This is a genomic window from Roseinatronobacter thiooxidans (genome assembly GCF_001870675.1).
Classification (GTDB): Bacteria; Pseudomonadota; Alphaproteobacteria; order Rhodobacterales; family Rhodobacteraceae; genus Roseinatronobacter; species Roseinatronobacter thiooxidans.
Map to the genome: position 1 here is coordinate 169,476 of NZ_MEHT01000009.1, position 57,311 is coordinate 226,786.

Here is a 57,311-nt window from a genome sequence, read left to right on the forward strand (position 1 = left end):
CTCGCGCGGCTCTGCATCGATGGTGATCGCCTGCGCGGGGCACACGGCTTCGCACAGCTTGCACGCGATGCAGCGCTCCTCGCCATTGGGGTAGCGGCGCAGCGCATGTTCGCCACGAAACCGCGGGCTGAGTGGCCCTTTTTCATGCGGGTAGTTCAACGTGGGTTTAGGGGCGACAAAATATTTCATGCCCAATCCAAACCCGCGGATGAAATCCGTCATCAAGGCGTATTTTATCGCGCGGTTCCAGTCAAAACCCATAGCTTACCCTCCCACAGCCCAGCGGGCCCAGAAGCCGCCAAGCACTTCAAATTTTGCAAGGAATGAGATCAGCACGACCCAAGCCAGCGAGAATGGCAGAAACACTTTCCAGCCGATCCGCATCAATTGGTCATAGCGGTAGCGCGGCACGATCGCTTTAACCATGGCGAACATGAAAAAGAAGAACGCCATTTTCAGGAACATCCAGTGGAACCCGTCGGGCAGGCCCGGAATGGGCGACAACCAGCCCCCGAAGAACAACAGCGACATCAGTGCGCACATCAGGAAGATGGCGATATATTCACCCGCCATGAACAGCAGATAGGGGGTTGAACCGTATTCGACCATAAACCCTGCCACCAGTTCCGATTCCGCTTCGGGCAGATCGAAAGGCGGGCGGTTGGTTTCGGCCAGCGCGCTGACAAAGAACAGCACCACCATTGGCAGATGCGGCAGCCAGTACCAGCCCAGCATGCCATAGCCTGTATCCTGCGCGCCGACGATTGCCCCGAAATTCATGCTGCCGGTCGAGATGATCACCCCGATGATGATCAGACCCAGCGACACTTCGTAAGAAATCATCTGTGCGGCCGATCGCAGCGAGCCAAGAAACGCGTATTTCGAGTTCGAGGCCCACCCCCCCATGATCACGCCGTACACTTCAAGGCTGGCAATCGCAAAAACGAACAGGATCGCCACATTGATATCAGCCAGAACCCAGCCGTCATTGAACGGGATCACGGCCCAGGCCAGCATGGCCAGAACGAAGCTCAGCAAAGGGGCTAGGAAATACACGGGCCGGTCGACGCCGGCAGGAATAACCACTTCCTTGACCACGAATTTCAGCGCATCCGCGAATGTTTGCAACAGCCCCCAAGGGCCGACGACATTCGGCCCGCGCCGCATCTGCACGGCCGCCCAGACCTTGCGGTCGGCATAGACCAGAAAGATCAGACTGATCATCACGAAGCCCACCACCAGCAATGATTGCGCCGCAATCAGCACGGTGATTCCCAGTCCGGTTTGCAGAAACTCTGTCATTCGTCCCTCAATTCCTCACACCGTGGGGATGCCTTGTTCCCGGCAATCATCCACAATCACTTCGGCATCCAGATTGCGCATGCCCGCTGGCAGATCGGGCGAGATGACAAAGCCGCCATCCCCTTCCCAGATATCCCCCGAACGGCCAACATTTGTGCGCACATGCTGTGCAAAACCGTATCCGCGAATTAACGTATATTGCGCCGCAGCACAACGCGCATAGGCGACAACATCTGCCCTGTCGCGCGCACCGCGCATCCGCACGATGAAACTGACTGTATTCGCGTCCAGCAGTTGTGTTTGCACGCCAAGATACTCTGCCCCCTCAGGCGCAGAGAGTGCAGCACGCGCGCCTGTCGCCTCGGAAGAACAGCCCGTCAGCCCGCCAAAGGCGAGCAGGGCCAGACCGTAGGGGAAAAGGGCGCGCGCCATCACGACTACTCTGCCGCCAAAGGCGCGTGCTGGCGCTGCTTGGCCAAGGCCGACAATTCCGCCATCAGGCTAGAGGCGCGGGCAATCGGGTTGGTCAGGTAGAAATCGGTGATCGCGTTGCGGAAATCCGCCTTGCCCAAGCTTCCGGTTTCCAGCGCCTGCCATTCATTTTCCGCAACCACATCAATATCTGCCAGATGCGGATGCGCCGCTGTCAGGTGTTTGCGCAATTCGCCAATGCTGTCGAAGGGCAGTTTCGCCCCCATCTCGCCCGAGAGTGCGCGCAGGATGGCCCAGTTTTCTTTCGCCTCGCCCGGTGCGAACCCAGCACGCAGGGCCAGTTGCGGGCGGCCTTCGGTGTTGACGAACAGGCCCGGTTCTTCGGTATAGGCAGACCCCGGCAGGATAATATCGGCCCTATGCGCGCCGCGGTCGCCATGGCTGCCCTGATAGATCACGAACGCGCCCGGCGCGATGTCGATCTCATCCGCGCCAAGGTTATAGATGACCTCAGCGCCCTCGGTTGCAGCCGTGATACCGCCCTCGGTGGTGCAGCCGATATCCATCGCCCCAACCCGAGATGCCGCAACATGCAACACCAACAGGGCCGCACCCGTCGCCTTGCACAGGGCCATTGCCTGCGCCAGAACGGCTGCGCCATCTGCCTCTCGCAAGGCACCCTGACCAATGATCACAACGCTCTCGTCCTCGCGCGCCTCGGCGTTGGAGACCAGCTTTTCCAGCGCTGCGCGATCGGTGCCCAAATGGGCATACTCATAAGTCAGGTCCGCCGCCGCGCCCACCAGCGCAACATCGGCCCCCGCCAGCCATGCCTTGCGGATGCGCGCGTTCAGAACCGGCGCTTCGTGGCGCGGGTTTGTGCCGATCAGCCAGATCCGGCTTGCGGTGTCGATATCCTCGATTGTTGCAGTTCCGACATAGGCCGAACGATTGCCAGCGGGCAGTTTCGCGCCATCAGTGCGGCACTCGACCACGCCGCCCTGCCCCTCGACCAGCAGTTTCAGCGCATAGGCCGCCTCGGTCGAGACAAGATCGCCCACAAGCCCTGCGATTTTCTTGCCCTTCATCGCGGCCGCGACCGCCGACAGCGCATCTGGCCAAGATGCGGGGCGCAACTTGCCATTCTCGCGGATATAGGGCCGGTCCAGACGCTGGCGCCGCAGCCCGTCCCAGACATAGCGCGACTTGTCCGACAGCCATTCTTCATTCACCCCGTCATGGTTACGCGGCAAAATGCGCATGACTTCGCGCCCTTTGGTATCGACACGGATGTTCGAGCCGAGCGCATCCATCACATCGATGGTTTCATGCTTGGTCAATTCCCAAGGCCGCGCGGTAAAGCTGTAGGGTTTTGAGACCAGCGCGCCTACGGGGCAAAGATCGACAATATTGCCCACCATCTCGGATTCGATCAATGCGCCCAGATAGGTGGTGATCTCGGCATCCTCGCCGCGTCCGGTCTGGCCCATGACGGTCTGGCCTGCAACTTCGGTTGTGAAGCGCACGCAGCGGGTGCAGGAAATACAGCGCGTCATATGGGTTTCAACCAGCGGGCCAAGCTGCAAATCCTCGGTCGCGCGTTTGGGTTCGCGGTAGCGCGAGAAATCGACGCCATAGGCCATGGCCTGATCTTGCAGATCGCATTCGCCGCCCTGATCGCAGATCGGGCAATCCAGCGGGTGGTTGATCAACAAGAACTCCATCACGCCTTCGCGGGCCTTTTTGACCATGGGCGAGTTGGTCTTGATGACAGGCGGCTGCCCCTCCGGGCCGGGGCGCAGATCCTTGACCTGCATGGCGCAACTGGCGGCGGGCTTGGGCGGGCCGCCCACAACCTCGACCAGACACATGCGGCAATTGCCTGCAATCGACAGGCGTTCATGGTAGCAAAAGCGCGGAATCTCGACCCCTGCTTCTTCGCAAGCCTGAATCAATGTCATCTCTGGCGGGACTTCTATATCCTTGCCGTCGATGATGATTTTACGCAAATTGGACATTCTTACCTCTCCCGCAACTGGCGGCCTAGCGCAGAGCGTTCGGCGATCTGGGCGCGCGCAAAGGCGCAAACGGATGATTCGTCATCAGGGGTGACACCTTCGCGCTGCAAATGCGCTTTGACGATACCTTCCAGACGCGCTTGTTCCTGCTTGTCTTCGACAAAAGCTTCGATCTGTTCGCGGCTGAACCCAAGGTTTCGCGCGCGGTTATAAAGTGACAGAAAATATGTGACCCGGGACAGCCTGCCCGGCGGGCTGACAGCGGGGCAGGTATCGACCACATGTTTGATAAGCGCGGCAGTGAACAGGCCATTATAGATTTCCGGCGTGTTGCGCAGCGTGTCATTGACCTGCGCCTGTGTCGTGGCCACCCCCGCCATTGCAGAGCCGGTAAGCAGAATTGCTGTCGTCAAGCCAAGCATATGCAGTTTCATTGTGCTAACTCCGTCGCGGCAGTGCAAGACCGCCGCTTCCATAACGCCGCCTCGGCCAGCCAGTCCCAACCAAACGCATGCGCGCTGGCCCCATGGGCGCGCAGATGCTCCAGCCGGTCCAACCCCTCGGCGAGTGTCGGGCGGTGCCCTTGTGGCACCCACCACATGACAAAATGCAGCGCATCCAGCGCCTCGAACCAAGACGCGCGCCGCGCGTAGAACTGGCGGTGCACTGTGTTCCAGACGAACTGTTCCAAGGATGCGACATCTGTCCACACCGTCAGGTTGGCCACGAATTGCGGATCACCTGCAATGCAATTTTCGGTGTTGCCACTGCCCGGCGCACCCGACCCTTCCATCATCCAGACAAAGCCCGGCATACGCTTGCCCAGCCCGTTGACCTGATCCAGCGCGCCCATGAATTCGGCCACGCGCGGGTCGTCTGTCGGGGCAAGCAAGCGCCCGACATTCAACTGTGCAAGATGGTGGCCTGTCTGTGTCATGGGTTACTCTGCCGCTACCTTGGCCGCGCGACCGGCTTTCTGGGCGTGAATCCGGTCCTCGATCACGTCGCGGAAATTGCGGATCAGGCCCTGAATGGGCCATGCGGCAGCATCGCCCAAGGCGCAGATCGTGTGCCCCTCTACCTGCTTGGTCACATCCCACAACATGTCGATTTCCTCGACCTCTGCTTCGCCGCGCAACAGACGGTCCATCACACGCATCATCCAGCCCGTGCCTTCGCGGCAGGGCGTGCATTGGCCGCAGCTTTCGTGCTTGTAGAATTTCGACAAGCGCCAGATCGCCTTGATGATGTCGGTCTGCTTGTCCATGACAATCACCGCCGCCGTGCCAAGGCCAGAGCCAAGATCGTTGCGCAGATAGTCGAAATCCATGATCGCATCGCGCATCTTCTCGCCGCGCACACAAGGCACCGAACTGCCGCCGGGGATGACCGCAAGCAGATTGTCCCAGCCGCCGCGAATGCCGCCGCAATGCTTCTCTATCAGCTCCTCGAAACTGATCGACATCGCCTCTTCCACCACGCAGGGGCGGTTGACATGGCCAGAAATGGCAAACAGCTTGGTGCCCGCGTTATTGGGCCGCCCGAAGCCTGCGAACCACGCGCCGCCACGGCGCAGGATCGTGGGCACAACGGCAATCGATTCCACATTGTTTACAGTGGTCGGGCACCCGTAAAGGCCCGCGCCCGCCGGAAACGGCGGCTTCATGCGCGGCATGCCTTTCTTGCCCTCAAGGCTTTCCAGAAGTGCGGTTTCCTCGCCGCAAATATAGGCGCCCGCGCCGTGATGCAGATACAGGTCGAAATCCCAGCCAGAGCCGCAGGCATTGGGGCCTAGCAGACCCGCCTCATAGGCTTCGTCAATGGCGTTTTGCAGGGCTTCTTTCTCGCGGATATATTCGCCGCGAATATAGATGTAGCAGGCATGCGCCTGCATGGCGAAACTGGCAATCAGGCAGCCTTCGATCAGCGTATGCGGGTCGTGGCGCATGATCTCGCGGTCTTTGCAGGTGCCCGGTTCCGATTCGTCGGCATTGACCACCAGATAGGAGGGGCGACCATCGCTTTCCTTGGGCATGAACGACCATTTCAGCCCTGTTGGAAAGCCAGCGCCCCCGCGCCCGCGCAGGCCCGATTGTTTCATCTCGTCGATGATCCAGTCGCGGCCCTTGTCCAGCAAGGCCTTGGTTCCGTCCCAATGCCCACGTGCCTGCGCCCCCTTGAGAGAGCGGTCATGCATTCCGTAGATATTGGTAAAGATACGATCTTTATCATCAAGCATGTGCTAACCCTTGTCTGCCAGCTATTTGCCGGCCTTTCCTTGTCGCCAGATGCGAAATGTTACAATCAGCGCCCAGCCAAATGCGGCCAGCGCCGAAAAATCTATCAAGAACGCATAGCGCGGGTCCCAGCCGAATTCGCGCCCAAGCCACACAAGCGTGACCCAAGCGACAATCGTCACCGCCATGACCACGCCAACAAGACGTGCCTGCCGTGCAAGTGCCATGTCGCGGGACGAAGGTTTCGCCATGCGTTGCCATCCTTATGCGCCGCTAGCTGCGCTTTGAAAATTCGGTCTCGCCACCATCGGCAAGAATTTTGGCCTGTTCGATCCAGCCATCGCGCGCGATCCGGCCCTTGAATTTCAAGCGCGTATCGACCCACGCAATCTCGGCCTCGCTCCAGCCCGCGATCTGCCAGTAATGCCATACCCCCAGTTCATTCAGCACGCCTTCCAGCTTGGGGCCGACGCCTTTGATCTTTTTCAGATCATCAGGCGCACCGCGCGCGGTTTTCAGCATTTCCGGCTCTGCTTCGGCCAGATCGGCGCCTTTGGCCACGGAGTCCGGCTTGGCGGTTGGTGTGGCTGTGGCTTCTTGTTTGCTGACGCCTGTTTCATCAACAGGTTTTCCGGCAGAGGGTTTCGGCTCATGCGCTTTGGCGGTTGCCTTGTCGACGCCTTGTGGCGCGGATTTTCCCTGCCAGGGTCTGATCAGCGGCACTTCGGTGCCGTCAATGCGCTTGAGCGTGTCGCCAATCCGCGTTGCCAGTGCGACAGAACCGTTCTGCGCCTCACCCGTGTAATCCTTCAGCGATGTCAGCCCGCCCAGCGGTTCTGACGCAAACCGTCCGTTTTGTGGCCCCGGTGTCGGCACCTTGCCTGCGGCCATGTCATCGAGCATTTGCGCGAAACCCTCGGCAGTCAGATCCTCGAAGTAATCCTTGCCGATCTGGGCCATGGGCGCATTGGCGCAAGCGCCCAGACATTCCACCTCTTCCCAGCTGAACTTGCCATCTGCCGACAGCATATGCGCGCGGGGTGCTATCTTTTGCTTGCACACCTCGATCAGGTTTTCGGCCCCGCAGATCATGCAGCTTGTGGTGCCGCAAATCTGGATATGCGCAACAGAGCCAACAGGTTGCAACTGGAACATAAAGTAAAATGTCGCCACTTCCAGCGCGCGGATATAGGCCATTCCCAGCATACCGGCTATATGTTCAATCGCGGGGCGGGTCAGCCAGCCTTCCTGTTCCTGTGCGCGCCAGAGCAGCGGAATGATCGCCGATGCCTGACGGCCCTCGGGGTATTTGGTAATTTGCGCCTCGGCCCAAGCCTGATTGGCAGGGGTAAAGGCGAAAGAGGCGGGTTGATCTGGGTGCAGGCGGCGCAGCATTAGCGGTCAATCTCTCCGAACACGACATCCATTGTGCCGATAATGGCGGCCACATCGGCCAGTTGGTGCCCTTTGGCGATGTAATCCATGCTTTGCAGGTGCAGATAGCCGGGCGCGCGGATTTTGGCGCGGTAGGGCCGGTTGGTGCCATCGGCCACAAGATAGACGCCGAATTCGCCCTTGGGGGCTTCGACAGCGGCATAAACTTCGCCCGCGGGCACATGGAACCCTTCGGTATAAAGTTTGAAATGGTGGATCAGCGCTTCCATCGAGGTTTTCATCTCGGCGCGGTTGGGCGGCGTGATCTTGCCGCGCGCCAGCACATCGCCCTGCCCTTCGGGTTCGCGCAGCTTGGCAATGGCCTGCAACATGATCTTGGTCGATTCGCGCATCTCGGCCATGCGGCACAAATAGCGGTCATAACAATCGCCATTCTTGCCAACGGGTATCTTGAACTCGAATTCATCATAGCATTCATAGGGCTGCGCGCGGCGCAAATCCCATGCAAAGCCCGACCCGCGCACCATGACACCGGAATAGCCCCAATCAAGAATATCCTGCTCGCTCACCACACCGATATCGGCATTGCGCTGCTTGAAGATACGGTTTTCGGTCAGCAGACCGTCAATATCATCCAGCAATTTGGGGAATTCATGCGCCCATGCCTCGATATCGTCGAGCAGCGCGGGCGGCAGATCCTGATGCACGCCGCCGGGGCGGAAATAGGCGGCATGCAGCCGCGCGCCGCAGGCACGTTCATAGAAGATCATCAGCTTCTCACGCTCTTCAAACCCCCAGAGCGGCGGCGTCAGCGCGCCCACATCCATGGCCTGTGTCGTGACATTCAGCAGATGGCTGAGGATGCGCCCAATCTCGGAATACAGCACACGAATGAGCGAGGCACGGCGCGGCACTTCCACGCCGGTCAGGCGCTCAATCGCCAGACACCATGCGTGTTCCTGATTCATCGGGGCCACATAGTCCAGCCGGTCGAAATAGGGCAGGTTTTGCAGATAGGTGCGGCTTTCCATCAGTTTTTCGGTGCCGCGATGCAGCAGCCCGATATGCGGGTCGCAGCGATCCACAATCTCGCCGTCCAGTTCCAGCACCAGCCGCAAAACACCATGCGCCGCAGGGTGTTGCGGGCCGAAGTTGATGTTGAAGTTGCGGATCTTCTGCTCGCCCGTCTGCGCGTCATTGAACCCTTTGGAGCCGTCCATCATTTCGCAGCCTCCTTCTTCTCGTCACCGGGCAGGATATATTCCGCCCCTTCCCAAGGTGACATGAAATCAAACTGCCGGTATTCCTGAACCAGTTGCACAGGCTCGTATACCACGCGCTTGAGGGCCTCATCATAGCGCACTTCGGTATAGCCGGTCGTGGGGAAATCCTTACGAAGCGGATGGCCGCGAAAGCCATAATCCGTCAGGATGCGGCGCAGATCGGGATGGCCGGAAAACAGAATGCCGAACATGTCAAACACTTCGCGCTCGAACCAGTTGGCGGAAGGGTGGATTGCTGTCAGCGATGGCGCAATCTCATCCTCGGCCACAGGCACTTTCACGCGGATGCGGTGGTTCAGATACATGGACAGGAAATGATACACCAATTCGAACCGCTTGCGCCGCCCCGGCCAGTCAATCGCGGTAATGTCTACCAGCGTCGAAAACTTCAGGCTTTCATCCTGTTGCAGATGGCGCACCATCTTGACCAGGTGAGAGGCCGTGGTGGTGATTGTCAGCTCGCCATGCGCAATCTCATGGCTGACCAGCGCATCACCCATGCGCAACTCCAGCATGGTGGCCAGTTCGTTCAATGCATCTGACATATCTGCGCCCCTTTACCTGACCAATGTGCCGGTGCGGCGAATTTTGCGCTGCAACTGCAAAATACCGTATAACAGTGCCTCTGCCGTTGGCGGGCAGCCGGGAACATAAATATCGACCGGCACGATCCGGTCACAGCCGCGCACCACCGAATAGCTGTAATGGTAGTACCCGCCGCCATTCGCACAAGACCCCATCGAAATGACGTAGCGCGGTTCCGGCATCTGGTCATAGACCTTGCGCAGCGCAGGCGCCATTTTGTTGGTCAGAGTGCCTGCCACGATCATCAGGTCCGACTGGCGCGGGCTGGCGCGGGGGGCAGTGCCGAAGCGTTCCAGATCGTAGCGCGGCATAGAGGTGTGCATCATCTCGACCGCGCAGCACGCCAGACCAAAGGTCATCCAGTGCAGCGAGCCGTTGCGCGCCCAGTTGATGATATCCTCGGTCGAGGTCAGCAAGAACCCTTTATCCTGCAATTCGCGGCTCAACCCTTGGGTTGCAACCTCGCGGTCTGCGCCAGCGGTGTTTGGCCCTGTCATCACTCCCATTCCAGCGCCCCTTTCTTCCATTCATAGGCAAAGCCCACAGTCAGAACCCCCAGAAACACCATCATCGACCAGAAACCCGTCATCGACATTTCCGAGAAGGCCACCCCCCACGGGAACAGAAACGCGATTTCCAGATCGAAAATGATGAACAAAATCGCCACAAGGTAGAAGCGGACATCAAATTTCATGCGCGCGTCATCGAAGGCGTTAAAGCCGCATTCATAGGCCGACACTTTTTCCGGGTCAGGGTTGCGCACAGCAATCACAATGGCGGACAGCAGCAAAACCAGACCAAGGGCAACAGCGATGGCAAGGAAAATCAGGATAGGCAGGTAGGATGCGAGTAGGTCTTCCACCTTTAGCTCCTTATTTCGCGCGGCATGGGAAAGCCGGTGCCGCATAATGACTGCCCCTCATCTACTCTTGAAGGTGGGTGGGGTCAACTGAACTAGAGACGAAGTTATGTGAAAATCGCGCTTGGGAATACATGTGTATACTGGCAAAAACATTTCAAATCATGAATGGACCGGCCGTTTTTGTCGTCCTAGATGAACACATCCCCAAAGCGGGGCATCAGGGCGGTTGGTGCAGGTCATATTGACCAGTCAGGTTTGCGCCGCTCGAAAAACGCAGAAATCCCTTCGCGCGCTTCGTCCCCTTCCCAGCAGGCCACCAGCTCTGCGATGGAATGATCTACCGCATCTGCCTGTATCCCTGCCCCCAGCCTTTGGGCCAGATGCTTGGCGCGGGCAACAGCATCGGGGGCACAGGCCAGATAGGGCGCTATTTCAGCGTCAATCGCACCTTCCAGCGCAGCCAAAGGCACAGCGCGCGCCAACAGGCCCAAAGTCACGGCCTCTTGCGCCTCGAAAATCCGCGCGGACATGAACACACGGCGCGCCATCGCCTCTCCCATCCGTGCCAGCACATAGGGGCCGATGGTGGCCGGAATCAGGCCCAGCCGCGTTTCTGTCAGCCCGAAAATCGCGCTCTCTACCCCGATGGCCACATCACACACCGCCATCATGCCCACACCGCCGCCAAAAGCCTGCCCCTGCACACGCCCGATCAGGGGTTTGGGCAGGCGGTTCAGCGCGCCCAGCATTGCCGCCAGCTTGCCTGCCTCCACGGCGCGCGTGGCGTTGTCGGCGCGCATCTGTTCCTGCATCCAGCCCAGATCGCCGCCTGCGCAAAAACTTTTGCCGCGCGCCCCCAAGACCACCACCCGCACCTGCGCATCTTGCGCAAGGCGTTCGGCCGCCGCTGTCAGCTCTGCAATCATCGTGGCGTTCAGCGCGTTGTGTTTCTCGGGGCGCTCCAGCGTCAGCTGCGCCACGCCGCGCGCATCTGTGGTGACCGAAATTGTCTGATACATCAGCCCTCTCCTTCGCATAACCCGCGCGCCAACTGGGCGGCTTGGGCCAATACATCCCGGTCAAGCCCTGTCTGCCAGCCCATGCCGGCCAGCCATTCATGCACGGCCTCTGTCGCCACATTCCCCGAGGCACCGGGCGCATAGGGGCACCCGCCAAGCCCCCCCACAGCCGCATCAAACACCCGCACCCCATATTCAAGCGAGGCTTCGATATTCGCCAGCGCCATGCCGCCTGTGTCGTGGTAATGCCCTGCAAGCTGGTCTGCGGGCACCTCTTCCAGCACAGCGCGCAGCATGGCGGAAATGCTATCGGGGCTGGCACGGCCGATTGTGTCGCCAAGGCTGATCTCATAGCAGCCCATCGCGCGCAGTTGTGCCGCAAGCCGCGCAACAGCGGGGGGCGGTGTCGCACCGTCAAACGGGCAATCCGTCACGCAGGAAATATAGCCGCGCACCGGAATTCCGGCCTGTGCGGCGGCCTGCATGACAGGGGCGAAGCGCTGCAAACTCTCCTCAATCGCGCAATTCAGATTGGCCCTGCTGAACCCTTCCGAGGCAGAGGCGAAGACCGCCACCTCATCGGCGCGCGCCGCCCTTGCCGCCTCCAGCCCGATCAGATTGGGGGTCAGGGCAGCATAGCGCACGCCTGCCGCGCGCGTGATCTGGCGCAAGACATCCCCCGAATCCGCCATTTGCGGCACCCATTTCGGGCTGACGAAACTTGCCACCTCGATCCGGCGAAAGCCCGCGCGGCTCAGGCAATCGACCAGCGCCACTTTGTCTTGGGTTGCAATGAAACGCTTTTCATTCTGCAACCCGTCGCGCGGTCCAACCTCGAATATCTCGACCTTGCTCATGTGCTGGCCCCTTCAGGTGGGGGGTAGAACGCGCGCGTATAAATTTCCGCCGCACCATCCTGTGCCACAGCGCGCTGAAACCCCGGCCTTGCCTGACAGGCTTCCAGATAGGCCGCAGCCTTTGGGGGGATTGCAACAAAGCGCTGCGCCAGCAAAACCGCATAACCCGTGGCGATATCGGCCACGGTGAACGCGCCAGCGGCCCAGTCCGGCCCCACCGCGCGCAGCGCCGCTGCAAGCCGCATTGCTTCCAGCCGCATCACTGTGTCGGACCGCATCGCGGCATCGCGCAACACAATGTGATGCTGCGTCAAATTTGCCAGATGCGCGCCCAGAGTTTCGGCATAATGCAAGGCTTGCAGGAATTGCGCCCGCCCCACCGCGCCTTCCGCCACCCGCAAATGCGGCGCGCGCGTCTCGGCCAGATAGTGCAGGATCGCGCCACTCTCACAGATCTCGACCCCGTCAATCGCCAGCGCGGGCACACGACCGGCAGGCGCGCGGGCAAGATGCTCTGGCGCGCGCAAGGATTTGTCAAAGAACGAACACCGGACCAGATCGTATTCAAGGCCCATCTCTTCCAGCGCCCAAAGCACTCGGAACGACCGCGACTGCGCGACATGCCAAAGCCGGATCATGCCCCGCCCCCATTTTCTTGCCAGAAATACTCACTGCAACGCAGGCCACCCCGTGCCACGCCAAGGGGCGCGCGCCCACTCATGCCTCATCCTCCAGCCGGACAAGGGCGGCACCCGCCTCGACCTGCGCGCCCGCATGGGTCAACACCTCTGCAACAGTTCCCGCACGCGCCGCCGTCAGGGTGTGTTCCATCTTCATCGCCTCCAGAATGGCCAGCCTTGCGCCATGCTCTACCCTGTCACCGGCTGCGACAAACACCGCTTTCACCAGCCCCGGCATCGGGGCCAGCACCACGTCCGCACCCGCATCAATCCCGCGGTCACGCACCAGCGGATCGCGCAGCGTGAACAGCTGCGGCGCGGCCCCGAACAGCGTGATCCGTCCGCCCGTACATATACCGCGCACCAGTTCCGGCGCCCCTTCGACCCGCAGCCCCCCATCGGCTGCGTGGACTGATACCTCTTGCCCGTTCACCTGCACCCGCGCGCGCATGGGGCAGGTCACTGCAATGCGCAGATTATCCACCCCTTCCAGCGCAACATCCTGCCAGATCGGCCCGCCCAAGGTGAAGCCCGCCAAAGGGTCGGTCAGCTGTGGCAGATCAATCGCCAGCGCTGCGGCGGCGGCAATCTGCCATACCTCAGCTTCTGCAACATGGCTTAACACGTCAATGTCGCGCGCAATCAGGCCAGTATCCACGCAGCCCGCGCGAAACCCCTGATGGCGCGTCAACGCGCCCAGAAAGGCCAGATTGGTCACGGTGCCTGCGACTTCTGTCGCAGCCAATGCCGCCTCCAGCCGTTTTAACGCCACTGCGCGGGTCGGGCCATGGGTGACAATCTTGGCGATCATGGGATCATACCATGGGCTGATCTGGTCTCCTGTCTGTACGCCTGTGTCACTGCGCGCAGAAGCGCTGAAGCGCAGATGATCCAGCCGTCCTGTTGCGGGCAAAAACCCTGCTGGCACATCCTCGGCATATAGGCGCGCCTCGAATGCATGGCCTGTGATTGATAGCGCCTGCTGGGACAAGGGCAATCCCTCACCGGCTGCGACGCGCAACTGCCACTCCACCAGATCAACCCCGGTGATGGCTTCGGTCACGGGGTGTTCCACCTGCAAGCGCGTGTTCATTTCCATGAACCAGAACCCGTCGGGGCGCAGGCCGCGCGCGCCATCGACAATGAATTCCACTGTGCCTGCCCCCTTGTAGCCGATGGCCTGTGCCGCAAGCACTGCCGCCTGCCCCATGGCCGCGCGCATCTCGGCGGTCATGCCCGGCGCGGGCGCTTCCTCGATGACTTTCTGATGGCGGCGCTGAAGCGAGCAGTCGCGCTCGAACAGATGGACGGCGTCGACCCCGTCGCCAAACACCTGTATCTCGATATGGCGGGGTTTGAGGATGAATTTCTCGACCAGAACCGCGTCATTGCCAAAGGCGGTTGCGGCCTCGCCCTTGGCGCTGTCCAGTGCCTGCATGAAATCCGCAGGTGTCTCGACCAGCCGCATCCCCTTGCCGCCCCCCCCCGCGACTGCCTTGATCAGGACTGGGTAGCCAATGGCATCGGCCGCACCCGCCAGATGCTCGGGGTCCTGATTGGCCCCATGATAGCCCGGCACCACTGGCACGCCCGCATCCTGCATCAGCGCTTTGGCGGCATCTTTCAAACCCATCGCGCGGATCGCGCTGACGGAGGGGCCAATGAACACCAGCCCCGCCCCTTCGACCGCTGCGACGAAATCGGGGTTTTCCGACAAGAAGCCATAGCCCGGATGGATTGCCTGCGCGCCGCTGTCCAATGCCGCCTGAATAATGGTATCGGCGCGCAGATAACTGTCGCGCGGCGCAGGCCCGCCGATGGCCACGGCCTGATCGGCAAGGGCCACATGCAACGCACCTGCATCGGCCTGCGAGTAGACAGCCACGCTTTTCACGCCAAGCTTGCGTGCAGAGCGGATGATGCGGCAGGCAATCTCGCCGCGATTGGCAATCAGGATCTTGTCGAACATGGTCGCATTTCCCTTGGTCAGCGCCGGGGGGCCAGCCCCCCGGACCCCCCGGAGTATTTTAGGCAAGAAAATGCAGGCGGGGTCATTTTCTTGCTACAAATACTCCCGCCGGAGGCGTGAAATCGTGCTACATTCGGAACAATCCGAAGCGGGTTTCTTCAATCGGGGCGTTCAACGCAGCCGAGAGCGACAGGGCCAGCGTTTCGCGGGTGCGGCGCGGGTCGATAATGCCATCATCCCATAGCCGGGCCGAGGCATAGAGCGGGTGGGACTGGCGCTCGAACATCTCGATTGTGGGGCGTTTGAAGTCGTCTTCGGCTTGCGCGCTCCAACTGTCGCCCGCCCGCTCGATCGCGTCGCGTTTGACGGTGGCCAGCACCCCTGCCGCCTGCGCGCCCCCCATGACCGAGATGCGACTATTGGGCCATGTCCAGAGAAACCGGGGCGAATAGGCGCGCCCTGCCATGCCGTAATTGCCTGCGCCAAAGCTGCCGCCCACAAGCAGCGTGATTTTGGGCACGGATGAAGTGGCCACTGCCGTGACCATCTTGGCCCCGTGGCGCGCGATGCCTTCATTCTCGTATTTGCGGCCCACCATGAAGCCGGTGATATTTTGCAAAAATACCAGCGGGATGCGGCGCTGGCTGCACAACTGGATGAAATGCGCGCCTTTGGTGGCGCTTTCGGAAAACAGCACGCCATTATTGGCCACGATCCCGACAGGGCAGCCCATGACATGGGCAAAGCCTGTGACCAGCGTTTCGCCAAAGCGCGGTTTGAATTCGTCAAAGCGCGAGCCATCCACCACGCGGGCGATCACTTCGCGGATGTCATAGGGGGTGCGCAGATCGGCAGGGACCACGCCGAATATCTCGTTTGGGTCGTAGGCAGGGTCTTCGGGGGTTTGCCATTGCACAGGGCTTGGTTTGGCGCGGTTGAGGTGGCTGACCGCGCGGCGCGCCAGCGCCAGTGCATGGGCGTCATCCTCGGCCAGATAATCTGCCACGCCCGACAGGCGCGTATGCACGTCCCCCCCGCCCAGATCTTCGGCGCTGACCACCTCGCCTGTGGCGGCCTTGACCAGCGGCGGGCCGGCCAGAAAGATCGTACCTTGGTCGCGCACGATGATGGTCACGTCTGACATGGCAGGCACATAGGCCCCGCCTGCGGTGCAAGACCCCATGACAACCGCGATCTGCGCGATCCCTTTGGCCGACATTTGCGCCTGATTGTAGAATATACGGCCGAAATGGTCGCGGTCGGGGAACACCTCGTCCTGATTGGGCAGGTTCGCGCCGCCGCTATCGACCAGATAGATGCAGGGCAGATGGTTTGCTTCGGCAATTTCCTGCGCGCGCAGGTGTTTCTTGACGGTCATCGGGTAATAGGTGCCGCCCTTCACAGTGGCGTCGTTGCAGATGATCATGCAATCCTGCCCCGAGACGCGCCCGATGCCCGCGATCACCCCTGCGCAGGGGGCAGCGCCCTCATACAGGCCGTGGGCGGCGAATGTGCCGATTTCCAGAAAGGGCGATCCCGCATCGAGCAGGTTTGCCACGCGGTCGCGGGGCAGCATCTTGCCGCGGGACATGTGGCGTGCGCGGGCTTTCTCGCCGCCGCCTGCATGGGCGATGGCCTGCGCGGCCTCGATCTCGGCCAAGGCGGATTGATGGGCCAGTGTATTGGCGCGGAACTGCTCTGACCCGGTCAGAATGGAAGATGTAAGTTTCATGCGCCCCCCTGCTTTCGATGGCCGCGCCTTAGCGCGCCCCCTCATGGACCGACCAAAGATAGACTGTCTGCTCGCCCGTCATCTGCATCGCACAGCCCAGATAGGCCGGGCTGGCCCCTGTGCCGCCATGCCACTGTGCGGCCTCGAAGCTGCATCTGGCATCGCGAAAGCCGATCCAGCCGCGCTGCATGTCGCGCAACCCTTCGGCCAGCGGCAGTGCTGCATGCGGGCGCGACTGGTCCTGCGTGGCAAGTTCCGTGCGCAGTGTCTGATATGCCGCGTTCAGTTTGCTGTCCCAAAATGTCAGCTCTGCATCCAGACAAAAGCCCATGCCCAGCGTGGTTTCCCCCATGGGCTGCGCCATGCAGGCATAGGCCGCCCTGCCGATGCAGTCATACGCCTGCGCGCCATCGGTAATTCCGGCCAGACAGGTTTCGGTTGGCGCAGGATCAAACGCCATCTCCTGTGCAGCCACAGGCAGGGCTAGGCAGGCGGCAAGGGGAACAGCAAAACGCATCGGACACTCCGGTGAGAGGGACTTGGGAAAGCCTAGCGCATCGCGCCCATCAATTCACGCCCCACCAGCATACGCCGGATTTCCGAGGTGCCCGCGCCGATTTCCATCAGCTTCGCATCGCGGAACAGGCGGCTGACAGCGGAATCGTTCATGAAGCCTGCGCCCCCCATGGCCTGCACCGCCTGATGGGCCTGTTTCATCGCCTCTTCCGAGGCATAGAGCACACAGGCCGCCGCATCGGCGCGGGTTACCGCGCCACGGTCGCAGGCTTTCGCCACCTCATAGACATAGGCGCGGGCGGAATTCATGGCCGTGTACATATCGGCAATCTTGCCCTGCATCAGCTGGAAACTGCCAATGGGCTGGCCAAACTGGTGGCGGTCGCGCAGATAGGGCATGATTTCATCCAAGCAAGCCGCCATAATGCCCGTGCCGATGCCAGAGAGCACCACGCGTTCATAATCCAGCCCCGACATAAGCACGCGCACGCCCTGCCCTTCGGCACCCAGAACATTCTCGAACGGGACTTCGACATCTTCAAACACCAGCTCTGCCGTGTTGGACCCACGCATGCCCAGCTTGTCGAAATGCGGCGAGGTGGAGAAGCCATGCATCGACTTTTCAATCAGAAAGGCCGTGATCCCTTTCGAGCCTGCCGCCGCATCGGTCTTGGCATAGACGACCAGCACATCGGCATCGGGGCCGTTGGTGATCCAGTATTTGGTGCCGTTCAGGATGTAGCGGTCGTTTTTCTTGTCTGCACGCAGCTTCATGCCCACGACATCCGACCCCGCGCCCGCCTCTGACATGGCCAGAGCGCCGACATGTTCGCCCGAGATCAGCCCCGGCAAATAGCGCGCGCGCTGGTCATCCGTGCCATTCAGCTTGATCTGGTTCACACACAGATTGCTATGCGCCCCGTATGACAGCGAGACAGAGGCAGAGGCGCGCGCAATTTCTTCAACCGCGATGACATGGGCCAGATAGCCCATTCCAGCGCCGCCCATTTCCTCTGGCACAGTGATGCCCAGCAGGCCCAAGTCGCCCATTTCGCGCCACAGCTCGTTTGGAAAGGTGTTGCTGCGGTCAATCTCGGCGGCCATCGGCTTGACACGCTCTTGCGCCCAGCGATGTACCATCTCGCGTAGGGCATTCACATCCTCGCCCAGATCGAATGTCATAGATGCGGTGAACATTGCGTCACTCCTCCCAAACTGAACGCTTGTTCATTTAATAGGCGCAAGCGGTCCCTTGCGTCAAATGAAATCTGGCGCTGCGGTTGCGCTTGGGCCAAGTTGCGCGCATTCTGCTGCAAACACACACAAGAGGACCGCATGAGCGCGCGCAAGATCATTATCGATACCGACCCCGGCCAGGACGATGCCGTAGCCATATTGCTGGCGCTTGCCTCGCCCGAGGTGGAACTTCTGGGGATCAGTTGCGTGGCGGGCAATGTTCCGCTGGCGCTGACCGCGAAGAATGCGCGGATTGTGTGCGAATTGGCAGGCAGGCCAGAGATGCGCGTCTTTGCAGGATGTGACCGGCCCATTGCCCGCCCGCTGGTGACGGCGGAACATGTGCATGGCAAGACGGGCTTGGACGGGATCGACCTACCAGACCCGACAATGCCGCTGCAAGACCAGCATTCGGTTGATTTCATTATCGAAACATTGCGCACAGAAGATGCAGGCACGGTCACCCTCTGCCCCATCGGGCCACTGACCAATATTGCCACCGCGATGGAACGCGCGCCCGACATTATTCCGCGCATTCAGGAAATCGTGCTGATGGGCGGCGCGTATTTCGAGGTGGGCAATATTACCCCCACTGCCGAATTCAACATCTATGTGGACCCAGAGGCCGCGAAGATCGTCTTTGGCGCGGGCGTGCCGCTGACAGTGATGCCGCTGGATGTGACGCATAAAGCCCTGACCACCCGCGCACGGGTCGAGGCGTTTCGCGCATTGCCCGGACGCGTGGGGCCAGCCGTGGCCAGCTGGACCGATTTCTTTGAACGCTATGACAAGGAAAAATACGGATCAGAAGGCGCGCCGCTGCATGACCCCTGCACCATCGCCTATCTGATCCAGCCCGACTTGTTCTCGGGGCGCCATATCAATGTCGAGATCGAGACGGGATCAGAGCTGACACTTGGCATGACAGTTGCCGACTGGTGGCGCGTGACCAAACGGCCCGCCAATGCGCAATTCATCGGCGATCTGGATGCAGACGGGTTCTTTGCCTTGCTGACAGAGCGGCTGGGCCGGTTGTGAGGGCACCGATTCAGGCCACAGCAAGGGACGCCGCTTGAAAATCACCCTGAAACAACTGCTGTATTTCCGCGCGCTGGCAGAGGCGCGCAATTTCGGGCGCGCGGCGGAACTGGCAAATGTGACCCAGCCTGCCCTGTCCATGCAGATCAAGGAATTGGAGGGTATTCTTGGCGTCAGGCTGGTGGAACGCTTGCCGCGTGATGTGCGCCTGACCCGAGAGGGGCGCGCTGTGCTGGAGCGCGCAGAGCGCGTTCTGGCCGAAGCGATGGAACTGGAAGCGACCGCGCATCATGAAAATCTGGGGGCCGCGCTGAATGTCGGGATGATCCCGACCGTGGCCCCCTATCTGCTGGCGGGCACATTGGCGCGGCTGCGCGCCGCAGATATTACCCGCGAATTGCGCCTGCGCGAGGCGCAGACAACCGATCTGCTGCTGGCGCTGCGCGATGGCCGGCTGGATGCGGTTGTGCTGGCAGACCCGCCGCGCGCGCCCGACCTGTTTGCGGCCCCCTTGTTCGAGGATCGCTTTGTGCTTGCAGGATCGAAAGCGCGGCTTGCGGCCTTGGGGGCCACATCGGAAGTGTTGCGCCCGATGGCGTTGCGGCCTGAACACCTGTTGTTGCTGGACGAAGGGCATTGCCTTGCAGATCAGGCGCTGGATGTGTGCAGGCTGGACCGCCGCCAGACGCGGCTGGATTTGGGCGCATCCTCCATGGCCACGCTGTGCGGACTGGTGGCGCAGGGTTTCGGGCTGACATTCCTGCCTGAAATCGCGCTGCCAGCCGAAGCGGCGGCGGCCCCTGACATGCGCCTGCGACGATTCGAAGCGCCAGAGCCTGCGCGCCAGCTTGCGCTTGTGCGCAGACAGGCCAGCGAGGGGGGCGCGTGGTTCGATGACCTGCACAGCCATCTATGCGCTGCCGGTCAGGAGTTGCTGAACCGCGCCCGCGCTGTCGCGCCCACATCATAGCCCCCGCCCCGCCCGCTTGGCAGCTGTCATGCCTGGAGTGCATGGCGGCCTTTCATCCAGGGCGTTGTTTTTCACACGGACTGGGGCTATGTCACCAATAGCCAAAGTCCTATGGAGGGGAAGCCTTGCGCGACTTGAAACTGCCCGAACAGCGCCATCCCGAAAAAGCCCGTCGCCCTGTGCAGGCCCAGCCCAAGAAACCCGACTGGATTCGCGTCAAGGCCCCCGGTGGCGCAGGCTATGCCGAAACGCACCGCATCATGCGCGAACACAAGCTGACAACCGTTTGCGAAGAAGCGGGTTGCCCCAATGTGGGCGAATGCTGGTCGCAAGGCCATGCCACCATGATGATCATGGGCGAGATCTGCACCCGTGGCTGCACCTTTTGCAATGTCGCCACCGGCAAGCCGCAGGATCTGGACACGTTCGAGCCGGGACGCGTGGCCCATGCGGTCGAGAAACTGGGGCTGAAACATGTGGTCATCACATCAGTGGACCGCGATGATCTGGACGATGGCGGGGCCGAGCATTTCGCCCAGACCATCCGCGCTGTGCGCCACCGCAGCCCCGAGACCACTATTGAGATTCTGACCCCCGATTTCCTGAAATGCGCCCCCTCGGTGCTGGAAGCGGTGGTTGCGGCGAAACCGGATGTGTTCAACCACAATCTGGAAACCGTACCGGGCCTGTACCCCGAAGTGCGCCCCGGCGCGCGCTATTTCCACAGCCTGCGCCTGTTGCAGCGGGTGAAGGAGCTGGACCCCACGATGTTTACCAAATCCGGCATCATGGTGGGTTTGGGCGAAGACCGGCAAGGCGTGCAGCAGGTTATGGACGATATGCGCGCGGCGGATGTGGATTTCATTACCATCGGCCAATACCTGCAACCCACCCCGCGCCACCACCGCGTGGACCGCTTTGTGACGCCGGACGAGTTTAAAGCCTATGAAAAAGCGGCATGGGGCAAAGGGTTTTTGATGGTATCCGCCACGCCCCTGACACGGTCCAGCTATCACGCGGGCGATGATTTCGCGCGGCTGCGCGCGGCGCGGCTGGCACAGGTGGCGGGCGCGTAACTGTACCTGTCGTGCGGGCAGTCCCTCTGCGGGAGCCTCCGGCGGGAGTATTTCCAGCAAGAAAATGATGGCGGGGATTGGCATTCTGAAAGGGGTGCATTTCCCGCCACGCGCCGCTAAGACAAGGCCAGAGCCGATTCAGGAGTGTGCTTCATGAGCTTTTCACGCGCGATCAAGATTGCCCCGTCCATCCTTGCTGCGGATTTCGCCAATTTCGGCGCGGAATGCCGCGCGGTTGAGGATCAGGGCGCGGATTGGGTGCATGTCGATGTGATGGACGGGCATTTTGTGCCCAATATTACCTTTGGCCCTGCAACCTGTGCCGCCATCCGCCCGCATATTCGCGGTGTGATGGATGTGCATCTGATGATCGCGCCGGTGGATATGTATATCGAGGGGTTTGCGAAAGCAGGCGCCGATATCATCACGGCGCATATCGAGGCCGGACCGCATATTCACCGTACCTTGCAGGCCATTCGTGCCAGCGGCGCGAAAGCGGGTCTGGCGATCAATCCGGGCACAGGGCTGGACGGGGTGGAAAACCTGCTGGATATGATTGATCTGGTCTGTGTCATGACGGTGAACCCCGGCTTTGGCGGGCAGAATTTCATTGATATGACCGACAAGGTGCAGCGCCTGCGCGCATTGATCGGGGCGCGGCCCATCCATATCGAGATTGATGGCGGCATGACGCCGCAGACAGCGCCCCTGATGGCGCGCGCCGGGGCGGATGTGCTGGTCGCAGGATCGGCGGTGTTCAAGGGCGGCTCGGTTGCGAACCCTGCGCCCTATGGCGAAAACATCCGTGCGATCCGCGCCGCCGCCGAAGCTGCCACTGGCGTGGCCGTCTGATGCGCGCGGTTGTGTTCGATCTCGATGGCACGCTGATCGATTCTGCGCCCGATATCTGGCACGCGGCCAATGCTGTGCTGCAAGGCGAAGGGCTGCCGCTGGTCACGTTCGAGCAATCGCGCGGATTTATCGGGCGCGGCGCGCGGGTATTTGTCGAGCGGATGGAGCTTGCGGTTACGGGCAGCAACGAGGCGGCGCGCACAGATCATCTGCATGCGCGGTTTTTGCATTTCTATGAACGCGCACATGAGAATACGCGCATCTACCCCTATGCCGCCGAGGCGCTGGAGGGTCTGCGCGGGCGCGGGCTGCGGCTGGGCTTGTGCACCAACAAGCCTTTTGGCCCGACACGGGCCGTGTTGGAGCATCTGGGCTGGTCAGGGTTTTTTGATGTGGTGATCGGCGGCGACACATTGCCGGTTGCGAAACCCGACCCAGCACCCTTGCTGGAAGTTCTGGCGCGCATGGAGATGGGTGTGTCCGACATCGCCTATATTGGCGACAGCGAAACCGATGCCGAAACCGCAGAGCGCGCGGGCGCGCGCTTTGGCCTATATACCGAAGGCTACCGCAAGGGCGCGCCAGAGAGTTTGTTCCACCATTTCCTGTTCAATGATTACCGCCATCTGCCCGATCGTCTGGCAGAGTTAAGCTGAGACAGCCATGACCCAGACCCGCCGCCCCATGCCGCCGCCTTTGAAAATGCCCGCGCCCGGCCTGTGGCGGCGCACCCCGCCTGCGATCTTTCCGCCCATATTCGGGCTGTTCGGGCTGGGGCTTGGCTGGCGGGCTGCGGGGTCTGTGATAGGGGATATCTTGCTGGGCGGGGTCACGCTGTTGTTCCTGTTCGCGCTGGTGGCCTATCTGGCCAAGCCCCTGCGCAGGCCCGGCGTATTGATCGAGGAGATGCGCGTTCTGCCCGGGCGCGCGGGGCTGGCGGCGGCCAGCCTGTCGCTGATGCTGATGGCGGCAAGCCTTGCGCCCATCGCACCCCGACTGGCGATGGTGACGGGCATTGTGGCCTTTGGCCTGCATCTGGGGCTGGTGGCGCTGCTGGTTTTCGTCTTGCGCCGCGCACCGCCAGAGGGGCGCGTGGTGACCCCTGTCTTTCACCTGAGTTTTGTAGGCTTCATCGTCGGCGGCATTGTGGCGAATGCGCTGGGATACCCGCAAGTGGCAACATGGCTGCTTTGGTCGATGCTGTTGCCTGCGGGGCTAATCTGGGGGATTTCCGCGCGCCAGTTGGTGCAGCGTACCCCGCCTGCGCCCTTGCGCCCGCTTCTGGCGATCCATCTGGCCCCTGCCTGCCTGTTTGCCATTGTCGCGCATGACGCCGGGCTGGAAGCTGCGGCAATGGGGTTCAGCGCTGTGGCCGCAGTAATTTTCGCAGCATTAATCCTGTCGCTGCGCTGGCTGACGCAAAGCGGTTTCTCCGCACTCTGGGGCGCGTTTACCTTTCCGCTGGCGGCCTTTGCCTCGGCCTTGATGCTGGTGTCGCAGCCCCAGTCCATACCCGGCCTGATCGGTCTGGGCATTTTGTTTTGTGCCACGCCGATCGTCGTGATTATCGCGTTTCGCATCTTCAAGATGTGGGCAAGCGGCACCCTTGCCGCAAAGACCAATGCCGCAGAGGCTTAGGGGTTTTCATTTCCTTCAAGACATGAAAAAGGAACCTGCCAAGCGATCCACCCATAAGGAGACCCGTCATGGAGATTCGTGAGGCCCTTACCTTTGATGATGTGCTGCTGGTGCCTGCCGCCTCGCGCGTGCTGCCCACACAGGCGGACACGTCAACATTTGTCACGAAATCCATCCGGTTGAACATTCCGCTGCTGTCTTCGGCGATGGACACTGTGACCGAGGCGCGCATGGCCATTGCCATGGCGCAATCGGGCGGCATGGGCGTGATCCACCGCAATCTGGATATAGAGGCGCAGGCGCAGGACGTGCGGCGCGTGAAACGGTTTGAATCGGGCATTGTCTATAACCCGATCACACTGACCCCCAACCAGACGTTGCGCGACGCAAAGGAATTGCAGGCGCGCTATAATGTTACCGGCTTTCCTGTGGTCGATGAGCAGGGGCGTGTTCTGGGCATTGTCACCAACCGTGACATGCGCTTTGCCAGCGATGACAGCACACCTGTCAAGGCGATGATGAGCGCGGATAATCTGGCCATTCTGCGCGAACCCGCCGACCGGGCCGAGGCACGCAGCCTGATGCAGGCGCGCCGGATCGAGAAGCTGCTGGTCACCGATGCGGAAGGGCGTTTGACGGGCCTTCTGACGCTGCGCGACAGTGATCGCGCGGTGCTGAACCCGACAGCCTGCAAGGACGATCTGGGCCGCCTGCGGGTTGCCGCCGCAACCACAGTGGGCGATGCGGGATTCGAACGCTCGATGGCGCTGATCGAGGCAGGTGTTGATCTGGTGGTCATCGACACGGCACATGGTCATTCCGAAGGGGTTGCCAAAGCGGTCGAGCGGATCAAGGCGGAATCCAGCACAGTGCAAGTCGTTGCAGGCAATGTCGCCACGGCTGCGGCCACCCGCGCGCTGATCGATGCGGGTGCGGATGCCGTGAAGGTGGGGATCGGGCCGGGGTCTATCTGCACCACGCGGGTTGTGGCCGGTGTGGGTGTGCCGCAACTGACCGCAATTATGGATTGCGCAAGGGCTGCGGGCGACATTCCCGTTATTGCCGATGGCGGGATCAAGATGTCGGGCGATTTCGCCAAGGCGATTGCGGCGGGCGCGTCATGTGCGATGGTCGGCTCTGCGATTGCGGGCACGGATGAGGCACCGGGCGAAGTGATCCTGTATCAGGGGCGCAGCTTTAAAAGCTACCGTGGGATGGGCAGTCTGGGGGCAATGGCGCGCGGGTCTGCGGACAGGTATTTCCAGAAAGATGCCGCCAGCGACAAACTGGTGCCCGAAGGGATTGAAGGGCAAGTCCCCTATAAAGGGGCCGCCGGGGCAGTTCTGCACCAGCTTGTGGGCGGTTTGCGCGCTGCAATGGGCTATACCGGCAACGCAACAGTGGCCGAGATGCGCAGCAATTGCGAATTCGTGCGCATTACCAATGCGGGGCTGAAAGAAAGCCATGTGCATGATGTGCAGATCACGCGCGAAAGCCCGAATTACCGGATCGGGTAAGGAACGCCCATATAACGAAAAAGGCTGCACCGGCATGCTGGTGCAGCCTTTTTGTTGCGCCCATAGCACCGCGCAAGCAGGTATAAAGCCAAGGCGCAGCGCAGGCAAACTCTGCACTTAACACATTCAATACTTGCAATATATATTCAGTCCCATATATAGCGGGCAACCCTGTGCTGGTCTGCACCGCAAAATGCCAGCGCCCCCACTTTTTTCGTCAGGTTGCCATCAATGCTCACCCGTTTTTTGCCATTCCTGTCATGGGCACGCAGCTATTCGCGTGCGGACATGACCAATGACCTGATTGCAGCTGCGGTTGTGACCATCATGCTGGTGCCCCAGGGCATGGCCTATGCCATGTTGGCGGGCCTGCCGCCGCAAGCGGGTCTTTATGGGGCGATGCTGCCCTTGCTGCTTTATGCGGCCTTCGGCACCTCGAATGCGCTGGCGGTGGGGCCTGTGGCGGTTGTGGCGCTGATGACAGCGGCGGCGGCGGGATCGGTTGCTGAAATTGGCGGGCCGGACTATCACCTTGCCGCCCTGTGGATTGCGCTGTTGTCGGGCGTCATGATGCTGACGCTGGGCCTGTTCAAACTTGGGTTTCTGGCGAATTTCCTCAGCCATCCGGTAATCTCCGGCTTCATCACAGCGGCGGGCATCCTGATTGCCTCCAGCCAGTTGCGGCATTTGCTGGGGGCCGATATCAGCGGCAAGACCCTGCCAGAGGTGATCCCCTCGCTGATCCGCAATATCGGGGATCTGTCGCTTATCACACTGGCGCTGTCTGTGGTGATGCTGGGCTTTCTGTTCTGGTCGCGCGCGGGTCTGGCGCGGCTGCTTGTCCGGCTGGGCCTGTCTGCGCCAGTGGCAAAATTGCTGGGAAAAACAGCGCTGCTGATTGCGGTTGTGGGGTCCACGCTGGCGGTATGGGGTTTCGGGCTGGACCAGATGGGCGTTGCCTCTGTCGGGGACATCCCGCGCGGCTTGCCGCAAATCGGCCTGCCCGCCTTCGAGATTGACCTGATCCAACTGCTGCTGGCCCCTGCGGCGATGATCGCCATTGTTGGCTATGTCGAATCCATCTCGATCGCGCAAACGCTGGCAGCCAAGAAGCGCCAGTTCATCGACCCTGACCGCGAATTGGTCGCACTTGGGCTGGCCAATCTGGGCGCAGGCGTCACCAATGCCATGCCGGTGACAGGGGGCTTGTCACGCTCTATCGTGAATTACGATGCGGGCGCATCCACCCCCGCAGCCGGTGCGATTACGGCGCTGATGATCGGGGTTGCAGTGCTGGTGCTGACGCCGCTGATGTTCTATCTGCCGCGCGCCACATTGGCGGCGATCATTATCGTGGCCGTGTTCTCGCTGCTGGATTTCCGCGCCCTGCCCCGCACCTGGGCCTATTCGCGCGCCGATGGGGCCGCGATGGCGGCAACCATGGCAGTGACCCTGCTGATCGGGGTGGAACAAGGGCTGCTCGCCGGTGTCGGGCTGTCGCTGCTGCTGTATCTCTACCGCACTTCGCGCCCGCATATGGCCGTGGTGGGTCAGGTGCCGGGAACCGAGCATTTCCGCAATGTCACGCGGCACGCCGTGGTGACAGACCCCGCGATCTTCTCTATCCGGGTAGATGAATCGCTATATTTCCCCAATGCCCGCGCACTGGAAGACCGGATTGTGCAGGCGCTGGCCGACACCCCTGCCCTGCGCCATGTGGTGCTGCAATGCACAGCGGTGAATTACATCGACGCCTCTGCACTGGAGAGCCTTGACGCGATCAACGAGCGGCTGAAAGATGCCGCTGTTTCCTTCCATCTGTCCGAGGTGAAAGGGCCGGTGATGGACCAGTTGGAGAAAAGCCACCTGCTGCATGATCTGACCGGGCAGGTGTTTTTGACGCAGTATGAGGCGATGCTCGCCCTCTCGCCCGAGGTGACCCGCGACTGCCTTGCCTCAAAGCGTTGCGAGACGCTGTTGTCCAAGGCTTGACAAAGGCAACCAAAGCCTAACGCAAATGCAGTTTAAGGCTGTAGGAGACATTCGCTTGATGTGCCGTTCATTCTGTTAAACTTCTGGCATAGCAACATGCGCCATCTCCTTCCAACTGGCAGAAGCGGCCAGCACCGACCCGATAATGCGCAAGATTTTCGCTGCCATCCGACGCCTCCAAGCGCATGACCACGCCAAACGCCACGAAATTAGCGCACATGGTCTGCCTGCGGCGCAAAAAACATCCTAATCTTGCTTGGAAAATGCGGTTTTGCGGCCTGATCGCCGCAGATCGCGGCTCTTTGTGGCGCGCAACCACCACTTGGGACGGAAAATACTTGTAGATTCGCCCGATGCAAATCATTCTGATGTCAATCGACAGGCCACGAAGGGAATGTTGGCTAAGCGGATTATCATGAACGAACTTCACAGCCAAAATCGCATATCATATCAGCCATCAAAAGATGATGATTCCAATTTCACGCTTGACATAGGCATGAAGCATGATTTTTCTTGCTTTGCGCTGTGGAACGGAGCGCTTGAACGTGCCGATGACATAGTTGCAGACTTGCATCGCGAATTTCAAATAATCGCAGACTTCGAAGTTCACTGGACGAAAGAGTTCTACAGACAAAATATTGCGCGTTTTTACGAGCGCCCTGTTCCAGAGGGTCCGTTCATTGACTGGGACAGCAAGATCGGCCCAACCCCTTTCCGCTTTCTTATTATCCGAGACCCCCAACCGCGATACACTTGGAAAAAAAGTGTTTCAGGCCGTATTGAGCCTTCGAATGAAAATGTGGTTAAGGCGAAATATCGATACAGAGACTTTTTCACAAAAAAGTATCAGGTACATTCAAGCAATAATATTGACGAATTCCTGTTTCAAGCAGTTATGCTTCTTGGTGTGAACCGGTTGCTTCACGCTCTCGATAATCCATCAACAGAACTACAGATTTTAGAAAAAGATCTTGAGGGCCATGACGGTTGGTCGAGTTGGCAGCATCTGTTTGATGTGTTGAATATCGGGGCGCGCTACTTGGTCTTGCGCAACTTCGAGGGGCTTCCCAAGCAGCTTTTGGATCAGGATGTTGATTTTCTCTGTGACAATTATCAAAGGCTTGCTTCGCTTTGCGCGGTAATACAAAAATCTTCACAGCCATACAAGGGGAAGGTCAAAGTTGAAGGCGAAGGCATTGATGTGAACATAAGGTATGTTGGGGACAAGTATTATCCCGCAGCATGGCAGATAGATATGCTTAGGCGGCGCCACCTTGATGACGGATTTTTTATGCCTGCGCCAGACGACCGTTTTTTCTCTGTTCTGTATCACTGCAAGGTACAGAAGCTTCAGGTCAAGAGCAAACATGTCCCCGAACTTTCCGCACTCGCGACGGAGTTGAGATTTGATTGGTTTGATTGTGCGGTCCTGAGCGATGATAAGGAGTGCGGCAAGATTTTGGCGGGATACATGGGTGCGAGAGGATTATATTATGAAGATCCCGTAGATAAGGCGGTTCAAAAGAATTGGCCTGTCATTGAGCATCTTCCCAAATGTGAGCCAAAGGACCAAAAGCGAAATCTTGTGCAGAACTTCGGCCTCGCAATCCTCCACCCCAATAAGGCAAAAGATTTTGCAGTGCGGAAGTTAAAGGTACAGGTGGAGCGGCTTTTCATGCGTTCAGGGGGCTAGTGTTCGGCACCTCATACAAAATACCCAACGGCGGCTTCGTCCCGCATCGCTTACGCTGCAGACACCCCAAGGCTTAATCGGCCCAAACCATGACAGCGCCAAAAGCGCATAAAAAACGGCGCCCGGATCGGGCGCCGTTTTTTCAAACAAAGGCGAAAGCCTTAGCTGTTCATCTTCGCCACTTCTTCAGCGAAGTTTTCTTCTTTCTTCTCGATCCCTTCGCCAACACCCATGCGGATATAGCCCAGAATTTCGACGCCCGCATCTTTGGCAGCCTGTGCAACCGTGATGTCGGGGTTCATGACGAATTTCTGGTTTACCAGCGTGTTTTCTTCCAGATACTTCTTCATCCGGCCGGGGATGATGTTGTTCTGGATCACAGCTTCGGGCTTGGGCTTGTCGGCGGTGGCGTTTTCTTCCAGCGCTTTTTGCGTCTGGACAGACCGCTCACGCTCGACCACGGCGGGGTCAAGTGCGTCTTCGTTCAGCGCCAAAGGGCTGGTTGCCGCGATATGCATGGCAATCTGCTTGCCAATGCCGTTATCGGCACCTTTCAGCGCGACCAGAACACCAATTCTGCCCATGCCATCGGCAGCGGCATTGTGGACATAGGCCGCAACCGCATCGCCCTCGATCGCTTCCATCCGGCGCAGCGTCATGTTTTCGCCGATTTTGGCGATGGCATCGGTCAGAACAGTCTCGACCGGCTTGCCAGCAACATGGGCGGCTTTCAGGTCTTCAACAGACGCCACACCAAGTGCGGCTGTCGTGATCTGTGCGACCATACCTTGGAATTCGGCATTTTTTGCAACGAAATCGGTTTCCGAGTTGATCTCGACTGCGACACCCTTGCCGCCCTCGACAGCGACGCCAACCAGACCTTCGGCGGCCACGCGGTCTGCTTTCTTCGCAGCCTTGGCCAGACCTTTGGTGCGCAGCCAGTCGGTTGCCGCGTCCATGTCGCCATTATTTTCAGTCAGCGCCTTTTTGGCGTCCATCATACCTGCGCCAGTTGATTCGCGCAGTTCCTTCACCATTGCAGCGGTGATTGTCATGGGGTTTTCTCCTGCATAAATGCGGTGTGACAGGGCGTTTGAGCACGCGCCTGTCACAACTTCATGTCACTTGGTCAAAGATTACGCGTCAGTGGCTTCTACGCCAGCTTCGGCCAATACTTCCTCAACCGGAGTTTCTTCCAATGCGCCAAGGTCAATGCCTGCCGCGCCCATTTGCGCGCTCATCCCGTCAAGGGCTGCGCGTGCTGCAAGGTCGCAATACAGCGCAATCGCGCGCGCCGCGTCGTCATTGCCGGGGATGATGTAGTCAACGCCTTCGGGTGGGCAGTTGGTGTCAACCACGGCCACAACCGGAATGCCCAGTTTCTTGGCTTCCAGAATGGCCAGATCTTCTTTGTTCACGTCAATGACGAAGATCAGGCTGGGAAGGCCGCCCATGTCGCGGATACCGCCAAGCGAGGCTTGCAATTTGGCCTGCTCGCGCTCCATGCCCAGACGCTCTTTCTTGGTCAGGCCTTCGGCGCCGCTTTCCAGCTGCTCGTCAATGGCTTTCAGGCGCTGGATCGACTGGGACACGGTTTTCCAGTTGGTCAGCGTGCCACCCAGCCAGCGGTGGTTCATGTAGAACTGCGCCGAACGCTCGGCCGCGTCTGCGATCGACTTGGCCGCCTGACGCTTGGTGCCGACGAACAGGATGCTGCCGCCTTTGGCGACTGTCTCGCGGATGACATTAAGCGCGGCATCCAGCAGGGGCAGCGTCTGTGTCAGGTCGAGAATGTGAATGCCATTCCGCTCGCCGTAGATATACGGGGCCATGCGGGGGTTCCAGCGCTGGGTCTGGTGGCCGAAGTGAACGCCAGCTTCCAAAAGCTGACGCAACGTGAAATCAGGAAGCGCCATATCGTTTTCCTTTCCGGTTTGCGCCTGAGCAGAGGATTTCAAGGCGTATCGCCTCAACCGGTGGACTGTCGGGGTCTGTCTGTCCCGCAAGCCCGCCTCTGCCTGTGAAGTGACGTTGCCTTAGCGCCTTGGGTGCAGGGATGCAAGGCGGTTTTATCCGCGCGCTTCTGTTGCCGGGAACGCCGCCTGAAGCGCCAGTTCGATCATATCGCCGAAGCTTTGTTCGCGGTCTTGCGCGGGCAAGGCGTCATGCGTCAGCAAATGGTCGGAGATGGTCAGCATAGCCAGCGCGCGCACACCATGCCGCGCGGCAACGGCATAAAGTTCTGCCGCTTCCATTTCCACACAGAGCACGCCGTGGCGCTGCATGATCTCGTTCAGGTCGGGGCGCTCGTCATAGAACACGTCCGAAGAATAGATATTGCCCACATGCGTGCGCACGCCCCGTGCCTGTGCCGCAGTATAGGCCGCATGCAACAGCCCGAAATCGGCACAGGGGGCGAAGTTGATCTCTCGGAATATTCCACGCGACGGCATGGTCAGGGTTGTGCAGGCCTGCCCCAGAACAATATCCCTAATTCCGACATCCTGCTGCATCGCGCCCGCCGATCCAACGCGGATAAGCGTTTTGGCACCAAAATCGCGGATCAATTCATTGGCATAGATCGAGAGCGACGCCATGCCCATGCCAGAGCCGTGAATTGTGACACGGTTGCCGCGCCATGTGCCTGTATATCCCAGCATGCCGCGCACCTGATTGACGCAAACAGCATCTGTCAGGAAGGTCTGCGCTGCCCATTTGGCGCGCAACGGGTCGCCCGGCATCAGCACGGTTTCGGCAATCTGGCCCTGCTCGGCCCCAATGTGAATGGTCATCTGTATCCCCGATCTTGTCTTTGGGCGCAGATTGCCCCCTTCCCCCGCGCGGCGCAAGCGCCTATACCTCGGCGCGGAAAACCGCCAAGGAAAACCCGATGCGCACAGCCACCATAACCCGCAAGACCCATGAAACCGATATTACGGTCACGATCAATCTGGATGGCACGGGCCGCTATGACTGCCAGACAGGTGTCGGGTTTTTCGACCATATGCTGGACCAGTTGGCGCGGCATTCGCTGATCGATATCGACCTGCGCGCAAAGGGCGATCTGCATATCGACGATCACCACACGGTCGAGGATTGCGGCATAGCCCTTGGGCAGGCATTGGCGCAGGCGCTTGGCGACAAGCGCGGCATCCGCCGCTACGGCGCGTGCAACCTGCCGATGGATGACGCGCAAGTGGCCTGCGCGCTGGACCTGTCCGGCCGCCCCTATCTGGTCTGGTCACTTGAATTCCCAACTGCCAAGATCGGGACATTTGACACCGAATTGGTGCGCGAGTTCTTTCAGGCGCTGGCCACCCATGGCGGCATCACGCTGCATATAGACAAGTTGCACGGGTTCAATTCGCATCACATCGCCGAGGCTGCGTTCAAAGCCGTGGCGCAAGCCCTGCGCGCGGCGGTCGAGACGGACCCGCGCAAATCCGATGCAATCCCGTCCACCAAAGGGGCGCTTTAATCCGATGCTGACAGTTCTGGTCGATTATGACAGCGGCAATCTGCATTCCGCCAGCAAAGCCTTTCAGCGCATGGCGCAGGATGTGGGCGGTGGTGATGTGCTGGTCAGTGCGCGCGCCGAAGATGTTGCGCGCGCAGACCGGATCGTGCTGCCCGGTGACGGGGCGTATCCGGCCTGCCGCCGCGCGCTGGGGGCCGTGGATGGCATGGTCGAGGCGCTGGAAGACGCCGTGCAGCGCCGCGCCGTGCCCTTTATGGGCATTTGTGTGGGCATGCAGATGCTGGCCACCATGGGCCGCGAATATGAGGATGTGGCCGGTCTGGATTGGATCGGCGGCGAGGTGGTGCGCATTGCCCCGCAGGATAAAAGCCTGAAAGTGCCGCATATGGGCTGGAATGATCTGGTGATCGACCGCGCCCATCCGGTGCTGGAGGGGTTGGACAGCGGCGATCACGCCTATTTCGTGCATTCCTATCACTTTCTTGTGGCCGATCCGGCGCATCTGGTCGCGCATGTGGACTATGCCGGGCCAGTGACAGCTATTGTGGCCCGCGACACGATCATCGGGATGCAGTTTCACCCCGAAAAATCGCAATCTGCCGGCTTGCGGATGATTGCGAATTTTCTGACCTGGGCCCCTTGAGCAGACACCCCGGGGGCTTTGCCCCCGGACCCCCAGGATATTTGGACAAGGATGAAAGATCATATGATCACACCTGACAAGACTGACACACCGCAGCCATCGGGGGATCGTATTGCCAAGGTTCTGGCACGCGCGGGCGTGGCCTCGCGCAGGCAGGCCGAAATCCTGATTGTCGAGGGGCGCGTTTGCGTGAATGGCAAGCGCATTGACAGCCCCGCGCTGAATGTGACGCCGTCAGACCGCATTACAGTCGATGGCAAACCCTTGCGCGCGCCAGAGCCTGCGCGGCTTTGGCTCTATCACAAGCCGCTTGGGCTGGTGACGACCACCCGCGATGATGAGGGGCGGCCCACGGTTTTCGACAATCTGCCCGAAGGGCTGCCGCGTGTCGTCTCTGTCGGGCGGCTGGACCTGAATTCGGAAGGGTTGCTGCTGCTGACCAATGACGGCACGCTGAAACGCAAGCTGGAATTGCCCAGTACCGGCTGGTTGCGCAAGTATCGGGTGCGGGTGAATGGCGCGCCCACAGACGAGATGCTGGCCCCCTTGCGCGAAGGGATCGTGGTTGAGGGCGAAAATTTTCAACCTATGATTGTTGCGATTGACCGCCAGCAAGGCGCGAATGCCTGGCTGACCATCGGCATCCGCGAAGGGCGCAACCGCGAAATCCGCCGCGCGCTGTCTTATGTGGGGTTAAGCGTCAACCGCCTGATCCGCATCAGCTATGGTCCTTTCCAGCTGGGCACCCTGGCCAAAGGCGCGGTAGAGGAAGTCAAAGCGCGTGTGCTGCGTGAGCAACTGGGCGAGGGTGCGCGCGAGACAGAGGGTGACACCCCGAAGCCGCCGCGCAAGCAAAAGCCGCGCCCCCCTGTGGCGCGTGGCGACAGGCCGCGCAAGGACGACCCCGCCGCCACCCGCACGGGCCGCCCGCCTGCGAGAGCCCGCCCCACAAGAAAACCGTGATCGTAGCCTAGCCCGCCCCTGCCCGTTTTCGCGCCGCGATCGCATTGTTTGATGCGGCGCATCTTCAAAACCAGTTCGTCCTGACATATATCTAATGTATTAACGGTTTATCGGAGTAGTCGCAGATGTCATCCACAGGGTTGCAGAAAACATCTTTCGCCCTGTTGGTGGCGTTGGTGATCTATGTCGCGTTTGTCGGGGGCTAGGGATATGAGCCAGCGGTTCGGCGGGCGCTACAGCCCGAATGCGGAGAAACAGACCACGCCTGTCGCGGTTGCGCGCCCGCATCCGGTGGGGGCGCGGGTGAATATTCTGTTTGTGCTGCCCTTCGCCTTTGCCTTTCGCGCGTTTTTCCAAGACCCGGCAGGATTGGTGCTGAACCTTGCCGCATTTGGCGTGTTGATGCTGGCGGCATGGCTGACACGCGAGGGGGTTTTGGCGCAGGCGGCCTATGAGGCGCGCACTGTCGCGCGCAGGCCCGCCATTCCACGCAAAATCTTCGGCTCTGTGCTGATGGGGGCCGGTTTGGGGGCGGCGGCGCTGAGCGCAGGGCCTGTGGCTGCGCTGAGTCTGGCCGCGCTGGGGGCGGTACTGCATTTCGGGGCCTTTGGCGCCGATCCGTTGAAAGACAAGGGCATGGAGGGGATCGACACCTTCCAGACAGATCGTGCCGCCCAAGCGATCGAGGAAGCCGAGCGCCACCTGAGCGATATGACCAGCGCCATCAAGCGCAGCGGCGACCGTACGCTTGCGCGCCGCGTGGAGGGGTTTGCCGCCAATATCCGCCCGCTGTTTCGCACAATCGAGAATGATCCGCGCAGATTGAATGCCGCGCGCCGCTATTTGGGAATTTACCTGATGGGCGCGCGCGATGCGACGGTGAAATTCGCCGATATTTTTGCACGCAACCAAGACCATGATGCGCGCGTTGAATATGAAGCCCTGCTGGATGATCTGGAAAACAGGTTTGCGCTGCGGCGCGAGGCCCTGCTGGCGGATGACAGAACGGCGCTTGATATCGAGATCGAGGTTCTGCGCGAAAGGCTGGAACGCGAAGGGCTGCGCACAGGCGACTGAAATTACGTTGACCACCTATTCAAGAATAATACACAGAGGGATCGTTCATGTCTGAGAAACTTCGCATAGAAGCTGAAGCCTTAACATCTGAAATCAGCGCGCTGGTTGACACGCCTTTGGCAGAGCCGTCGAATGAGTTGGTCATCCTCGACACTGCATCAGAGGATGACGCGCAGGCAATCACCCGCCGCATGGCCGAGATTGACATTCACCAGACCGGCTCGATCATCGGGTTCGGGTCGCGGGCGCAGCTGGATTTGCAGCAGATCAGCCAGTCCATGCTGGCCGATGTGAAAAGCAAGGATATTGGCCCCGCTGGCGATGGCCTGCGCGAAATGGTCACCACATTGCGCGGGTTTTCAGTCAGCGAGTTGGACACGCGCCGCCAGCGCAGCTGGTGGGAGCGCCTGACAGGCAAAGCAGCACCGCTGGCCAAGTTTCAGGAACGCTATGCAACCGTTCAGGGCCAGATCGACCGGATAACCGGCAATTTGCTGAACCACGAGACGACGCTTCTCAAGGATATCAAGTCGCTCGACAAGCTGTATGAAAAGACGCTGGAATTCTACCATGAACTGGCGCTTTACATCGCGGCGGGCGAGGCGAAAATCAAGCATCTGGATGCCAATGACATTCCCGCCAAACAAGCCGAGGTCGAGGCCGCGCCCGAGAATGACCAAGTGCTGAAAGCACAGGAATTGCGCGACCTGCGCGCGGCGCGTGACGATCTGGAGCGGCGTGTGCATGACCTGAAACTGACACGGCAGGTCACCATGCAATCGCTGCCCTCGATCCGGCTGGTGCAGGAGAATGACAAATCGCTGGTCACCAAGATCAACTCGACCTTGGTAAATACGGTCCCACTGTGGGAAACGCAACTGGCGCAGGCGCTGACCATCCAACGCTCGCGCGAGGCGGCGCAGGCGGTGCGTGCGGCCAATGATCTGACCAATGACCTGCTGACCTCGAATGCCGAGAACCTGCGCAGCGCCAACCGCGAAGTGCGCGAAGAGGTCGAGCGCGGTGTGTTCGATATAGAAGCGGTGAAAAAGGCCAATGATTCGCTTATTGCCACGATTGAGGACAGTTTGCAGATTGCCGATGCAGGGCGCGCCAAACGCGCCGAGGCAGAGGCAGAGCTGGTCAAGATGGAAGCAGAGCTGCGCCAGTCCCTGTCATCTGCACGCGCCCGCGATGACAACAGCGCAAATCGTTCTGACGTCTGATCTTATGCCAAGGGCCATGCCAATACATCTGCCCGCCCCCAAGCTGCGCGCGCCTGTTGCAAAACATGCAGCCAGCGGGTGCGGGCTGGCCTTGGCCTGTGGTCTGTGGCTGTCAGGCTGCACCTGGACACCAGAGGCGGCCGAAACAGCGGCCGCACCTGCATCGGTGGCGGTACCTGTTGCACCGCTGGAACGCGAACAGATAGACGTCACGCCCCCCCCCGATGATGTAACCGCCTATTTTATCGCGCTGGAAAACCGCCGCCTCAGCGACGGGATGCTGCGCACGGAACGCATGCCGCGCGATGTGCCTTTTTCTGCGCGCGATCTTGAAGATATCTTCGTCCAGATTGCGTTATACGAAGAATACAGCTTCGTCGGAAACCGCATCATCGAACGTGCGACCCCGACTGTGCTGCGGCGCTGGCAAGACCCTGTCAGGCTTTCGCTGGAATTTGGCGCTGCGGTGCCCGCTTCGGTGCAAAGGTCGGATCGCAGTTTTGTCGCGGGCTATGTCAACCGCTTGGGGCGGCTGACGGGACACCCGATGTCGCTGGTGGATCGCAGCGCCAATTTCCATGTGCTGGTGGTTACCGAAGCAGAGCGCCAGGCACTGGCCCCGCGCCTGTCGCAGCTGGTGCCGGGCATCGATTCGGTCACGCTTGATCTGGTGCGCGATCTGCCGCTGAGCGTGTCTTGCCTTGTGCTGGCCTTTTCGCGCAGCGGCACGGATATCTATACCGATGCGATTGCCATTATCCGCGCCGAATTGCCCGACCTGTCGCGCCGTGCTTGCTATTACGAGGAACTGGCCCAAGGCATGGGCCTGCCCAATGACAGCCCCCGCGCGCGCCCGTCTTTGTTCAACGACACATCCGAATTTGCCGTGCTGACTGCACTGGATGAAAACATGCTGCGCACCCTCTATGACCCGCGCCTGCGCCCCGGAATGGCGGAACGCGAAGCCCGCCCCATCATCCGCCGCATCGCCGCAGAGTTGATGGGCGGTGAAAGTTAGGCAATACTGCTGTTAAATTTGCACATTGGGACAAAGGTGCCGTTATGGTTTTCAACTTTCTGAAGGGTCAGTTCATCGATGTTATCGAATGGACAGACGACACTCGCAACACGATGGTTTACCGCTTCGAGCGGTATGGAAACGAGATAAAATATGGTGCCAAGCTGACTGTGCGCGAAGGGCAGCTGGCCGTATTTGTGCATGAAGGCCAGCTGGCCGATGTGTTCGAGCCGGGCATGTATATGCTCGAGACGAACAACATGCCGATCCTGACCAGCTTGCAGCATTGGGATCACGGGTTCAGCTCTCCGTTCAAGTCGGAAATATATTTCATCAACACCCGCCGCTTTGCCGGTCTGAAATGGGGCACGCAGAACCCCGTCATGCTGCGCGACCCCGAATTCGGGCCATTGCGGCTGCGCGCGTTCGGGTCTTATGCCGTGCGCGTGCAAGACCCTGTTGCCTTCATGCGCGAGATTGTGGGCACCGATGGCGATTTCACCCAAGAGAAAATCGCAGGCCAGATCCGCAATATTGTGGTGCAGAAAGTCAGCCGCGTGCTGGCGGCAAGTGGCATTCCGGCGCTGGATATGGCGGCCAATACCAAAGACCTGTCCGATGTGATCAGCAAGGCCATCGCGCCCACGCTGGCCGAATACGGGCTGGAAATGCCAGAATTGTATATCGAGAATATCTCGCTGCCGCCCGAGGTCGAGAAAGTGCTTGATCAGCGCACCAGCATGGGAATTGTGGGCGATCTGAACAAATTCACCCAGTTTTCTGCCGCGCAAGCCATGCAGAAAGCCGCTGAAGGCGGCGATGGCGGCATGGGTGCCGGGCTTGGGGCCGGTATGGGCATGGGCATGGGCATGGGGATGGCGCAGGCCATGGGCCAAGCCATGGGCGGACAGCAAGCCGCCCCCCCGCCGCCCCCCCCGCCCGCGTCAGAGCAGATGTGGCATATCGCCGAGAACGGCCAGACCCGCGGCCCGTTTCCCCAATCCCAGCTTGCAGGGCAGATCACCCACGACACGCTGGTCTGGTCCGAAGGGCAGTCGGGCTGGCAAAAAGCAGGCGACATTCCAGCGCTGCGCGGTCTGTTCGCAGCCATGCCCCCGCCGCCCCCGCCCATCGGATAGCGGCACAAATTCCAGCGCATCCCTTGTGGCAAGTGTTGGAATTTGAGTATTTAGGGCAAGAAAATGGAATGCTTGCCAAGATGATCAGAGACCGGTTCACGGCCCGAAGGATACGGGACAGGGAATGGCACTTTCACAGCAAGAACACCGCTTTCCCTGCGCGCAATGCGGCGCGTCTTTGCGGTTTGAACCGGGACAGGCGCGGCTGAGTTGCGCCTATTGCGGCCATGAACAGCCCATCCCGCAGATGGATGACGCAACCCGCGTGACCAAGCTGCAATCGCTGGATTACCACGAAGCGGTTGCCCATGCCCTGCCGCCCGAGGATATTGAAGAAACAAAGGTCGTGAATTGCGCCACCTGCGGCGCGCAGGTCGAGTTTGAAGAGAATGTGCATTCCGCAGAATGCCCGTTTTGCGCAAGTCCTGTCGTGACCGATACAGGCACCCATCGCCATATCAAGCCACATGCCGTGCTGGCCTTTCGCCTGAGCGAGCGCGACGCGCATGAGAAAATGTCGAAATGGCTGAAAGGGTTATGGTTCGCGCCCTCGACCTTGGCCAAATATGCGCGCAGCACAGGCAAGTTGAACGGGCTGTATGTGCCCTATTGGGCCTTCGATGTGGCAACAAGGTCCAGCTATTCAGGCCAGCGCGGGACACATTATTATGTGACAACCGGCAGCGGCAAGAACCGGCGGCAAGAGCGGCGCACGCGCTGGAGCGCGGCATCCGGCCATGTGTCGCGGCAGTTTCTGGACCTTTTGGTCATGGCCGCGCAATCGCTGCCGCGCGCCAATATCCGCCGGCTGGAGCCGTGGACGCTGGCCGATCTGCAACCCTATAGCGCCGATTACCTGTCCGGGTTTCGCGCCGAGGGCTATACTGTGGAACTGCCCGAAGGGTTCGAGATTGCCAAACAGCGCATGGAAGAACAGATCCGCGCCGATATTTGCCGCGATATTGGTGGAGACGAGCAGCGCATCACCTCGATGAGCACGCAATATGAGGATGAGCGGTTCAAGCATCTGCTTTTGCCCATCTGGATGGCGGCCTATCGCTACCGGGGCAAAAGCTACCGCTTTATCGTCAATGGTCAGACCGGGCGCGTGCAGGGCGAGCGGCCCTGGTCCTGGCCCAAGATTGCGGGCGCGGTGCTGGCGGGGCTGGCATTTCTGGTGCTGGCCTTCTACGTCGCCGAAATGGGCGGGTTCTGATGCGCGCGCTGGTGCAACGTGTGACGCAAGCACATGTCTTGGTTGCGGGCGAGGCGGTTGGCCAGTGCGGCGCGGGCCTGCTGATCCTTGTCTGCGCAATGCAGGGCGACACAGAGGCGACAGCGGAAGCGCTGGCGCAGAAAATCCACAAGCTGCGCATTTTCCGCGATGCGGCAGGCAAGATGAACCTTGCGCTGAAAGACACGGGCGGCGCGGCACTTGTTGTCAGCCAGTTCACCCTTGCCGCCGACACGCGCAGCGGCAACCGCCCCGGCTTTTCCACCGCCGCCCCGCCTGTTGAGGGGGAACGGCTATATTTGCATTTCGCCCAAGTCCTGCGCGATCTGGGTGTGGCGGTCGAGACAGGGCGGTTCGGTGCGGAAATGGCAGTGCATCTGGTCAATGACGGACCAGTGACGATCTGGCTGGATACCGCCGCCCCCTGAAGGGCACGGCGGGCAAGTTACGCCAACGCTTGCGGCAAATGGCCGATATCGGGCAGGACAAGATCGGCATAGGGGGCCAGATCGGCCTGTGTTGCCATGCCCGTCAGCACAGCCACTGTCTGCATTCCGGCCGCGCGGCCTGCCACCAGATCATGCGTGCTGTCGCCAACCATCACCACCCTGCCCGCCTCCAGCCCGGTGAAATTGGCGAATCCAAGCAGCATGTCGGGCGCGGGTTTGGGGGTGAAGCCGCTGTCATAGCCCAGCACATGGGCGAACTGGTCCAGAATACCCGCCCGCGTCAGGTGATCGCGCGCGATGGATTCCGCGTCATTCGTGGCAACGCCCAGCACCAGCTTGCGCGCGCGCAAGCCTTGCATCAATGGGGCCAAGGGAACTGGCGGGACCATTTCAGCAAGGGCCGCGCTGCGAAACAGATAGGTTTTCAGCGCATCCGCTGTCCAATCGGGCAGAAAAGGGGCCAGCAGGCGCACAGGTTCATCCATCGTGCCTGCGATAACGGGCGAATCGTGCAAAAACTGCCCTGCCGCCAGATCAAAGCGGATTGCCTGCGCCATGGCAGCCGCGCGCGCTGTGTCGCCGTCGGACAGCCGGTGCAGCAATGCCGCCGCCCATGCCGACCAACTGGCGGCGAAATCGAACAGGGTGCCATCCTTGTCGAACAGCACCGCCTGAACCCCTGTCAGCATCAGAACACCATCGGCATGGCGCGGTTCAGCTGGTCGATTGCGCCCTTGACCTCATCGGGTAGAACAACATCGCGCCCTGCCAGAATATGGCCCAGTTGCGCCGATGTCGTGGCCCCGATGATGGGCAGGGTTTGCGCAGGGCGTGTGCAGGTCCATTGAATGGCCATATGCACAGGGTCCAGCCCGAATTCATGCGCAATCGCCATATAGCCCGAGACCGCCTCGAAAACGCGCCCTGTAATGCGCCCGCCCAGATCGGGGTTGCGCGCGCGGCGCGAATCCTCTGGTGTGACATTGCCTGCATATTTTCCCGTCAGCAGACCGGCGGCCAAGGGCGAATAAGCCAGCAGGGGAATATTCTCGTTCACGCAAGCCTCGGCCAGATCAAGGTCGAACAGGCGGCACAGCAGCGAATATTCATTCTGCAAGCTGACAACCCGTGGCAGGCCCTCTGCCTCGGCCAGATGCAGCCACATGCCCAAGCCCCACGCACTTTCATTGGACAGCGCCAGATGCTTGATTTTGCCTTGCGCGATCAGCTCTGCCGCGCAGCTTAGCACTTCGCGCATATGCGCCACTGTGGTGTCGCGCTTCTGGTTGGAGGGGTCAAAACCCCAAACCTTGCGGAAATGATATGACCCGCGATTGGGCCAGTGCAGTTGGTATATATCGATACATTCGACTTGTAGCCGCCGCAAAGACGCCTCGACCGCGTCGCGCATCCGCGTGGCGGAAATCGGCGCGCCATCCTTGACCGCGTTAGAGCCAGCGCCGGTGATCTTGGTGGCCACCACGATATCGTCAGGCTTGCGGCTGGCGATCCAGCGCCCGACAATGGCTTCTGTGTCCCCCGCTGTTTCCAGCCGCACCGGATTGACCGGATACATTTCGGCGGCGTCCAGAAAATTTATGCCCGCCTCGCGCGCCATGTCCAGCTGGCGGTGGGCGTCGTGTTCATCGGTCTGGGTGCCAAAGGTCATCGTTCCCATACAATAGCGCGACACCATCAGATCCGAATGCCCAAGCTTCAGTTTTTGCATGACTAATCTTTCCCGTCTGTATGTTTGGGCGCAATGTAGCCGGTTTTTGCGGCGGGAACAGCCGCGAATTCAACCGCAGTAAATTCGGGTGATGCTGCGCGCCTTGTCATGCGCGATGTTCAGCCGCATCGGGTTCCAGTCCATTGTGACTGCAGTATCAGGGCCGATAATGCGGTTGGGCTGGGGCAGGTCTTGCCCCTCCAGCATCGAGAGGGGTTCACCTACAAATCCCTGAAGATCGGCGGCGATACACTCTTGCGGTGCTGGTTGCTGCATCTGGCACCCGCTTAGCACCAGCACCCCGATTGCAAAAATCCGTATCATGCGGACCCACTCCTTTAGACTGACATGCACGCCACAGATAGCAAAACCGCGCCAGTCGCGCATCTGTATTCACATGGGACAGGAACAAACTTGCCCAAAGACAGGGATATGCTAGGCTGGAACAAAAGAGGAACACATATGTCCTTTCAATTCACAGCCCCGCCACAAAGCCTTGATGCTCAGCCTTTGGCGCAGATCTTGCGCCTTATCCCCGGCCGCATGCATGAATTATGCGGGCCTGCGCGGCGGGTTCTGGCGGCATGGATCATGGCGCAGGCCCCCATGGGCGCGCCTGTCATCTGGATATGCCCTGGCTGGAAAGGGGACCGGCTGCATCCGCATGCGCTTTGCGACTGGGCCAGCCCCGAGGGGCTGATCATGCTGGAGACAGCGCGCGACGCCGAATCTCTGGGCTGCGCGGAAGAGGCGCTGCGCTCTGGCGCGGTGGCGCTGGTGGTGATGGAGCTTACCAACCCGCTTGCGCTGACCCCGCTGCGCAGGCTGCATCTGGCCGCCGAAGCGGGGCTGGAACGCCGCCGCACTCGGGCGCGCGACAGCACCGTTCTGGGGCTGGTTCTGACACCCGAAGAGGGCGGAACAGCCGGTGTCGAAAGCCGCTGGCATCTGGCCCCGCGCGCAGCATCGCAGCCCCCCCATAGCGCCTTGGTTCGGCCTGCATGGACATTGCAACGCCTGCGCGCCCGAATGGAGCCGCCAGCAAGCTGGCACATAGATGCCGGGTTGCAAGCATATAAAATTACCTGAACACAGGCACTTTTCCCAATCCTTACGCCTTTTTGCCGATCGCGGCACAGTGCCCCCAATCACGCTGGTGCGACCCGGTTATCTTCTCTATAGTCCTGAGATATTAAAATTTCCGGCATGAGTACCTCTCGAATGAATTGCACATATGACCTTGTTGTTATCGGTTCTGGTCCGGCGGGCAGCGCGGCTGCGCTGACGGCTGCGAAAGCCGGTCTTTCGGTTGCTCTGCTGGACAAATCGCCCTTCCCGCGCGACAAGCTGTGTGGTGGCGGGGTCACAGGACGGTCAGTACGCTATCTGAACGACATTTTCGACATCGCTCCCAGTGACGCCTTGTTTTTACAAAGCACGCAGGTGCGTCTGGCCTTTGAGGGGCGGGCAATCAGCGAACAACATACACCGACCCCCCTATATATGACCATGCGCCGCGACTTTGACGCAGCCTTGCACCATCAGGCAAGCGCCGCAGGTGTGCAGGTTTTTGCCCCTGTGCGCATTGCCGAAATCGACCTTGACGCCGTGTCGGTCACGCTGGCCGATGGCCGCCGCCTGACAGGGGCCGCGATGATTGGCGCAGACGGCGCGAATAGCGCAGTGGCGCGCGCGCTGTTTGGTCGCCCCTTCAACCCTTCTCAGATCGGCTTCGGGCTGGAGATAGAGATGGACCGCGCCCTTCTGGATGACAACACAACCGAAATCGACCTTGGTGCGGCAAACTGGGGCTATGGCTGGGTTTTCCCCAAGCACGACTCGATCACGCTGGGGGTTGGCGGCATTCACGCGCTCAACCCCGATATGAAATCGCATTTTCGGACATATCTGGCGCGACACGCCCCAAAACTGGCCGAGACGGGTGATTTCAAATGCAAGGGCGCGTTTCTTCCTTTTGGCGCCTATCGCAAGGTTCCCGGGCGCGGACGCATCCTGCTTGCAGGCGATGCCGCAGGGCTGGTGGACCCGATCACAGGAGAGGGCATAGCCTGGGCCATGAAATCGGGGCAATTCGCAGGTCAGGCCGTGGTTGAAGCGCTGGCGCAAGGCGGGCCGGATCAGGCAATGGCGGCCTATATGCAGCGCGTGTCCTTCATTCACCGCGAAATTGAAGCTGCGCACCGCATCCGCACACTTATTTATTCGCGGCCCGTGCGCCCCTTCTTTCCCCGCGCGGTAGAGCGCAACCCCACCATGAGCCGCACCTATCTGCGGCTGCTGGCGGGCGATCTGGACTATGCCGATCTGGGCTATAAGGTCATGTTCCGCCTGATGCGCCGCTTGGGGGGGAGTTTGCTGTACCGCCGCGCTGCATGAGGGCTTTCCGCCCTGCTCTGCATGCACTATATCCCGCGCATGAGTCAGAACCCAGCCGATCTTCGCCCCGATCTTGCCCCCCGCGCGCTGTTGCGTGACACCCCGCGCGCGGGCCAGCCGACCATCGGCATGGTCTCGCTTGGTTGCCCAAAGGCGTTGGTCGACAGTGAACGCATCCTGACGCGTCTGCGCGCCGAAGGGTATGGGATCAGCGCGGATTATGCAGGTGCAGATGCCGTCATTGTCAATACCTGTGGTTTCCTTGACAGTGCCAAGGCCGAAAGCCTTGAGGCGATTGGCGAGGCGCTGAGCGAGAATGGCCGCGTCATCGTCACGGGCTGTCTGGGCGCAGAGCCGGAATATATCACCGGCGCGCACCCCAAGGTGCTGGCGGTGACTGGCCCGCACCAGTATGAGGCGGTGCTGGATGCCGTGCATGCCGCCGTGCCCCCCAGCCCCGACCCGTTTATTGACCTGATGCCCGCCACCAGTGTCAGCCTGACCCCGCGCCACTATAGTTACCTTAAGATATCAGAGGGTTGCAACCACAAGTGCAAGTTCTGCATTATCCCCGACATGCGCGGCAAACTTGTCAGCCGCCCCGCCCATGCCATTGTTCGAGAAGCAGAAAAGCTGGTTGAGGCAGGTGTCAGGGAATTGCTGGTGATCAGTCAGGATACATCTGCCTACGGGCTGGATATCCAGCACAAAACCGACCGTGGCCACCGCGCCCATATCACCGATCTGGCCCGCGATCTGGGCAGTCTGGGGGCATGGGTGCGGCTGCATTACATCTACCCTTATCCCCATGTGCGCGAGTTGATCCCACTGATGGCCGAAGGGCTGGTGCTGCCTTATCTGGACATTCCGTTTCAGCACGCCCACCCCGACACGCTGCGGCGCATGGCGCGCCCTGCGGCGGCGGAACGCACCTTGGACCGCATCGCGGAATGGCGCGGCATCTGCCCCGAAATCACGCTGCGTTCGACCTTCATCGTCGGTTATCCGGGCGAGACAGAGGCAGAGTTTCAGAACCTCTTGGATTGGCTGGATGAGGCGCAACTGGACCGTGTGGGCTGTTTTCAGTATGAAAACGTGGCAGGCGCGCGGTCTAACGCGCTGCCCGATCATGTGCCCGATGAAGTGAAAGCCGATCGCTGGGACCGCTTCATGGCCAAGGCGCAGGCCATATCAGAGGCAAAACTGGCCGCCAAAGTTGGCCAGCGCATGGATGTGATTGTCGATGACATAGATGCCGAGGGCATTGCCACCTGCCGCACCAAGGCCGATGCGCCCGAGATTGACGGCAACCTGTTCATTGACGAAGGCACAGGCGGCATAAGTGTCGGGGATATCGTTCGCGTGGAAGTTGACGAGGCGGGCGAATACGACCTTTGGGGCCGATTGGTCAGCGCATCCCGCCCCTAAAGGTCAGGTCTTGCCGCGCATGGCCTGCAACAACGCCGCCCCCAACGCGCCCTGACTGTCCGCAGCGGGTTGTTTTGACGGCTGATGCGCAGGCTTGGCGGGTTTTGCGCTGTGCTGCCCGCGCGGTTTGATGTCTTTTTGCTGGCGTGGCGCGCCACTCTCAGCCGCAGCACCCCCATCTTTGCGCATGCTCAAGCCGATGCGCTTAAGCGGCACGTCCACTTCCGTCACGCGTACCTTGACGACATCACCTGCCTTGACCACCTCATGCGGGTCTTTCACGAAACGGTCGGCCAACTGGCTGACATGGACCAATCCATCCTGATGCACCCCGATATCGACAAAGGCCCCGAAGGCCGCGACATTGGTCACGGTGCCTTCCATCAGCATGCCTGCGCGCAGGTCTTTGATATCATCCACCCCATCGGTGAATCGCGCAGTGACAAAACTGGGGCGCGGGTCGCGGCCCGGTTTTTCCAGCTCTGCCAGAATATCGCGCACAGTTGGAAGGCCGAAATTGTCATCGACGAAATCTTGTGCGCGCAGGCCCTTTAAAGCCTCTGGCTGGCCCATGATGGCGCGAATATCGCGCCCGCAGGCCTGCACGATCCGGCGCGCCACGCCGTAGGCTTCGGGGTGTACGGATGTGGCATCCAGCGGCTCGGCACTCTCGCGGATGCGCAGGAAACCTGCGCATTGCTCGAACGCCTTTGGCCCCAGCCCTGCCACTTTCAACAACGCCTTGCGGCTGGGAAACGCGCCTTGCGCGTCCCGATGCGCGACCACCGACTGCGCCAATGATGCCCCCAGCCCCGCCACCCGCGCGAGCAACGGCGCAGAGGCGATGTTCAGGTCAACCCCCACCGCGTTCACTGCATCCTCGACCACCGCATCAAGGCTTTGGGCAAGGCGGCGCTGGTCCACATCGTGCTGGTATTGCCCCACACCAATGGATTGCGGCGTGATCTTGACCAGTTCGGCAAGCGGGTCTTGCAGCCGCCGCGCGATGGAAACCGCACCCCGCAGGCTGACATCCAGATCGGGAAATTCTTTCGCTGCCAGTTCAGAGGCCGAATAGATCGAGGCCCCCGCCTCTGACACGATCACGCTGGTGGGGCGCGCGCGGCCCTGTGGCATTGCCTTCAGCGCATCTGCCACCATGCGTTCCGTCTCGCGGCTGGCGGTGCCATTTCCGATGGCGATCAACTCAACCCCGTGCTGCGCGATCAGCTGCAAGATACGCGCCTGTGCGCCGCGCAAGTCGTTCTTGGGCTGGAACGGGTAAAGCGTGTCTGTCGCCACCAGCTTGCCCGTTGCATCGACAACTGCCGCCTTGACGCCGGTGCGGATGCCGGGGTCCAGCCCCAATGTGGCGCGTGGTCCGGCGGGCGCTGCCAGCAGCAAATCTTTCAGGTTGCGCGCAAACACCATGATTGCATCTTCATGCGCGCGCTGGCGCAATTCGCCCATCAGGTCCGCATACATCGACAGGCTAAGTTTGACCCGCCATGTCCATGCCGCCGTTTTGCGCAACCACATATCCCCCGGTGCGTGGCCCGGAATGCCAATGGCCGCACCGATCATGGCCTGCGCACGCTCTACCCCTGTGTCAGGGTCGGGCGCGATGTCGATTGTCACAACTTCTTCTTTGGCCGCGCGCAATATCGCCAATGCGCGGTGTGACGGGATCGTGGCCCAGCTTTCGCTATGGTCGAAATAGTCGGAAAACTTGGCGCCCTCTGCCTCTTTCCCCGGTTGGACGCGAGCAGAAATGACCGCCTCTTTGCGCATGAAATCGCGCAATTTGCCCAATAGGGTGGCGTTCTCGCTCAACTCCTCGGTCAGGATGTCGCGCGCGCCGTCCAGTGCGGCTTTTACTGTTGGCACGGCCTCGGTCACATAAGCCTCTGCCAGTGCGTCTGGTTCTGCCGCGCGGTCGGCCAGAATGGCGCGCAACAGCGGCTCCAGCCCGTTTTCGCGCGCAATCATGGCCTTGGTGCGCCGCTTTGGTTTGAAGGGCAGATAAATATCTTCCAGCGCGGCCTTCGTCTGCGCCGCGCCAATCGCTTGGGCCAGCGCATCGGTCAGTTTGCCCTGTTCGCGGATCGACCCCAGAATCACACCCCGCCGCGCCTCCATATCGCGCAGATAAACCAGCCGGTCGGACAGGGTACGCAATTGCGTGTCATCCAGCCCATCGGTGACTTCCTTACGGTAGCGCGCGATAAACGGCACTGTCGCGCCCCCGTCCAGCAGCGCAATCGCGGCGGCAACCTGCGCGGGGCGTGCATTGATTTCGGTGGCGATGGCCTGCGTGATACGCGGGTTTGGGTCTTGCACGGGAACTGTCCTTTCAGGTGTCGGACCTCTGTCTTAGTCGCTCTGGGCTGTGCCGCCAAGAGGGGGCAGGCGACACACCTTGCCCCTGCCCCCAGTCTCGCCTAAACCCAAGGGCGTATCGTCATTCATGAAAGGCATATCCATGCGCCTGACCCGCTATTTCCTGCCTGTGCTGAAAGAGACCCCGTCCGAGGCGCAGATCGCCTCGCACCGGCTGATGCTGCGTGCAGGCATGATCAAGCAATCCTCGGCAGGGATTTATTCGTGGCTGCCGCTGGGCTACAAGGTGTTGCGCCGGATCGAACAGATCGTGCATGAAGAGCAAATTCGCGCGGGCCATATTCCCATGCTGATGCCAACCATCCAGTCGGCAGATCTGTGGCGCGAATCCGGGCGGTATGATGATTACGGGCAGGAAATGCTGCGCATCAAGGACCGGCACGACCGCGACATGCTGTATGGGCCGACGAATGAAGAACTGATCACCGATATTTTCCGCGCCCATGTGAACAGTTACAAGGACTTGCCGCTGACGCTGTATCACATCCAATGGAAGTTCCGCGACGAGGTGCGCCCGCGCTTTGGCGTTATGCGGGGCCGTGAATTCCTGATGAAGGACGGCTATAATTTCGACCTCGATAAAGATGCCGCGTTACACGCCTATAACCGCCATCTGGTCAGCTATCTGCGCAGCTATGAACGCATGGGCCTGCAAGCCATTCCAATGCGGGCTGATGGTGGGCCGATTGGCGGCGATTACACGCACGAATTCCTTGTGCTGGCCGAAACGGGCGAGTCGGAAGTGTTCTATGACAGCGCGATCACCGATCTGAAATTCGGTGACCGCGCGGTGGATTACGATTCCGTGCCCGAATGTCAGGCGGTGCTGGAAGAGTTCACCTCGCGCTATGCGCGCACGGATGAAACCCATGACGAGGGTGTGTTTAACGAACAGGTGCCCGAGGAACGCCGCCGCACCGCGCGCGGGATCGAAGTGGGCCAGATCTTCTATTTTGGCACCAAATATTCCGAGGCAATGGGCGCAACCGTGGTTGGCCCCGACGGGCAGCGCACGCCTGTGCATATGGGCAGCCACGGCATTGGCGTGTCGCGCCTGCTGGGCGCGATCATTGAGGCAAGCCATGATGACAAGGGCATCATCTGGCCTGAAGGTGTAACCCCCTTCCATTGCGGGATTGTGAACCTCAAGCAAGGGGACGCAGCCGCAGACGGGGCGTGCGAGGGGCTGTATAAGGCGCTGGTCGCCAAGGGGTTGGAGCCGCTCTATGACGACCGCAGCGAACGGGCGGGCGCGAAATTCGCCACGATGGACCTGATCGGCCTGCCTTGGCGCATTACAGTCGGCCCGCGCGGGCTGGAAAAGGGCGTGATCGAACTGACCTCGCGCCGCACGGGTGAAAGCGAGGAACTTAGCCCACAGGCCGCCGTAGACAGGATAGCGCATATCTATGGATGATCTGAAACACCGCGATGGCCTGCCCGATGCGCTGCGCATCCTGCTGGAGAAATATCCGCGCGACATGTGGGAAAGCCATCGCAATTTCGACGGGCTGACGCGGTTCTGGCTGGAGCGTCACCTGATGTTCCGCCGCGCGCTGGCGCAGTGGCAGGGCGATACGCGCGCTTTCCTTGACAAGGGCCGCGACCCTCGGAAGCACGGGCAGATGACCGCGCGGCTGGGCGGGTTTCTGATCAATGAATTGCACGGCCACCACCAGATCGAGGATACGCATTACTTCCCCGTCCTGTCAGAAAGCGAGAAACGCTTGGCGCATGGGTTTGACTTGCTGGACGCCGATCATCACGCGCTGGACGGGGAACTTGCCGGTCTGACAGATGCCGCAAACACCCATCTGCGCGCCCTGCAAAACCGCAACGCCGATACCAAAGCCAGCGCAGGCGCCATGCTTGCGCGGCTGGACGGGTTCCAGACATTCCTGAACCGGCATCTGGTCGATGAAGAGGAACTTGTCGTGCCGGTCATCCTGCACCATGCGCTGAAATTCTGACTGCCGTTATCAAAGGCTTCACCCTCAGTGCCGGTTGCGTGCTGCGAAAGAACCATCTCATGGCTGGGGTGCGGCATGTCGCGGGGGCAAGACACGCCAAATCACGGCCCTGTGCTGCGCAGCGGCGCATCTGCGCGCAGCTTGACAAAGAGTGACCCAACTGTGAGCGGAGCGTTGCCGCGATATGCGGCTAATGCCTTTCCCTGCGCGTGAAATCCCGTTATCACAGCTTCGGAACAAATTTTAAGATATGGAGAATGGGCGTATGCGCAGAGTCGTCGTCACAGGGCTTGGGATGGTCACCCCGCTGGCATGCGGCGTCGAAGAGACATGGGCGCGCCTGCTGTCCTGCCAATCCGGGGCGGGGCCAATTACGCGCTTTGACGCCAGCCATCTGGCCACGACCTATGCCTGCGAAGTGCCGCGTGGCGACGGGTCTGATGGCAGTTTCAACCCCGATGACTGGATGGAGCCGAAAGAGGCGCGCAAGGTTGATGAATTCATCCTTTACGGTATGGCAGCCGCCATGCAGGCCGTGCGCGATTCCGGCTGGATGCCGCAGGATGAAGAAAGCCGCTGCCGCACAGGCGTGATGATCGGGTCTGGAATTGGTGGCCTGTCGGCCATTGCCGACACAGCCGTTTTGTTGAAAGAACGCGGCCCGCGCCGCGTGTCGCCCTTCTTCATCCCCAGCGCGCTGATCAACCTTGTTTCGGGGCAGGTCAGTATCCGCTACGGCTTCAAAGGGCCGAACCATGCCGTGGTCACCGCCTGTTCAACGGGTGCGCATGCGATTGGTGACGCCGCCCGCCTGATCCAATGGGGTGATGCGGATGTGATGGTCGCAGGCGGGGCGGAAAGCCCGATTTCCGAAATCGGCATTGCAGGCTTCAACGCCTGCAAGGCGCTGTCCACCAAACGTGCGGACACCCCCAAAGCGGCCTCGCGCCCCTATGACGCAGACCGCGACGGGTTTGTGATGGGCGAAGGCGCGGGCGTTGTTGTGCTGGAAGAATATGAACACGCCAAAGCGCGCGGTGCAAAAATCTATGCCGAGGTGCTGGGCTATGGCATGTCGGGCGATGCCTATCACATTACTGCCCCGTCCGAAGATGGCGATGGCGCGCTGCGGTCGATGAAAGCGGCGGTGGCCCGCGCGGGGCTGGAGCCGTCGCAGATCGACTATATCAATGCACATGGCACCTCGACCATGGCCGATGTGATCGAGCTGGCCGCGGTCGAGCGTTTATTGGGCGATGCCGCAAGCAAGGCCACCATGTCCTCTACGAAATCGGCCATCGGGCATTTGCTGGGCGCCGCAGGCGCGGTTGAGGCGATTTTCAGCATTTTGGCCATACGCGACCAGATCGCACCGCCCACGCTGAACCTTGACAACCCTGCCGTTGAAACGCCGCTGGATCTGGCCCCCAACGCCGCACGCAAGCGCGAGATCAAAATCGCGCTGTCCAACAGCTTCGGCTTTGGCGGCACCAATGCCAGCCTGATTCTGGGGAAAGTTGACGCTGGATGATTCGCCATATCGTCGCCAATGTGTTCACGCTGCTGATTGTCGGGCTGATCGGCCTTGCGATTGTGGTTTCTGCGGGCAAGCGCAGCTATTATGTCGAAGGGCCGCTTGAACAGGCAATCTGCTTTCGCGTGGCACCCGGTGCCTCGCTGCGTGTTGTGTCCAGCGGGCTGGCGCAACAAGGCGCGGTATCTTCAGAACAGGTGTTTCGCATTGGCGCGCAATATACCGAACGTGCGACCGCCCTGCGCTTTGGGTCTTATCTGATTCCCGAGGGGGCCTCGATGGATCAGATTACCGATATTCTGACGCGCGGCGGGGCCTCGACCTGTGGGTCTGAAATCCAGTACCGCATAGGTGTGACACGCATCGACACGCTTGTGCGCGAACTGGACCCTGCCACACAAAGCTTTCAGACCATCGTACAATTTTCCAGCAACGAAGAGCCGCCCGAGGATTACGCGCGGTTTGCAGAACAATCCGACATCCAGTACCGCATCACTGTGGCGGAAGGGGCGACAAGCTGGCAAATCTGGGAAGGGCTGCGTCTGGCCGAGTTCCTGAGCGGCGAGGCAGGCGATGTGCCCCGCGAAGGCTGGCTTGCACCCGACAGTTATGCCGTGCAACGCGGCGCAGATCGCCAGACCCTGCTGGCCGAGATGGAAGCCCGACAAACCCGCATCCTGACAGAGTTGTGGGAGGGGCGCGCAGACGGGCTGCCCTATGAGACAGCAGAAGAGGCGTTGATCATGGCCTCGATCGTGGAGAAGGAAACCGGACAGGCAGACGAGCGGCGCCAAGTTGCAAGCGTGTTCGTCAACCGGCTTGGCATTCCGATGCGCCTGCAAACCGACCCGACAGTGATTTACGGCATCACCCAAGGGCAAGGCACGCTGGGGCGCGGGCTGCGCCGGTCCGAACTGGACGCGGTTACCCCCTTTAACACCTACCGCATCGACGGCTTGCCCCCCACGCCCATTGCCAACCCCGGCCGCGCGGCCATTGCCGCCGCACTGGACCCCGATGATACACCCTATCTGTATTTCGTGGCCGATGGGACGGGGGGACATACCTTCACCACCAATCTGGCCGATCATAACCGCGCGGTCGCGCGCTGGCGCGAGATCGAGGCAGAACTGCGCGCGCGCGAGCAGGCGGCGGAGTAAATTAGGCCTGCGGCTGTTCTGGTGGTGACTTGCTGGTTTGCGGGACTTCGCGGCCATCGCAGTTCTGGGTGCAAAGCCGCGCAGCGTCGGGCCATATCCCACACCCTGCCAAAGTGGCGCATACCAGAGCAATCCATCAGCACCGCGTTTCAAGGCCGGACTTGTCCAGCGGCAGATGCAGATATGGTCCTCATCGCCGTTCGGACAATGCGATGCCGCTTTCTCTGGCATTTGGCCAAACGGTATCTGATGGCTGATCATGGAACGGGCCCGCGCGATTGCCGCACATATCCGGGTCTGCGAGTTGTGCGATCACCGCCGCAGGTTTAACCACAAAACGCGCTGCTGCCCTGCCCCGCCAGCCACAGATTGACCACAAGCATGAGTGACCCCAGGCCCGCGCCCGACAGGTCAATCGGCCAATCCGACAGGCGCGTATAAATGCCGGTCCACCAGCACCTCGAACCCTGTGCGCGCGGCAAGTGCGGCAGGCGTGCCGAATTCCTCGATCGACATGGCAAGACGACGCCCGTAACGCTGAACAGGAAGCGCCCCATGTCAAAGCGCAAAAGCTGGAACAGATATGTAACAGGTTTACGTCGCTTGCGCCTTTAGCTGTGCACCGCGATCATATGATGGCGTGACGCACCTTTGCCGATACCCATTCGCTGATGATGACGGTGCCTAGGATCACCAGAATGATCAGCATAACCTGTGGCCATGCCAGCATGTTCAGACTGGAATTGAGTTGTGCACCGATCCCGCCTGCGCCCACCAGCCCCAGAATGGCACTTTCGCGGATATTGATATCCCAGCGGAATACGCTGATTCCGTAGAAACTGGGCAGAACCTGCGGAACAATTCCATAGGTCAGAATCTGGCCCTGTGACGCGCCGGTGGCGCTGATGGCCTCGACTTGGCGGATGTCGGTTTCCTCGATTGCCTCGTAAAGCAGCTTGCCAATAAACCCGATCGAGCGCAGCGCGATGGCCAGAATACCCGCCAGAATGCCCGGCCCCAGAATGGACACCAGCAACAAGGCCCAGATCAGCGAATTGATCGACCGCGTGGCCACGATGGCAAACAGCGCAATCGGGCGCAGGATCAGGCGTGAGGGCGTGGTGTTGCTGGCGGCCAGAAAGGCCAGCGGTACCGCCATCATAATGCCCAGAAGCGTGCCCAAAGTGGCAATGTTGATTGTGTCCCATAATGGCGCCCAAAGCCGTTCCATATAGGACCAGCGCGGGGGAAAGGCGCGGCTGCCAATGTCAGCCGCGGCATTTGGCGCGTCCCAGACAAAGGCCCAGATCGTGCGCTGGGTCATTCGCTCCCAGCACCATACGAACAGCGCCACACAGCCCAGCCAGCCCGCCCAGAGCATCAGGCGCTTGACCGGAGTGCGATGTACCCAGACCGGCGTTTCAACAGATGCCACGCTCATTTCACCCACTTTCGCAAATAACCCGAGGAATATTCAGCCATCATCACAATGGCGATGATGATCAGCAGGATCGCGCCCGCGCTGGAATATTCATAGCGCGACAAGGACGTATTCAGCGCCGCACCAATACCGCCCGCGCCGACAATTCCGATCACGGCAGATTCGCGGAAATTGATGTCCAGCCGGTATAGCGACAGACCAATCAGGCGCGGCATGACCTGCGGCTGGATGGCGTAATTGATCAGTTGTAACCAGCTTGCGCCGGTGGCGCGGATTGCTTCGGCCTGCGCCTCGTCAATATCTTCAATATCCTCGGCCAGCAGCTTGCCGATAAAGCCGATGGTTGCGAATGTCAGCGTCAGGAAGCCCGCGAAAGCACCAAAGCCAAACAGCGCGACAAAGAAAATCGCAACAATGATTTCCTGAAGCGCGCGGCTGGTGGCAATGATCGCGCGGCAGACCAGATAGACCGCGCGCGGCGCAACATTGCGCGCAGCCCCCACGCCGATGGGTATGGAAATGGCGACCCCCACCACAGTTGAGGTGAAAGTCATCGTCAGGCTTTCCATCAGCCCGTTCGAGATATCGCGCCAGCGTGTGGTGAAATCGGGTTGCAGAAAGCCCGCGACAAAGCGTTGCGCGCGCTCCATGCCTGCAACGACGCGCGCCCAGTTCACTTCTATCGTGCCGATGGCCAGCACCAGATAAACAACCGCACCCAGCGCCAGCGCTATGCGCAATGCGCGCGAGTGGATCATCTGCGGCGGCTTGCGCCAAGTTGTGGGATAGGCGGTGCTCATAACGCCCTCAGCATTTTTTCAGCCTGCGCCTTGTCTTCGGCTTCTGCTTCCGCATCTTCGGCTGCGCCATTGCGCATGGCGGTCCAGTCTTCTTCGCCGTAAATGCGGGTCAGTACATCTTCGGTCAGGCCAGCGGGCGGGCCGTCAAAGACAACGCGCCCAGCTTGCAAGCCGATAATCCGGTCAGAGAATTGCTGCGCCAGAACAACATCATGAATGTTGATGATCGCAGGCAGGCCGCGTTCGCGGCAGATTTCGACGATAAGCCGCATGATCTGGCGGCTGGTTTTGGGGTCAAGACTGGCGGTCGGTTCGTCAATCAACAACAGTTCGGGGTCTTGCGCCAATGCGCGCGCGATCCCCACCCGCTGGCGCTGCCCGCCCGACAGCGCATCGGCGCGCTTGTCGGCATGCGCCATAAGCCCGACACGGTCCAGCAGGCGAAAGGCATTGGCAATATCGGTGTCAGGATAGCGGCGCATGAAGCTGCGCCAGAACCCCACATAGCCCAGACGGCCGGACAGGACGTTTTCCATAACCGTCAACCGCTCAACCAGCGCATATTCCTGAAAGATCATCCCGATACGGCGGCGGGCGCGGCGCAATTCCGCCGTGCGCAAAGCGGGCAAATTCAGGTCATTCAGCAGCACATTGCCCGATGTCGGCTCCACCAGCCGGTTGATACAGCGGATCAGCGTAGATTTGCCCGCACCAGACGGGCCGATCAGCCCCACAACCTGCCCTTGTGGCACCTCGAAAGAAACATCTGACAGCGCCTTGTCGCCTGTCTTGTAAGTCTTTTTCAGTCCTTCGATCCTGAGCATGCGCATCACCTTTCAATACAGATTGCGACAGGCAGACACGGAAATCTGCCTGTCGCACGAAGTTTTGGCCCATAGGGTCAGTTGCAGGTATAGGTTACGCCCATGGCTGCATCGATCTGGCGGATGACCGACCAGTTTTCCTGAAATGTGATCGGAATGAACTGGCTCTCGTTTTGTGCGCCAAATTCGCGCTCCAGACCCGTGCCTGCCCATTCAAAGCTGAAGAACGCATCGCGGATTTTTTCCTGAAGCTCGGGGTGCAGGTTGTAGACCGTGCCATAGCCCGACGTCGGGAAAGTGTCGGATTTGTAGATCGTCACCAGATCGTCACGGCTGACAACGCCGCGCGCTTCCATCCGTGTGAGAACCGAATTGGCGATGGCGGCGGCGTCATAGTCCTGATTTGCCACACCAAGGATCGAATTGTCATGCCCGCCCGAGAAGGCAGGGGTGTAGTTTTCGTCAACCACCAGCCCGAATTCGGATTCCAGCAGCGCTTGCGGGGCCTTGAAGCCGGAATTCGAGGTTTCAGATGTGAAGGCAAGCTGACGCCCGTCAAGGTCTTCCAGCGTCTCGATGCCGGAACCGGGATAGGTGATGATCTCCATCTCATAGCCGAAAGACCCGTCTTCCGCCGCCATCATCGCAAAGGGGCGGAAACCGGCACAGGCCACGGCAATCGGGTTGCCGCCTGTATTCATAGCAGCCACATGCAGGCGGCCTGCGCGCATCGCTTCTAGCTGGGCCGCGTTCGACTGGACCGGAAAGAACTGGATGGGCTTGCCAGTGGCTTGTGACATATGATCCAGAAACTCGGCCCATACATCTTCATAAACTGCCGGGTCTTCAACTGGGGTATATGCAAAAACCAGAACTGCCGGGTCCACCCACGCGCTGGGGTCGGTCGGAATGTCGGCAACAAGATCGCCATCCGCATCGGTAAAGCGCGGGTCAAGATTGAAAGCGCCCGCAGGCAGCGCCAGCGCAATGCCCAGTGCCACTGTCGAGAGAAGCCTTGCAGTCATGTCATGTTCCTTTCAGATACCTTCATGACTGCGCAGCTAGTGCCGCTTGGTAACAGCGCGGTGACAGTTGCGTGAAAGTTTGATGACAATAAGAAGCGGCCGCCCCCCAATTACCCTCGTCGAACTGCCTTAAAGACCCACCATCGCCTTGGCGCGTGTTGGACTGCGCATTGGCGACAAAGACGAGGAATGCTTACGCATCCCGGCATCTGAGCCTTGAGCGCAACCAAAATTTCAGATGACAGCCTCACAACATGCGCGGCGCTATACCGTCAGAATGACATGTCTTGCGTAGGCGTTGGGATCAGATCTTGCAACGGTTTTGAAACTGCGCCATCCCATCGGTTCCAGAAAACCCGAGCGAAGGCAGCAAGGCAATCGACAGTCGTGTTGCATCTGCACAAGCGGCATTTTCACCCTTTCATCGCGGGCGGACAGTTGCCGGGTGTGACGTTCCGTTTGCAACATACTTTTCCC

The 57,311-nt window shown here is 60.4% G+C and carries 56 protein-coding genes (1 of these 56 only partly in view); 25 read left to right on the forward strand and 31 right to left on the reverse strand.

The window, feature by feature from the left end:
- The 20 genes from nuoI to BG455_RS05470 all read right to left on the reverse strand — a co-directional run.
- On the reverse strand, positions 1–261 hold the 5' portion of the coding sequence (gene nuoI, locus BG455_RS05375; protein WP_071468933.1) for an NADH-quinone oxidoreductase subunit NuoI. The gene continues 231 nt to the left of window position 1, outside the view; 261 of the gene's 492 nt are visible here — the first part of the coding sequence; its start codon is at positions 259–261; its stop codon lies beyond the left edge, outside the window.
- 3 nt (positions 262–264) lie between these two features.
- Positions 265–1,302, reverse strand: coding sequence for an NADH-quinone oxidoreductase subunit NuoH (gene nuoH / locus BG455_RS05380; RefSeq protein WP_071468934.1), 1,038 nt, complete (start codon positions 1,300–1,302; stop codon positions 265–267).
- Positions 1,303–1,317: 15 nt separating this feature from the next.
- Positions 1,318–1,737, reverse strand: coding sequence for a hypothetical protein (locus tag BG455_RS05385; RefSeq protein WP_425438715.1), 420 nt, complete (start codon positions 1,735–1,737; stop codon positions 1,318–1,320).
- A gap of 2 nt (positions 1,738–1,739) precedes the next feature.
- Entirely contained in the window at positions 1,740–3,752 is a 2,013-nt protein-coding gene (nuoG, locus tag BG455_RS05390) for an NADH-quinone oxidoreductase subunit NuoG (RefSeq protein WP_071468936.1), read from the reverse strand.
- Between the two features lie 2 nt (positions 3,753–3,754).
- Positions 3,755–4,186 carry a DUF5333 domain-containing protein gene (locus BG455_RS05395; protein ID WP_071468937.1) on the reverse strand — a complete coding sequence of 144 codons (432 nt, stop codon included), beginning with the start codon at positions 4,184–4,186 and terminating at the stop codon, positions 3,755–3,757.
- Positions 4,183–4,689, reverse strand: a complete 507-nt coding sequence (locus tag BG455_RS05400) for a DUF3291 domain-containing protein (RefSeq protein WP_071468938.1) — start codon at positions 4,687–4,689, stop codon at positions 4,183–4,185. The genes BG455_RS05395 and BG455_RS05400 overlap by 4 nt, the downstream gene beginning before the upstream one ends.
- 3 nt (positions 4,690–4,692) lie before the next feature.
- A complete protein-coding gene (nuoF, locus tag BG455_RS05405; RefSeq protein WP_071468939.1) occupies positions 4,693–5,991 on the reverse strand; it encodes an NADH-quinone oxidoreductase subunit NuoF in 1,299 nt (432 codons plus the stop codon).
- Positions 5,992–6,012: 21 nt separating this feature from the next.
- Entirely contained in the window at positions 6,013–6,240 is a 228-nt protein-coding gene (locus BG455_RS05410) for a DUF5337 domain-containing protein (RefSeq protein ID WP_071468940.1), read from the reverse strand.
- Positions 6,241–6,262: 22 nt separating this feature from the next.
- Positions 6,263–7,384 (reverse strand): NADH-quinone oxidoreductase subunit E, encoded by a 1,122-nt coding sequence (locus BG455_RS05415; protein ID WP_071468941.1) that lies wholly within the window; start codon positions 7,382–7,384, stop codon positions 6,263–6,265.
- Entirely contained in the window at positions 7,384–8,607 is a 1,224-nt protein-coding gene (locus tag BG455_RS05420) for an NADH-quinone oxidoreductase subunit D (protein ID WP_071468942.1), read from the reverse strand. Before BG455_RS05420 ends, BG455_RS05415 begins: the two co-directional genes overlap by 1 nt.
- Positions 8,604–9,212 carry an NADH-quinone oxidoreductase subunit C gene (locus BG455_RS05425; protein WP_071468943.1) on the reverse strand — a complete coding sequence of 203 codons (609 nt, stop codon included), beginning with the start codon at positions 9,210–9,212 and terminating at the stop codon, positions 8,604–8,606. The genes BG455_RS05420 and BG455_RS05425 overlap by 4 nt, the downstream gene beginning before the upstream one ends.
- A 12-nt stretch (positions 9,213–9,224) precedes the next feature.
- Positions 9,225–9,758 (reverse strand): NuoB/complex I 20 kDa subunit family protein, encoded by a 534-nt coding sequence (locus BG455_RS05430; RefSeq protein ID WP_177190872.1) that lies wholly within the window; start codon positions 9,756–9,758, stop codon positions 9,225–9,227.
- Positions 9,749–10,159: an NADH-quinone oxidoreductase subunit A gene (locus tag BG455_RS05435; protein WP_425438716.1), complete on the reverse strand. Its 411-nt coding sequence runs from the start codon at positions 10,157–10,159 to the stop codon at positions 9,749–9,751. Before BG455_RS05435 ends, BG455_RS05430 begins: the two co-directional genes overlap by 10 nt.
- 191 nt (positions 10,160–10,350) lie before the next feature.
- Positions 10,351–11,133 carry a crotonase/enoyl-CoA hydratase family protein gene (locus tag BG455_RS05440; RefSeq protein WP_071468945.1) on the reverse strand — a complete coding sequence of 261 codons (783 nt, stop codon included), beginning with the start codon at positions 11,131–11,133 and terminating at the stop codon, positions 10,351–10,353.
- Complete coding sequence (locus BG455_RS05445; protein WP_071468946.1) at positions 11,133–11,990, reverse strand: hydroxymethylglutaryl-CoA lyase; 858 nt, start codon at positions 11,988–11,990, stop codon at positions 11,133–11,135. Before BG455_RS05445 ends, BG455_RS05440 begins: the two co-directional genes overlap by 1 nt.
- Positions 11,987–12,628, reverse strand: a complete 642-nt coding sequence (locus BG455_RS05450; RefSeq protein ID WP_071468947.1) for a glutathione S-transferase family protein — start codon at positions 12,626–12,628, stop codon at positions 11,987–11,989. The genes BG455_RS05445 and BG455_RS05450 overlap by 4 nt, the downstream gene beginning before the upstream one ends.
- 79 nt (positions 12,629–12,707) lie before the next feature.
- Complete coding sequence (locus tag BG455_RS05455) at positions 12,708–14,639, reverse strand: ATP-binding protein (protein ID WP_071468948.1); 1,932 nt, start codon at positions 14,637–14,639, stop codon at positions 12,708–12,710.
- 127 nt (positions 14,640–14,766) lie between these two features.
- Positions 14,767–16,371 carry a carboxyl transferase domain-containing protein gene (locus BG455_RS05460; RefSeq protein WP_071468949.1) on the reverse strand — a complete coding sequence of 535 codons (1,605 nt, stop codon included), beginning with the start codon at positions 16,369–16,371 and terminating at the stop codon, positions 14,767–14,769.
- A gap of 28 nt (positions 16,372–16,399) precedes the next feature.
- Complete coding sequence (locus BG455_RS05465) at positions 16,400–16,888, reverse strand: lysozyme inhibitor LprI family protein (RefSeq protein ID WP_071468950.1); 489 nt, start codon at positions 16,886–16,888, stop codon at positions 16,400–16,402.
- Between the two features lie 32 nt (positions 16,889–16,920).
- Positions 16,921–18,084: an isovaleryl-CoA dehydrogenase gene (locus BG455_RS05470; protein WP_071468951.1), complete on the reverse strand. Its 1,164-nt coding sequence runs from the start codon at positions 18,082–18,084 to the stop codon at positions 16,921–16,923.
- Between the two features lie 138 nt (positions 18,085–18,222).
- On the opposite strand from BG455_RS05470, the gene BG455_RS05475 reads away from it, so the two are divergent.
- From BG455_RS05475 to BG455_RS05515, 9 genes are all read left to right on the forward strand, one after another.
- Positions 18,223–19,161: a nucleoside hydrolase gene (locus tag BG455_RS05475; protein ID WP_071468952.1), complete on the forward strand. Its 939-nt coding sequence runs from the start codon at positions 18,223–18,225 to the stop codon at positions 19,159–19,161.
- 34 nt (positions 19,162–19,195) lie between these two features.
- Entirely contained in the window at positions 19,196–20,131 is a 936-nt protein-coding gene (locus BG455_RS05480) for a hydrogen peroxide-inducible genes activator (protein ID WP_071468953.1), read from the forward strand.
- A gap of 125 nt (positions 20,132–20,256) precedes the next feature.
- On the forward strand, positions 20,257–21,207 hold the full coding sequence (gene lipA / locus BG455_RS05485) for a lipoyl synthase (RefSeq protein ID WP_071468954.1): 951 nt from the start codon (positions 20,257–20,259) through the stop codon (positions 21,205–21,207).
- A 153-nt stretch (positions 21,208–21,360) separates the two neighbouring features.
- On the forward strand, positions 21,361–22,059 hold the full coding sequence (gene rpe / locus BG455_RS05490) for a ribulose-phosphate 3-epimerase (RefSeq protein WP_071468955.1): 699 nt from the start codon (positions 21,361–21,363) through the stop codon (positions 22,057–22,059).
- Positions 22,059–22,715, forward strand: coding sequence for a phosphoglycolate phosphatase (gene gph / locus BG455_RS05495; protein WP_084386142.1), 657 nt, complete (start codon positions 22,059–22,061; stop codon positions 22,713–22,715). The genes rpe and gph overlap by 1 nt, the downstream gene beginning before the upstream one ends.
- A 7-nt stretch (positions 22,716–22,722) precedes the next feature.
- Positions 22,723–23,697, forward strand: coding sequence for a TDT family transporter (locus BG455_RS05500; protein WP_071468957.1), 975 nt, complete (start codon positions 22,723–22,725; stop codon positions 23,695–23,697).
- Between the two features lie 68 nt (positions 23,698–23,765).
- Positions 23,766–25,214: an IMP dehydrogenase gene (guaB, locus tag BG455_RS05505; RefSeq protein ID WP_071468958.1), complete on the forward strand. Its 1,449-nt coding sequence runs from the start codon at positions 23,766–23,768 to the stop codon at positions 25,212–25,214.
- A gap of 231 nt (positions 25,215–25,445) precedes the next feature.
- Positions 25,446–27,206 (forward strand): SulP family inorganic anion transporter, encoded by a 1,761-nt coding sequence (locus tag BG455_RS05510; protein WP_071468959.1) that lies wholly within the window; start codon positions 25,446–25,448, stop codon positions 27,204–27,206.
- Between the two features lie 415 nt (positions 27,207–27,621).
- Positions 27,622–28,899: a hypothetical protein gene (locus BG455_RS05515; RefSeq protein WP_143079881.1), complete on the forward strand. Its 1,278-nt coding sequence runs from the start codon at positions 27,622–27,624 to the stop codon at positions 28,897–28,899.
- A gap of 161 nt (positions 28,900–29,060) precedes the next feature.
- Here the strand turns inward: BG455_RS05515 and tsf are convergent, their stop codons facing one another.
- The 3 genes from tsf to deoD form a co-directional block, all read right to left on the reverse strand.
- Complete coding sequence (gene tsf / locus BG455_RS05520) at positions 29,061–29,954, reverse strand: translation elongation factor Ts (RefSeq protein WP_071468961.1); 894 nt, start codon at positions 29,952–29,954, stop codon at positions 29,061–29,063.
- An 81-nt stretch (positions 29,955–30,035) separates the two neighbouring features.
- Positions 30,036–30,815 (reverse strand): 30S ribosomal protein S2, encoded by a 780-nt coding sequence (gene rpsB, locus BG455_RS05525; protein ID WP_071468962.1) that lies wholly within the window; start codon positions 30,813–30,815, stop codon positions 30,036–30,038.
- 153 nt (positions 30,816–30,968) lie between these two features.
- Positions 30,969–31,691 carry a purine-nucleoside phosphorylase gene (gene deoD, locus BG455_RS05530; RefSeq protein ID WP_071468963.1) on the reverse strand — a complete coding sequence of 241 codons (723 nt, stop codon included), beginning with the start codon at positions 31,689–31,691 and terminating at the stop codon, positions 30,969–30,971.
- A gap of 98 nt (positions 31,692–31,789) precedes the next feature.
- Here deoD and hisB point away from each other — a divergent pair, with 98 nt between their 5' ends.
- The 9 genes from hisB to dtd all read left to right on the forward strand — a co-directional run bounded on the left by hisB (position 31,790) and on the right by dtd (position 40,105).
- Complete coding sequence (gene hisB, locus BG455_RS05535; RefSeq protein ID WP_071469144.1) at positions 31,790–32,377, forward strand: imidazoleglycerol-phosphate dehydratase HisB; 588 nt, start codon at positions 31,790–31,792, stop codon at positions 32,375–32,377.
- 4 nt (positions 32,378–32,381) lie between these two features.
- Positions 32,382–33,020, forward strand: coding sequence for an imidazole glycerol phosphate synthase subunit HisH (gene hisH / locus BG455_RS05540; protein ID WP_071468964.1), 639 nt, complete (start codon positions 32,382–32,384; stop codon positions 33,018–33,020).
- 63 nt (positions 33,021–33,083) lie between these two features.
- On the forward strand, positions 33,084–33,983 hold the full coding sequence (locus tag BG455_RS05545; protein ID WP_071469145.1) for a pseudouridine synthase: 900 nt from the start codon (positions 33,084–33,086) through the stop codon (positions 33,981–33,983).
- Between the two features lie 210 nt (positions 33,984–34,193).
- Positions 34,194–35,060, forward strand: a complete 867-nt coding sequence (locus tag BG455_RS05550; protein ID WP_071468965.1) for a 5-bromo-4-chloroindolyl phosphate hydrolysis family protein — start codon at positions 34,194–34,196, stop codon at positions 35,058–35,060.
- A gap of 47 nt (positions 35,061–35,107) precedes the next feature.
- Positions 35,108–36,286 carry a toxic anion resistance protein gene (locus BG455_RS05555; RefSeq protein WP_071468966.1) on the forward strand — a complete coding sequence of 393 codons (1,179 nt, stop codon included), beginning with the start codon at positions 35,108–35,110 and terminating at the stop codon, positions 36,284–36,286.
- 16 nt (positions 36,287–36,302) lie between these two features.
- Positions 36,303–37,304 (forward strand): DUF2927 domain-containing protein, encoded by a 1,002-nt coding sequence (locus tag BG455_RS05560; RefSeq protein ID WP_170124683.1) that lies wholly within the window; start codon positions 36,303–36,305, stop codon positions 37,302–37,304.
- A 44-nt stretch (positions 37,305–37,348) separates the two neighbouring features.
- Complete coding sequence (locus BG455_RS05565; protein ID WP_071468967.1) at positions 37,349–38,443, forward strand: SPFH domain-containing protein; 1,095 nt, start codon at positions 37,349–37,351, stop codon at positions 38,441–38,443.
- A 124-nt stretch (positions 38,444–38,567) separates the two neighbouring features.
- The gene (locus BG455_RS05570) at positions 38,568–39,659 is read left to right on the forward strand and encodes a TFIIB-type zinc ribbon-containing protein (protein WP_071468968.1); all 1,092 of its coding nucleotides are present in this window, start codon (positions 38,568–38,570) and stop codon (positions 39,657–39,659) included.
- Entirely contained in the window at positions 39,659–40,105 is a 447-nt protein-coding gene (dtd, locus tag BG455_RS05575) for a D-aminoacyl-tRNA deacylase (protein ID WP_071468969.1), read from the forward strand. The genes BG455_RS05570 and dtd overlap by 1 nt, the downstream gene beginning before the upstream one ends.
- Positions 40,106–40,122: 17 nt before the next feature.
- Here the strand turns inward: dtd and BG455_RS05580 are convergent, their stop codons facing one another.
- From BG455_RS05580 to BG455_RS05590, 3 genes are all read right to left on the reverse strand, one after another.
- Positions 40,123–40,815, reverse strand: coding sequence for an HAD family hydrolase (locus BG455_RS05580; RefSeq protein ID WP_071468970.1), 693 nt, complete (start codon positions 40,813–40,815; stop codon positions 40,123–40,125).
- On the reverse strand, positions 40,815–41,855 hold the full coding sequence (locus tag BG455_RS05585; protein ID WP_071468971.1) for an aldo/keto reductase: 1,041 nt from the start codon (positions 41,853–41,855) through the stop codon (positions 40,815–40,817). The genes BG455_RS05580 and BG455_RS05585 overlap by 1 nt, the downstream gene beginning before the upstream one ends.
- 69 nt (positions 41,856–41,924) lie before the next feature.
- Positions 41,925–42,179, reverse strand: a complete 255-nt coding sequence (locus tag BG455_RS05590; protein ID WP_071469147.1) for an I78 family peptidase inhibitor — start codon at positions 42,177–42,179, stop codon at positions 41,925–41,927.
- 138 nt (positions 42,180–42,317) lie between these two features.
- Between BG455_RS05590 and BG455_RS05595 the strand changes: the two genes are divergently transcribed.
- The 3 genes from BG455_RS05595 (at position 42,318) to rimO (ending at position 45,680) form a co-directional block, all read left to right on the forward strand.
- Entirely contained in the window at positions 42,318–42,944 is a 627-nt protein-coding gene (locus tag BG455_RS05595; protein ID WP_071468972.1) for an ImuA family protein, read from the forward strand.
- 132 nt (positions 42,945–43,076) lie between these two features.
- On the forward strand, positions 43,077–44,252 hold the full coding sequence (locus tag BG455_RS05600; protein ID WP_071468973.1) for a geranylgeranyl reductase family protein: 1,176 nt from the start codon (positions 43,077–43,079) through the stop codon (positions 44,250–44,252).
- Between the two features lie 39 nt (positions 44,253–44,291).
- On the forward strand, positions 44,292–45,680 hold the full coding sequence (gene rimO / locus BG455_RS05605; RefSeq protein ID WP_071469148.1) for a 30S ribosomal protein S12 methylthiotransferase RimO: 1,389 nt from the start codon (positions 44,292–44,294) through the stop codon (positions 45,678–45,680).
- A gap of 3 nt (positions 45,681–45,683) precedes the next feature.
- On the opposite strand, the gene BG455_RS05610 is transcribed toward rimO, so the two are convergent.
- Positions 45,684–48,020, reverse strand: a complete 2,337-nt coding sequence (locus tag BG455_RS05610; protein ID WP_071468974.1) for a Tex family protein — start codon at positions 48,018–48,020, stop codon at positions 45,684–45,686.
- Positions 48,021–48,162: 142 nt separating this feature from the next.
- Here BG455_RS05610 and proS point away from each other — a divergent pair, with 142 nt between their 5' ends.
- The 4 genes from proS (at position 48,163) to mltG (ending at position 52,744) form a co-directional block, all read left to right on the forward strand.
- Positions 48,163–49,497, forward strand: coding sequence for a proline--tRNA ligase (gene proS / locus BG455_RS05615; RefSeq protein ID WP_071468975.1), 1,335 nt, complete (start codon positions 48,163–48,165; stop codon positions 49,495–49,497).
- Positions 49,490–50,050, forward strand: coding sequence for a hemerythrin domain-containing protein (locus BG455_RS05620; RefSeq protein ID WP_071468976.1), 561 nt, complete (start codon positions 49,490–49,492; stop codon positions 50,048–50,050). The genes proS and BG455_RS05620 overlap by 8 nt, the downstream gene beginning before the upstream one ends.
- Before the next feature lie 265 nt (positions 50,051–50,315).
- Complete coding sequence (gene fabF / locus BG455_RS05625) at positions 50,316–51,581, forward strand: beta-ketoacyl-ACP synthase II (RefSeq protein ID WP_071469149.1); 1,266 nt, start codon at positions 50,316–50,318, stop codon at positions 51,579–51,581.
- On the forward strand, positions 51,578–52,744 hold the full coding sequence (mltG, locus tag BG455_RS05630) for an endolytic transglycosylase MltG (protein WP_071468977.1): 1,167 nt from the start codon (positions 51,578–51,580) through the stop codon (positions 52,742–52,744). The genes fabF and mltG overlap by 4 nt, the downstream gene beginning before the upstream one ends.
- A gap of 628 nt (positions 52,745–53,372) precedes the next feature.
- Here the strand turns inward: mltG and phnE (BG455_RS05635) are convergent.
- The 4 genes from phnE (BG455_RS05635) to phnD all read right to left on the reverse strand — a co-directional run bounded on the left by phnE (BG455_RS05635) (position 53,373) and on the right by phnD (position 56,834).
- Positions 53,373–54,125 (reverse strand): phosphonate ABC transporter, permease protein PhnE, encoded by a 753-nt coding sequence (phnE, locus tag BG455_RS05635; protein ID WP_245735488.1) that lies wholly within the window; start codon positions 54,123–54,125, stop codon positions 53,373–53,375.
- Positions 54,126–54,181: 56 nt separating this feature from the next.
- The gene (gene phnE / locus BG455_RS05640; protein WP_071468979.1) at positions 54,182–54,985 is read right to left on the reverse strand and encodes a phosphonate ABC transporter, permease protein PhnE; all 804 of its coding nucleotides are present in this window, start codon (positions 54,983–54,985) and stop codon (positions 54,182–54,184) included.
- Complete coding sequence (gene phnC, locus BG455_RS05645; protein WP_071469150.1) at positions 54,982–55,809, reverse strand: phosphonate ABC transporter ATP-binding protein; 828 nt, start codon at positions 55,807–55,809, stop codon at positions 54,982–54,984. Before phnC ends, phnE (BG455_RS05640) begins: the two co-directional genes overlap by 4 nt.
- A gap of 77 nt (positions 55,810–55,886) precedes the next feature.
- A complete protein-coding gene (phnD, locus tag BG455_RS05650) occupies positions 55,887–56,834 on the reverse strand; it encodes a phosphate/phosphite/phosphonate ABC transporter substrate-binding protein (protein WP_071468980.1) in 948 nt (315 codons plus the stop codon).
- Positions 56,835–57,311 lie beyond the last annotated feature (477 nt).

Coding starts and splice junctions, on each gene's coding strand:
- BG455_RS05410 (WP_071468940.1), bottom strand. CDS start 6,240: ATGGCGAAACCTTCGTCCCGCGACATGGCACTTGCACGGCAGGCACGT.
- BG455_RS05400 (WP_071468938.1), bottom strand. CDS start 4,689: ATGACACAGACAGGCCACCATCTTGCACAGTTGAATGTCGGGCGCTTG.
- BG455_RS05425 (WP_071468943.1), bottom strand. CDS start 9,212: ATGTCAGATGCATTGAACGAACTGGCCACCATGCTGGAGTTGCGCATG.
- BG455_RS05420 (WP_071468942.1), bottom strand. CDS start 8,607: ATGATGGACGGCTCCAAAGGGTTCAATGACGCGCAGACGGGCGAGCAG.
- BG455_RS05555 (WP_071468966.1), top strand. CDS start 35,108: ATGTCTGAGAAACTTCGCATAGAAGCTGAAGCCTTAACATCTGAAATC.
- BG455_RS05585 (WP_071468971.1), bottom strand. CDS start 41,855: ATGCAAAAACTGAAGCTTGGGCATTCGGATCTGATGGTGTCGCGCTAT.
- dtd (WP_071468969.1), top strand. CDS start 39,659: ATGCGCGCGCTGGTGCAACGTGTGACGCAAGCACATGTCTTGGTTGCG.
- BG455_RS05430 (WP_177190872.1), bottom strand. CDS start 9,758: ATGGGAGTGATGACAGGGCCAAACACCGCTGGCGCAGACCGCGAGGTT.
- BG455_RS05435 (WP_425438716.1), bottom strand. CDS start 10,159: ATGCGGCACCGGCTTTCCCATGCCGCGCGAAATAAGGAGCTAAAGGTG.
- BG455_RS05545 (WP_071469145.1), top strand. CDS start 33,084: ATGATCACACCTGACAAGACTGACACACCGCAGCCATCGGGGGATCGT.
- rpe (WP_071468955.1), top strand. CDS start 21,361: ATGAGCTTTTCACGCGCGATCAAGATTGCCCCGTCCATCCTTGCTGCG.
- rpsB (WP_071468962.1), bottom strand. CDS start 30,815: ATGGCGCTTCCTGATTTCACGTTGCGTCAGCTTTTGGAAGCTGGCGTT.
- BG455_RS05565 (WP_071468967.1), top strand. CDS start 37,349: ATGGTTTTCAACTTTCTGAAGGGTCAGTTCATCGATGTTATCGAATGG.
- nuoF (WP_071468939.1), bottom strand. CDS start 5,991: ATGCTTGATGATAAAGATCGTATCTTTACCAATATCTACGGAATGCAT.
- rimO (WP_071469148.1), top strand. CDS start 44,292: ATGAGTCAGAACCCAGCCGATCTTCGCCCCGATCTTGCCCCCCGCGCG.
- phnC (WP_071469150.1), bottom strand. CDS start 55,809: ATGCTCAGGATCGAAGGACTGAAAAAGACTTACAAGACAGGCGACAAG.
- BG455_RS05395 (WP_071468937.1), bottom strand. CDS start 4,186: ATGAAACTGCATATGCTTGGCTTGACGACAGCAATTCTGCTTACCGGC.
- nuoG (WP_071468936.1), bottom strand. CDS start 3,752: ATGTCCAATTTGCGTAAAATCATCATCGACGGCAAGGATATAGAAGTC.
- BG455_RS05500 (WP_071468957.1), top strand. CDS start 22,723: ATGACCCAGACCCGCCGCCCCATGCCGCCGCCTTTGAAAATGCCCGCG.
- BG455_RS05550 (WP_071468965.1), top strand. CDS start 34,194: ATGAGCCAGCGGTTCGGCGGGCGCTACAGCCCGAATGCGGAGAAACAG.
- BG455_RS05560 (WP_170124683.1), top strand. CDS start 36,303: ATGCCAATACATCTGCCCGCCCCCAAGCTGCGCGCGCCTGTTGCAAAA.
- BG455_RS05465 (WP_071468950.1), bottom strand. CDS start 16,888: ATGCGTTTTGCTGTTCCCCTTGCCGCCTGCCTAGCCCTGCCTGTGGCT.
- BG455_RS05440 (WP_071468945.1), bottom strand. CDS start 11,133: ATGTATCAGACAATTTCGGTCACCACAGATGCGCGCGGCGTGGCGCAG.
- phnE (WP_071468979.1), bottom strand. CDS start 54,985: ATGAGCACCGCCTATCCCACAACTTGGCGCAAGCCGCCGCAGATGATC.
- hisH (WP_071468964.1), top strand. CDS start 32,382: ATGCTGACAGTTCTGGTCGATTATGACAGCGGCAATCTGCATTCCGCC.
- gph (WP_084386142.1), top strand. CDS start 22,059: ATGCGCGCGGTTGTGTTCGATCTCGATGGCACGCTGATCGATTCTGCG.
- fabF (WP_071469149.1), top strand. CDS start 50,316: ATGCGCAGAGTCGTCGTCACAGGGCTTGGGATGGTCACCCCGCTGGCA.
- BG455_RS05515 (WP_143079881.1), top strand. CDS start 27,622: ATGAACGAACTTCACAGCCAAAATCGCATATCATATCAGCCATCAAAA.
- mltG (WP_071468977.1), top strand. CDS start 51,578: ATGATTCGCCATATCGTCGCCAATGTGTTCACGCTGCTGATTGTCGGG.
- BG455_RS05595 (WP_071468972.1), top strand. CDS start 42,318: ATGTCCTTTCAATTCACAGCCCCGCCACAAAGCCTTGATGCTCAGCCT.
- proS (WP_071468975.1), top strand. CDS start 48,163: ATGCGCCTGACCCGCTATTTCCTGCCTGTGCTGAAAGAGACCCCGTCC.
- BG455_RS05460 (WP_071468949.1), bottom strand. CDS start 16,371: ATGAAACTTACATCTTCCATTCTGACCGGGTCAGAGCAGTTCCGCGCC.
- BG455_RS05510 (WP_071468959.1), top strand. CDS start 25,446: ATGCTCACCCGTTTTTTGCCATTCCTGTCATGGGCACGCAGCTATTCG.
- phnD (WP_071468980.1), bottom strand. CDS start 56,834: ATGACTGCAAGGCTTCTCTCGACAGTGGCACTGGGCATTGCGCTGGCG.
- BG455_RS05455 (WP_071468948.1), bottom strand. CDS start 14,639: ATGTTCGACAAGATCCTGATTGCCAATCGCGGCGAGATTGCCTGCCGC.
- BG455_RS05620 (WP_071468976.1), top strand. CDS start 49,490: ATGGATGATCTGAAACACCGCGATGGCCTGCCCGATGCGCTGCGCATC.
- tsf (WP_071468961.1), bottom strand. CDS start 29,954: ATGACAATCACCGCTGCAATGGTGAAGGAACTGCGCGAATCAACTGGC.
- BG455_RS05450 (WP_071468947.1), bottom strand. CDS start 12,628: ATGATCCGGCTTTGGCATGTCGCGCAGTCGCGGTCGTTCCGAGTGCTT.
- BG455_RS05590 (WP_071469147.1), bottom strand. CDS start 42,179: ATGATACGGATTTTTGCAATCGGGGTGCTGGTGCTAAGCGGGTGCCAG.
- nuoH (WP_071468934.1), bottom strand. CDS start 1,302: ATGACAGAGTTTCTGCAAACCGGACTGGGAATCACCGTGCTGATTGCG.
- BG455_RS05445 (WP_071468946.1), bottom strand. CDS start 11,990: ATGAGCAAGGTCGAGATATTCGAGGTTGGACCGCGCGACGGGTTGCAG.
- phnE (WP_245735488.1), bottom strand. CDS start 54,125: ATGCTCTGGGCGGGCTGGCTGGGCTGTGTGGCGCTGTTCGTATGGTGC.
- guaB (WP_071468958.1), top strand. CDS start 23,766: ATGGAGATTCGTGAGGCCCTTACCTTTGATGATGTGCTGCTGGTGCCT.
- BG455_RS05570 (WP_071468968.1), top strand. CDS start 38,568: ATGGCACTTTCACAGCAAGAACACCGCTTTCCCTGCGCGCAATGCGGC.
- hisB (WP_071469144.1), top strand. CDS start 31,790: ATGCGCACAGCCACCATAACCCGCAAGACCCATGAAACCGATATTACG.
- BG455_RS05600 (WP_071468973.1), top strand. CDS start 43,077: ATGAATTGCACATATGACCTTGTTGTTATCGGTTCTGGTCCGGCGGGC.
- deoD (WP_071468963.1), bottom strand. CDS start 31,691: ATGACCATTCACATTGGGGCCGAGCAGGGCCAGATTGCCGAAACCGTG.
- BG455_RS05415 (WP_071468941.1), bottom strand. CDS start 7,384: ATGCTGCGCCGCCTGCACCCAGATCAACCCGCCTCTTTCGCCTTTACC.
- BG455_RS05470 (WP_071468951.1), bottom strand. CDS start 18,084: ATGTTCACCGCATCTATGACATTCGATCTGGGCGAGGATGTGAATGCC.
- BG455_RS05580 (WP_071468970.1), bottom strand. CDS start 40,815: ATGCTGACAGGGGTTCAGGCGGTGCTGTTCGACAAGGATGGCACCCTG.
- BG455_RS05475 (WP_071468952.1), top strand. CDS start 18,223: ATGAGCGCGCGCAAGATCATTATCGATACCGACCCCGGCCAGGACGAT.